The following is a 57,671-nucleotide window of genomic DNA, read 5'->3' as shown; positions in this document are numbered from 1 at the left end:
CAGCATCGCACCGTCCCTCCGCTCACAGGCGAGGCGAATCGAACCACCGGCTGGCGTATGGGTAATCGCATTGCGTAGCAAATTCTGTAAAACCTGTTCAATACGGCCGACATCGACGGTGATTTCCGGTAGCGCCGACGCGGTTGTGACGTCTAAATCGATCTGTTTGGCCTGCGCAGCCGACTGAAAATCCGCAGCAACGGATTGCAACAGATCGGCCATGTTTATGGTCTCTGGTGACAACTGCAGATCCCCGGCATCGCTTTTGGCCAACACCATAATGTCGGTCACCAGCTTGGACAGATTGCCCATCTGCCGCTGCATGGATTGATAGCGGTCTGACGTTGGTGCCATCATGCCATCGTTCATCGCTTCCAGATATCCGCTGACGATCTGAATTGGGGTACGTAAATCGTGGGCCAGATCAGCGGTCATCTGTTGTTTTTCCCGGTTTAACGCCTCCAAACGGGCCTCCGTTTCTTTCAAACGGCTGATGTCTGTCAGCAGCAAGGCATAACCCAACAGTTGAATACCATCACGTAGTTCTGAGCGCGTCACCTGAAAACAACGCGGCATTTCCCCTTCGGTGTGCCACCACTCGCGGCCTTCATAGGCAGACCAATCCTCCACCTGCGTCAGCTCTTTGATGTCTTTGCCAATGCTGTCGGTCAGCGACACCCGGAACAGGTTCAAGGCAGATTGATTCGCGTCGAGAAAATGATGCTGTTGATCGTACACCAGCACCGGCGATTCCAATTGATGCACGATCTGGTCATACGCCACCGGAATCAACCGGAAGGCGTTATAGCGAAACAGCGCTACACCGTAGAAACTGACGGTAAACAGCATCAAAAAGACGACCTGATCCGCTCCTCTCATGATGACGACGCCGAAAAAATCCGATAACAGCCGGAATCCGAGTGGCAGAAAACCGCCAATGGCAAACCAGTACGCCTGTTTTTTATACAGCCCTGGCGCCTTGCGCACATAACTTAAGTACATCACCGTGCTGACGGTAATGGACACGTACATGCCCGCCGCATAGATGCCAAACCACCAGCCCTTTTCGGTGTTGATGTCGAAAGCATCGTCGCTTAAGTAGGTGCGGGTCCAATACCAGTGGTGCCAATCGTTGGTCCAAACCACGAGCATGGTGGCAATTCCCCAGAACCACAGCGCCGTCACAAACCAGCGTTTTTGCAGCCAGTGAGACTTGCGCGTAGCTGACAGCGACAGCAACACGCCCAGGACAGGGGCCGAGGCGGCGCCAAGGTATTTCACGCTGGTCCAGAACAGCTTGGCGTCATGCTCGACACTCGCTATTTCAAAAACAGACGTCAGTTCCCAAACGGTGATGGCGGCCGCATACCAGGCAAACATGCGTACGGTGACGTTGTTGCGGATGCGGAACGCATAAACCGTTAACGCCATGGAAATGAAAAAAGCCGCCAAAAAAGGCAGAATAATAGGGTGAAACGTGAGTTCGAATGACATAATGACTCGCTGATATTTCAATGCAAAACAACTATCCGATTCAACGCAGTTTAATGAACAACGCAACGAACGAACAGCCAATGAGCCATACGATTTTAATAGTAGAAGACGAACGTGATATTGCTGAGGTGACGCAAGCCTATCTGCAGGCGCAGGGCTACCAGACCCATTGGTTTGCCGAGGGCCTGGGGGTGACAGACTGGGTAAAAGCCAATGAGCCCAGCGTAATCATTCTGGATTTAATGCTGCCCGGCAAAGATGGTTTAACCGTCTGCCAAGAGATCCGGCAATTCAGTGATGTGCCGATTATTATGACTACGGCCAAAGTACAGGAAGTCGACCGCCTGCTTGGGCTGGACGCCGGTGCCGATGATTACGTGTGTAAACCGTTCAGCACCAAAGAATTGGTGGCGCGAGTCAATGCGGCCGTGCGCCGACTGGACCGTCGCGTTGTTCAGGACGCTCCCGCGCTGCAATTGGTGGAAGGTAGCTACGCCGTTGTTTATCAGAGTGCGCGTATTGAACTGACACAAATAGAATTCAATCTTTTTCAGTTGCTCTATAAGCACCCGGGCCGCATCTACGCACGCGCGCAGATTCTCGATCTGGTGTATCAGGATTTCAGAGATGTCAGCGACCGCACCATCGACTCCCATGTGCGCAACTTACGTAAAAAGCTCGCTCAGCTGAATTTGCCGAGCGAGCCCATTCGGTCCGTGTATGGCGCCGGTTATGTCTACGAGGCGCTGTGATCAGTCGAAGCTGAGTTTTTTGACGACCAAACCGGATTCCCAATTGTTGTCTGCACCGTAGTTTTGTACGCCGGAGACAAACACATTGCCCCAAGGGTCGATGGTCAACGCCCAAAGTTCGAGTCCATCTGCACTAGTGCCCGGAAACGCGCGCTCGGAGATGAGTACTCCTTGCGCGTCCCACTCTGCTAACCAGCCTTCATATTCCCAGGTACTGCCAGCATAGGTGCCAGTACCCAGCAAGGTGCCTTCGTCTGTCAACAGCAGATCAGTTGGCCAGTTGCCACCATCAAATGCATTACCGTGAGGCTGGGTACTGAGGTGGTTGCCATTGGTGTCGAAACGCACCATCGCCATGCCATTCTTGGTTGGTAGAGTTGCTCCGTTCAAAGTCGTATTGTCCGGCTTTGTGTTCTCTGGGGTCAGGTAAACCTCAAACCCACCCAGGATTTCACCCTGTGCATTTAAGGTGATTGCATCCGACCACACATTCACATGGTCTTGTCCAAAGCGTTCTATCCAATCGATATCACCCTGCGCGGTTATTTTCATTATCGCTCCGCTTTGGCAGAAACTTTCGCAAGCCCATGTGTGCGTCGTACCTTCAAAATCCCCTTCACCGTTTAACACCAAAAAGGCATTACCATCGACATCCAGGACCATCTGTATAGGTCTCATACCTGGCGTGGGTCCACCGAACTGATTTACCCAGGCTAGGCTGCCATTCTGGTTGAACTTGGCAACGTAATAGTTACCAGTTTGGCTACCATCGATTGAGCCTATTGTCTGCCCACGCACATAGACATCATCACTGTCCGCCACGCGCATCTCGCTTAACGTTACCCATTTCGTCGGATCACTTGATTGCAGCCTCCAAGGGTAGCCACTCATTGCATTGCCATCCGAGTCGAGTGCCATAACCATGGCCCGATTGGTTAAAGGTCCATCGGCATCATCAGCAGGTAACTCAACCGTGAGTCCGACAATAATTTCATCGTTGCCATTAATGTGAAAGTTAGGTCCGCTGGCGTTGCCGCCCACATCGAGTCGTTTCGTCCACAGCTTTTCTCCGCTGGGCTTAAACTTCTGAATAAAGACCTGATTAAAGTATTCCAGTGGCTGTCCATCAAATTCAGTGCCATAGGCACCGGCCAATACATAGACATTACCCTTTGAATCGGTCGCCAAATCCCAACCGGTCACCGAACCACCAGTCGCAAACTGCTCGGCTGGGTCAGTCCAGCCTTCGGCCAACAGGCTCCATTGTGCGGCAACAAATTGATCACCTGTGGCTAACGCTACCTGATCGGTCACACGGATTTGATAGGTCACGCCCGGTGCCCAACCCGGTACCTCAGGCGTAAAGGTCACGCTAAGACCGTCACTTGCCAGTACCAGGTCACCTTCGATCGCCGGGCTAATGGTAAAAAATGGGCTTAAATCGGTACCAGCGGGAATGGCCTGCGAAAACTCAACTTCAATAACTGTTTCTGGCGTTATTTCAGTTGGTAAAGTTGCATTTGCTTGAATCTCAATCTTTACACCGTTGCCATCATTGGACGTTACGTTAATTGGCTGACAGGCACTGAAAAGCATCAACATGGCGAAAAACAAACTAAATAATCGCATAGGAACTCCTGGAAAATTGCATTTGGATAGGTGCATTGAACCAATGGATTGTGCAGAGAATATGCAGATGCAAAAAAAATGGGGAGCTTAGCTCCCCATCCTCTTCTTTACGCGGCCTTTCTGCGACGGTTAACAAGCAGCGGCCATAATAAAAGCAGAACAAATAGCCCAAAACTTCCTATTTTGGCAGGTTCCTCATCTTGTGATGCATCCCCCTTATCGCCTGTGCCAGAATCGCCCGAATCTGGCTCAGCAGACTGGGACGCATCGAACGGGAATGCATCGTTAATGTCTTCGACACCGTCATTGTCGTCATCAACGTCTGTGCTATCTGGGATCAAGTCACCATCGAAGTCCGCGGGCACGCTTGCGCTATCCAGAGAATCCGTACCTTCGTCGAGTTCAACGCTGTCACTGTAGCCGTCACCATCATCATCCGTATCGGCATTGTTGCCGATATTATCGCCGTCGGTGTCGAGCCATTCGCTGTCGTCATTGATGAACGCATCGCTGTTGTCGCCATGGCCGTCACCATCGGTGTCCGTAGTTTCGGTGTCATCATCCGGGAAGGCGTCGTTCGTATTGGCAACGCCGTCGCCGTCAAAGTCGCCATAGAAATCGTATTCGATGGCGCCAATGTCGATGTATGGGAAGATCGGTCCACCCAGGTCTTCCGGATTGTCGGGGTTGTACTCGCCCATGATGCGATCGTTACCGAGCAAGTCAACATCAACACTGTCCGGGTCGATATCGCGAGGCCCGGCTTCGATGTTAGCGCTACCTGGAATGGGGCGGTAGTCTCCGTTTTCAGGGTCGGCCAGGGCGACATAGCCCGTTGATGAAATTCCGCATTCACTGCCTTCCACCCAACTGGCGGTTTGCTGTGTCCAGCTGCTGACCTGGCAAGCGGTTGAGCCTGTTGGACCATTCAGCAGCAGGCTATTGCGCAAATTCGCAGAGCCATCTCCAAGTACGGTGAGCGCACCACCTTCGCTGTTGTACAGCGTTGATGATGATAGATTGAGTTGTCCGTCAGTCGTCATCAGTGCGGCGTCACTTCCGGATACATTGGCGATCAGGCTGTTATTCATGTACAGCTTATAGTGTTCACCATTAATAGCCGGTGCGGTTACATGTTCAACCAATGTGAAGTCCAGCATCAGATAGGATGCTGAATGCATCTCAATTACACTGGCCTGCCTTGGGTTATCCAAATAATCAGACTCAGCATCCTCTCCAGTTTGTTGGCTCAACCCATGACGTAAGGTTAGGCCGACCAAGTTCGGGAACTGACTGGCCATCAGTTTATCGGTCATTGATACCTCGAACAGCGAGGTTGCGTTTTGCCCATCAATAACCACCTCGCGAGTACCATCAATTGTTAACCCTTTGGTAATAAGCAGTGGGCTTTCAAGCGCGATCGTCATGGGTTCGCTGAACGTGATGGTATTGAGATCGCCGGCCGGATCGCTGGCGCACAAATCGGCGAGTGCCTGACGTAATGTGCCGGGGCCACTGTCCGCATTGCTGGTGACCGTGATCTGATTGGCCACACAGGCATTGTAGGGGTCGTCGTCGATCCGCGCCCAGGCCAAGACCACGTCATCTTCTGTAACTAACGTTTGTAGCTCAGCGGTCCCTTCAATCTGGTACACAAAGTCGATGACGCCATCGTTGTCGCGGTCTTCATCGACGGTATCGTCCAGACCGTCGTTGTCAAAGTCCGGAAAGTTGCCGTAACTGGTGGGTTGTGGGTCGTCAAAATCGTTGGTACCGTCACCATCCGTGTCGTACTTTAACGGATCGGTTAACCCGGCATTTTCATCGTCATCGCTGATGCCGTCGTTGTCATCATCAGTATCCGCATTATTACCGATGCCATCGCCATCAGTGTCTAACCATTCGGAGTTATCGAACGGGAAGGCATCGAACCAGTCTTTCTTGCCATCGTTGTCGTCATCGCTGTCCCAGTCATCGGAGTAGCCATCGCCATCGTTATCGCCTTGCATGACCACCGCTGATGAACACAGCTCTGGCCCCGTGATGCCTTCGAGTGAGCGAGGTGTCACGCAAAAACGGACTTGCGTCCCCGCGGCAATATAAACATCAATAGTGTTTTCTGTCGCACCGACAATATCGGTCCAATTGGTATTGGTCAGCGTTTGCCATTGATACAGGCTTTGCGATTCCTGGCTGTAGGTCCCTTCATCAGGGGCCAGATAGGTGTGCTGGCCGAGGAGACCCGAGCCCGCGACAGGCTCGGAAAATTCCGGGGTTACATGTACATCGGTAACATAAGGTACGTTGCCTACTTCAAACCAATCGCCGCAACGTTCGATGTCTTTATAGGTCATACAGAAGGTGAGAAACTGGTTGGCGTCATCGGCCGCAGCCTGATAACCAAAGACGTTGGTCGCAACAGTTGTAGCACTGTCGATATCTTCAGTGGCCGAGCGTACCCAGCGATAATCGCTGGTGTCCAGACTCCAGTGAACATTCGCAAACAGGAAATCACCGACACGGAAATTTCGGGTCACCTTATCCACCACAGGTTTTACATGAAGGTGCTTTTCTATGTAATCATGTCTTACGCTGTAATTGGTGCCAAACGAACGAAAAGGAACACTAAACCACCATATAGAAGAAGAAAAATAGTCACCAAAGTCTGTATTGCCGCACGTGCCGCAAAACCATTCGGTGCCCCACGCTTTTAACGTCATTGACTGCAACTGCCAATCATTGGTTGTTTCTGAATAAAACTTTAACCAAGATTCTTTATTATTATGATTTCCGGATCTGCTTTCTGGCATCATCGCAAAATGACGTGTTTCATACTCGGGTACATCGTAGTTCAAGTAGGCGGCTGCTTGATTGGCTGCCCAAGCTGGAACGCTCACATATTCATCGATATAGGCACGGTTACGCTTGGTATCATCCCCCACACTGAACAGTTTTTGCTCGTTGGTGAGCTCTGGCGGCTCACCCCAAACGGCTCCATGCCCACCGTTAATTTCCTCATAATTATCGTAAGTGGTGGAAGCATTCCAATGCAGTTGATGATTGTTGAGAATAGTGTCGCCCAGTTCATAATCAACACAGGCGGTGTTTACACCATTATAGGTGCAAGTGTTGTAATGATAAGTGGCAAACCAATGCCAGAAATCTCGTCCAAAAAACCAGTCATCCCAACCACGGTCGGCCACAAAGTTGACGTTCAACTGAGCGAGTGTGCCGGTAATAGGCGTGTCATCGCTGTCAATGGTTGGATTGACCATGTCGGCCGACACCACGTCAGTCCAGTCCCAGTTGTCATGTTCCGAATACATCGTACGGTGCATTTTTAATGGCTGAAAATCAGCATCGATGTAGGGAAAGCGCGGTCTTGTGAAGTTACTTCGGCTAAACGTATCCACCGGCATTGACGCATAAACACAGAAGTTCTGCACATTATCATCTTCAGCACATGCGGCTTTATTTAACAGCGGTGACACTGCTGCGCTGTGCGGATAATTGGTGAAATTATTCAACGGCACGGTCTGGTAACTGCCGCCACGGATATTGGTGCTGGTATCCTTGACCCATTTAATCCTGTTATCCAATTCGGATAGGTTACCGAGTACCATAAAGCCCACCCGCCCGGCATACACGGTGCTACCATTGGCTTCTTCGACACTTCGGTTTTGCATCATTCGCAAACCGATACTGGAAATATTGCCAATACCGCTGGTGACGGTGGCACCCTGATACACGGTCATATCGTTCAGTTGACGAAATCCAAGACTGTTTTTATACAGCATTGGACGCTGGAGCTGCGCCACACTGACCGCGTCTTGAAACGTAGCACCCAGTTCAATGGTTTGACCGCTAAAGCCGGTATCGCGCAGTTCTGCACTGGATATCAGCAACATGCGACCGTCGGCAAGACGATGCCAGCCCTCTTCGGCGATAAGGTAGTTTAACGTCGCGCCTTCTAAATCAGCCGCAAACCCGTCGGCCATCCTGATATCAAATAGGAACTGATTGCCTTGCATTATGGGTGCGGTGGGTACAATGCTCACACCATTGTTCAGTTCAGGATCTTCAAACGAGACAAAGACAACGGGGCGACTGTAGATGCGATCAGTCCAGACATCCTCGATCACATTGCCAGCGCCTACCGTTAACGTTCCGGTCTCCGCTGGAACCCCCAGCAATGCGGGTGCCCCGTCAAAACGAATGTAATAACTGTCCACATTGGTGAGGCTTGCGCCATCGTTTGGGGAAAACTGCCACTGATCGTTACCGCTATTTGCGATAAACCCAGATGTACTCGGATTCACTGCTTGAGCGAAAACAAGAGTCTCAGAACCCGAAGAGAGATTGCTAGTGGTTGTCACTTCGCTGCTGATCTCTCCAAGCCACCCGGCATCCACTGTAGCCGCCTGTGCAGCGCCGAGACTCAGCACGGTCATCAGAGCGGCGAAGGAAAGCATCGATAATAGTCGTTTCATGATCCCTGACCTCAGTTGTAGTCTAGGATTCAGTAAAACCGACAAATTTGCAGAGAATATGCAGAAAACAAAAAAGGGGAGCAATGCCCCCCTTGAAGAGTGTTATACGGTGGTTCGTCGTCTGAGCGCGAACAGTGGCCAGGAAAGCAGCAAAAGTATCAGCCCTAAACTACCGCCCTTAGCCGGTTCATCATCTTGGGTGGCATCGGCCTCACCATCGGTATCCGAGTCGCCTGAACCGGAATCTTCTGACTTAGTTGCATCGAACGGAAAGGCATCCTCGTCATCGTTTACGCCATCGTTGTCGTCATCTACGTCGGTGCTGTCCGGGATAAAGTCACCATCGAAATCGGCCGGGATGCTTTCAGAGTCCAACGGATCGGTGCCTTCGTTGCTTTCAACGGAATCGCTGTAACCGTCTCCGTCATCGTCGGTATCCGCATTGTTGCCGATGTTATCGCCGTCAGTGTCCAACCACTCTGCCGCATCGAGCGGGAAGGCATCGCTGTCGTCATTGACGCCATCGTTGTCATCATCGACATCGATGCTGTTGGGGATGAAATCGCCATCCGTATCCAACGGTGTGTCGTTAGCGTTGAGTGGATCAGTGCCTTCGTTGCTTTCAACGGCATCGCTGTAGCCGTCTCCGTCATCGTCGGTATCCGCGTTATTGCCGATGTTATCGCCGTCAGTGTCCAACCACTCTGACGCGTCTAACGGGAAGGCATCGCTGCCGTCATTGACGCCGTCGTTGTCATCATCGACATCGGTTGAGTTCGGAATGAAATCGCCATCCGTATCCAATGGCGTGTCGTTCGCGTCGAGCGGATCAGAGCCTTCGTTGCTTTCAACGGTATCGCTGTAACCGTCGTTATCGTCGTCCATGTCGGTATTGTTGCCGGTGCCGTCACCGTCCGAGTCGAGCCACTCTAATGCGTTTAATGGGAACGCATCCTCGTCATCATTGACGCCATCGTTGTCGTCATCAATGTCTGTGGAGTTCGGGATCAGGTCGCCGTCGAAGTCAGTTGGGATGCTGCTATAGTCCAGTGGGTCTGACCCTTCGTCGAGTTCAACGCTGTCACTATAGCCATCGCCGTCGTCGTCCGTATCGGTATTGTTGCCGATATTATCGCCGTCGGTGTCGAGCCATTCGCTGTCGTCATTGATGAACGCGTCACTGTTATCGCCATGGCCATCACCGTCGGTATCGGTGGTCTCCAACGCGTTGTCTGGAAAGTCATCGTTGACGTCCAAGACACCATCGCCATCAAAGTCGCCATAAAAATCGTATTCAATCGCGCCGATGTCGACTCGCGGGTAAATCGGGCCGCCGAGTTCTTCCGGGTTGTCGGGGTTGTATTCGCCCATCAAACGATCGTTACCGAGCAGGTCAAGCGCACCGGATGCGATCTCCATATCGCCCGGGCCGGCTTCGATGTTGGCACTGCCGGGAATCGGCCGGTAGTCACCGTTTGCCGGATCGGCCAAGGCAACATAGCCAGTCGACGTAACACCGCATTCACTGCCTTCCACCCAATTGGCGGTTTGCTGTGTCCAGGTGCTGATCTGACAGACCGTTGAACCGGTCGGGCCGTTCAACAGTAAGGCGTTATAAAGTTGCGCGCTGCCGTCGCCTGACACGGTCAAGGCACCGCCTTCGCTGTTGTAAACGGTCGTAGAAAACAGATTGAGTTGACCATCGGTGGTGAGCAGTGCGGCGTCCGAACCAGTGGCATTGGCGATCAGGCTGTTATCCATATACAGCACAAAGTTCTCACCACCCACAACGGGCGCCGTCATGTTTTCAATCAGGGCGAAATCGAGCATCAGATAGGATGTGTTGACCATATCAATGGCACTCGCAGGCGTTTGAGCGCCAAGGTATCCAAGCTCAAGATCCTCGTCTGTTTGTTGATTAAACCCATTGCGCAAGGTTAGACCGACCAGATGCGGGAACTGACTGCCCATCAGTTTGTCGGCCATCAACACTTCAAACAGCGAAGTCTCGTTTTGCCCATCAATGACCACCTCGCCATTACCATCAATCTTCATGCCTTTGCTTATCAGCAGCGGACTTTCGAGCATGATGGTCATTGGTTCGCTGAATGTGATGGTATTGAAATCTGCTCCGGGCTCGCTGGCGCACAAATCGGTGAGCGCCTGGCGTAATGTACCGGGGCCACTGTCGGCATTGCTGGTGACCGTGATCTGATTGGCCACGCAGGCGCTGTAGGGGTTGTCGTCGATCCGCGCCCAGGCGAGTACCACGTCATTTTCGGTGATCAGAGTTTGCAGTTCGGCTGTCCCTTCAATCTGGTAAACAAAGTCGATGACGCCATCGTTGTCACGATCTTCATCGACGGTATCGTCCAGTCCGTCGTTGTCAAAATCCGGAAAGTTGCCGTAGCTGGTGGGCTGTGGATCTTCTAAGTCATTGGTGCCGTCACCATCTGTGTCCGCTAACAGAGGATCGGTTAAGCCAGCGTTTTCGTCTTCATCGCTGATGCCGTCGTTATCGTCGTCCAAATCGGCGTTATTACCAATGCCATCGCCATCGGTGTCTAACCATTCGGAGTCATCAAACGGGAAGGCATCGAACCAGTCTTTCTTGCCATCGTTGTCGTCATCGCTGTCCCAGTCATCGGAGTAGCCATCGCCATCAAAATCGCCCTGCATGACTACAGCCGCTGAGCACAGCTCTGGCCCCGTGAGGCCTTCGAGTGAGCGCGGCGTCACGCAAAATCGGACTTGCGTTCCGGCAGCAATATACACATCGATGGTGTTTTCGGTCGCACCGGCGATGTCGGTCCAGGTGTTGTTGGTCAGCGTTTGCCATTGATACAGGCTTTGCGATTCCTGGCTGTAGGTTCCCTCATCAGGCGCCAGATAGGTGTGCTGGCCGAGTAGACCCGAGCCCGCGACAGGCTCGGAAAATTCCGGAGTGATGTGCACATCGGCGGCATAAGGGATATTGCCGACTTCAAACCACTCACCACAGCGCTCAATGCTGAGATAGGTCATACACATGGTAATAAACTGGCCGGCATCATCGGCTACGGCCTGATAACCAAACACGTCAGTCGCAAGCGTAATTGCGCTGTCGATTTCTTTCGTGGCTGAACGGACCCAGCGATAATTACCGGTATCAAAACCCCAAGGCACATTGGCAAACAGGGTGTCACCCACACGGAAATTGCGAGTGACCTTATCAACGACAGGTTTTACGTGAATACGGTCTTTATACCATTGAGGTCCAGTCAAGGATTTTGCATAGGGTATCGTAAAGCTCCAACCTGACGACGAGCGCCACTCACCAAAATCCGTGTTACCACAGGTACCACAGTTCCATTCCGTGGCCGAAGCCCTCAAGATCATGCCGTGGAATTGCCATGCACTCGAAGTCTCTCCGTGGAAGGCCATCGCCGCTTCCGTATCAAAGTTCGAGTAATACTTGTCGGGCTGGACGCCTGTAGCAGTCACACCCTCTGGGGGCAAATCATAATTGAAGTAAGCGGCGCCTTGGTTCGCCGCCCAAGTGGGCACGGTCACATACTCAATAATGATGGCGTGGTCACGTCGGGCATCATCCCGAACACTGAACAGCCGCTCTTCAGTGGTCCAAAAAGGGGGCGCCCCCCACCTAGCGCCACGTGTACCGCTGAGTTGACTGGAGTTATTGTAAGATGTTGTGGCCTTCCAATGCAGCTCATTGGCATCGAGAATGGTGTCACCCAGTTCGTAATCAACACAGGCTGTGTTCATGCCATCAAAGGTGCAACTGTTGTAATGATAGGTGGCAAACCAGTGCCAGAAATCGCTTCCGGTTATGTAGTCATCCCAACCTCGATCGGCGACAAAATTGACATGCAATTGCGCTAATGTACCCGTCACCGGTGCATTGTCGTCGTCAACAGTCGGGTTGATGAGATCGTTGCTGATGACATCTGTCCAATCCCAGTTGTCATGTTCCGAATAGAGTGTGCGCTGCATTTGCAACGGCTGAAAATCGGCATTCATATAAGGAAGGCGCGGCGTCTTAAAGTTGGCCCGGCTGAAAGCATCTACGGGCATTGACATATAAACACAGAAATTCTGAACGTCGTCATCTTCAGCGCAGGCGGCTTTGTTCAGCAATGGCGACGTCGCGGCACTGTGGGGATAGTTGGTGAAGTTAGTCGAAGGAACGGTGAAATAGCTGCCCCCGCGGATATTGGTACTGGTGTCTTTCACCCAATGCAGTTTTTTATCCATCTCGGTTAGGTTGCCCAGCACCATAAAGCCAACACGGCCGGCATACACGGTGCTGCCATTAGCCTCTTCAACGTTCCGGTTTTGCATCATGCGAAAACTGATCTCGGAGATACCACCGATTCCAGCGGTCACCGTTGCACCCTGATAGACCTCCATGTCCAGTAAGTTGCGGAACAAGGTGCCGTTATGAAACAGCATGGGGCGTTGTAACTGGGCCACCGTCACTGCATCTTGAAATGTGGCGCCCAACTCAATGGTCTGGCCGGTAAAGCCGGTATCGCGTAGTTCGGTACTGGAAATCAGCAACATGCGGCCGTCGGCCAGACGATGCCAGCCTTCTTCGGCAATGAGGTACTTCAGCGTTGCGCCTTCCAAATCGGCCGAAAAACCAGGCGCTTGGCGGATATCAAATAGAAACTGATTGCCATGAGTGATCGGAGCCGTGGGTACAATGCTCACACCGTGTGAAAAACTGGGGTTCTCAAACGCGACAAACACCACCGGGCGGCTGTAGATGCGATCGGTCCAGACGTCCTCGATCACATTGCCAGCACCGACCGTTAACGTTCCGGTCTCGGCCGGTATGCCCAGCAGCGCGGGTGCGCCATCGAACCGAATAAAATAACCGCCGACATCAGTTTGCGTCGCACCGTCATTGGTGGAAAACTGCCACTGGCCGCTGCCGTTATGGCTGATAAACCCCGAAGCACTTGGGTTGACCGCTTGCGGGAAAACGATGGTCTCAGGGCTCAAATTGAGATTGTTTTGGGTTGCGCCATCACTGCTGATGCCGCCAAGCGACCCGGCATCGACCGTTGCGGCCTGTGCAGTACAGAGCATCTGAACTGCGATCATGCTGACGAAAGAGAGTATGGAAAGTAAGCGGTGCATAAACCTGACCTCAAGTGTTTAATTGCTACCGTGCATTAAACAGGTCAAATTTGCAGAGAATATGCAGATGGTAAAAAGAGGCAGTCAGTGCCTCATTGTTTGTTTGGTACTCTTTTTAGTCGAACTTGGATGAACTAGCGCACTTCGGCGACAAACTTACTCAAGGTGTCCAGTTTATCGGGGTCGTCATCGACAATATGAATATTGATTAACGCCCGTGAGCATTCAAGATTTTTCTCCTGCAACACGATGGAGGTCACAAAGGTGTTGATCCGCGCGACCGCGTCCGGGTCTTTTTTCGGAGCAATATCAATCACCACCTGCTCCAGCACCCCGGGCGGAGAGGACTCGCTGAAGTCGATCATCACCGCTGCGTCGGTAAGGTTAATGTCCCGTAACATGCCCTGCCATTGCGCTTTTGGCGAACGTAATGATACCTTCCCTAACGAGGCTTTAGGCGAGGCAGTACGTTGCTCCCCGGCGCTGTTTTGATTCACCAGTTTAGAACTGACGGAACCCGCCGTTAATAAGCTCGCGGAGCCCCCTGTGTCACTGGACTGCGATACCTGCTTGGGGGCGGAGACCGTTTTCGCTGTCAGTAAACTCGCCGAATCATTGCCAGTACCGGTCGTCGGTGCCCGCATGGCGGCTGAACCTTTTAAAATAGCCCGTATCAATTCCCGGTGATTCACCGAGAGCAGCTTAAAGACTTTCTTGAGCAGTTGCTCGCTGCTGAAGGGTTTTCCAATGTAATCGGACACACCAGATTGCACCGCCTCAACCACATGGGATTTATCACCACGGCTGGTGACCATCATGAAAGGTGTCTTTTTTATTTCCCGTTCGGTTTCGTATTCGCGCAGCCACTGCAACAATTCAAGGCCGGACATTTCCGGCATCTCCCAGTCGCACAACACCAGGTCATACTGACGCTTTTTTAGCTGCGATTGTGCTTTACGGCCATTGATGGACTCATCGATATGGCACTGGGCAAATTGACTTTTCAGGGTACGTTTAACGAGATCACGAATGAAGCTGGCATCATCGACAACCAGGAAACTTAATTTCTGCATACCTTTTCCATCAGAGGTTTTTCCTTAAGCGTAGCAGGGGATTTTTATTTCTCCGCCCAGGCTAAAAAATATCAACCTTCGCTCAGCGATATCTCTCGCGCCGTCAGGCGCCACCGTGACGCATCGGGTGTTACCTGAAAGACCTGTGTTTTCCGGTAGCGTAAATCCAAACGCACCAACTGTTTCACCTGTTCGAGCAGTTCTTCAGAGGCACACACCGACACATAGATTTGCGTGATGTCGTTTTTCGCTAACTTCAGAGCGGTATCCGTCATAGCCTGAACTGGATACACCGCCCGCCATTCGGCACGCGCTTTGTTTTCTTCCGCGTCGCTGAACGCGCCGGGTATCGGGTTGGAGGCGCTGACTTGCGTATCATGAGGTAGGCCGTATTGAACCGGTTTCAACATCACCGGTTGCCCGGCCTTGGGCTGAAGAAACGCAGCCCGACTGGAAATCGCAATACACAAACCCTGATGCTGATCGGCCAGTGTTCGCCAACCGTAATCACTGGTCGCCGCGCTGAACAGCCTTATAAAACCGACTTTAGACAGTCGGTTTTGGCTGTATGCCGCAGGACCCATTGCCTGGGACCGACTGGCCAAAACTTTGCGCCGGATGTCGGCTTCGAAGGTGTCCCGTTTTGCCAAAAAGTCTTCAAACGCCAGCAAACCTCGAATCGACATGGGCAACTTGTCGTACTCCTGTTGCAAACCGGCGAGTATTTCCTGTTCCGTCACCGGTTGATGCAGGTTTGTGTGCCATTGATCAAAACGAACGTAAGGTTCCAGCAACGACCAATCCTTCTGCAATGGCAACTTAGCGTTTTTAAGCTGGTTCAACAGTTGTCGATCACCGTAATAAAAGTAGCTGGGTTGGTTTTTTTCCATAATTCCTGAATTCGTTTGTAAGATTTAACCTACAACCTTCGTACGAGAAGATACGCGAAATTTGTGATGAACATCGCAAAACACCGTTAAGGCCGCAAAGTACCGTCGTCATTCACTGTACGGGTTTTTCAAGGCTTATTTTGGCAGAAAATACACACCTTTGTTTTGCATATAATAGTCCGCGTTCAGGACGAACGAGATGGAAATTTCACTTGGATAGTGACCACGGATGGAACAGGGCAACAAGACGTTACCCCAGAATTCCTGCAGGATGCAGCAGAAACGGACTTCCACGGACGAAATCAGGACAGGCTCAGGTACGAGCAACAGGTGGCAGGATGTTACCTTTCAGGAGAATCACATCAAGGACGACAAGCTTACGACTCCAGGGGAAAGCTGCTTCAGCTTCCCCACCTCCCCCTTCTTTATTTTATTCCTCTGACACAGTTACCTCTATTCGTGCATTTTTGCGTGCCTTCAAGAGACTAATTTCCATTTTCACTCACCCATTTGTAAGATATTTCCTACAAGATACGTACGAAAAGACGCTAAAAATGTGACGCAATCGACACATTTGCCCTGAAAGCCGCACGCCAAGCAGGTACTACGTTTAAAGCCCAATAACCGATCATTTTTTGACCAAATTTTTACCATCTAACGAGCCTATAATAGCTCCGCGTTCAGGATGAAAGCACAGGATGAATCGCCAGGACGGTGACCAACGGATGGAATATTGCAGCCGGATGCTGCTGAGGATTGGGTCTAGGACGGGCCAGAACGGATTCTTCAGGATGAAATAGGACACGCACAGGATGTGTACGTGAGTGACCGGAAGTCTCTCATTCAGGATGAACCGTTGATGGAATAACCTGCTTACGACTCCAGGGGAAAGCTTATACCGCTTTCCCCTTCTCGTTTCTGGCTACTTCACTTTTCCAATACTTCCCTTACCCCTCACCACCTTGTAAGACATTTCCTACAAAACGAGTAATCTTTGGCGCTGACTTCTTATATTAGAACTACATAATATTCCTACAACGCAGTGATAGCGAGCCGGTTTTATATTTTGAACAAGCACGTTAAATATACCGAAAGATATGACTCAAATTGAGCATCATTATTTGGATACAATGCTCCCCGTTCAGGACGAACACAGCAGGATGACAGCCGAGGATGGCTAACAACGGATTAGCATAACGGCTCGGATGCCGACCAGGACATGAACCCACGGATTCAGGGTTAGCACGGAAGCAACAGGGAAAGATCAGGACCGGTACAGGACGTACTTTCAGCCTAAGGACTAGGTTGATCAGGAAGAACAAACGCCCAGGAAAGGCGCTGCTTACGACTCCAGGGGGAAGTGTTTACTTCCCCCGACTCATTTCTGGCCTACCCATTAATTCATCGACTTTTCTTCTTCCGGCTCCGGAAACATATCGTTTAACAATGCCGCGGTTCGAAATGCCGCTTTCATTAACTGTTGTTCCATCAGTTTCTGTCCCTTTTTAATCAGGCTGGCACTGTAGCGTCCTTCAACGGCCTCAGGGTAAACCTCCTGCAAGGCAATGGTGTACGATTCAAACGCCCAATCCGCGACTGATAACGTTTTGGTCCAGGCTTGCGTATCCAGTTTTGCCATGTCTCGATACAACTCCTGGGCATAGGTAAACCAACGTTTATTCTCGCGCCGATACAAGTCGTGGTTCCAGATCCAGGAAAAATTAACCGGCTGCAAGGCGTCGTCTTTCAGGTAGATTTTCTGGCCGCCCTGATCCCGGATCAAACCGCAGTTCAACGGTATGTGCAGTTGCACCATATAGTGCATCAGGTACAGCAGGGCCTGGCGTTTGTCAGCGTCTGAAAACCCCGACGACATCAATACCTGTCGACTTTCCAAAATGGCGGCCACGGAACAGGCGTTTTTCGGGCAATGCTTCTCAGCGTCGAACCCTTTATCGTCTGGCCCAAACAAGGTAACTTGCAACGGCTGTTGATACTGATTTTTGGGTCGGTTCAGCTCGGTCTGCACCATCGCCGCACGGGAAACCACTTCACGAAGCCAATCGTCACCGTACAGCCGTTTGATTTCAGCACGGGCGCCTTCCGTCAACATCGGCATGGTTAACTGCGCGACCATAATGTGGCCGCTTTCTTCAAACGCCTGCGCGGACGTGAACAGCAGACTGCCGACAACCCACCAGACTAACCTTTGCGACTGAGTTTTTCGGCTAACAGTCCGACGGCAATAAACGACACGATGACAGCAACCCCTAACCAAAGATTGCCAGCGGCTAAAAACAGTTTTCTGATCAGCGGTACCAGATAAACCGATAACGCTCCATAACCAAAAGCACATAACGCAATAAACACCATAGTTCGAATAATAAAATGAGCGCCTTTCACCAGCGCCCAAACCGCTTTGTTAATTCGCTCACCGTAAATCACCAGTATAGTGGCGATTAACGCAGATGCGATAAAGGTGAGATGTGGCCGGAACCAACTGGAAATTTCCGTTAACAGTGCCGTCATTGTTGCTTGATCCTCTAGGATAGGTAATCGCCGCGCATCATAACCAAGGCTCGCGCCAGAAAACAGGCCAGCGGCAGCTCTCGTTAATGTTAACAGGCCCTAAACAAGCGCCGATAATTGCCGCGAAACCTTGCTCAATGAAAAGCCCAGGCGGGCATTCAGCGCTTTCAGTTGTACTTTGCGCTGGTTTTTATCCAGGGCAACAGGGCTGTTTGAAGCCAATAAAATCCAGTTATCTTTGCCGACGCTCACCGACCATACCTGACGGAACTGCATCTTCAATTGAGAAACCACATCCAACCGCCGGTGATTCTGCCAGTAATTCAGTACCAGCCAACCGTCAGTACGAAGCCGAGCTACACAACGGTTTAAAAAGCGGCTGCTGCCCTGCTGCACATCCATGCCTTGAGCATGGTAGAGGTCACTGAACAACAGGTCGTATTGCTCAGGCTCCGTCTGTAAAAACTCGCCGGCGTCGGCATTGAACACCCTAATTCGTTCGTCTTGCGGCAAGTAAAAGTAGCGGTAGGCGACGTCGATCACCGCCTGTCGTAACTCCACAACATCCAAGTGCGTGTTATGGTCGGCGTAAAACAGCGCGGTTGCTAACGCGCCCGACCCAAGCCCCAATAATAAACAGCGCTCGCTTTGCGACTTGAACAGTAAAACCAGCATCATCGCGCGGATGTAATCAAACTGAGCGATGTGTGGGCTTTGTTTTAACACGCACCCTTGCTCATCGTTCGCACCAAACATCAATGTCCGTTTATTGCCGTTATCGAACACCTGTACCGGTCCGAACTCGTCATAACGCTGATCGATCTCTTTGCCGATACCGACCATCACTGCACTCCCGACAAAAACGGCGTGCTGGCGACAAACTCATCCGCCGTTTCGTGTAACCAGCGCGCGAAGGCTTGAACTTTACGCCGTTTGAAATGGCTGGCCGGGGCGCACAGGTAATAGCTGTAGCGGGACCGCACTTCGGTATCGAACAGTTTAATCAGCGTACCCTGCTGCACATAACGCCAGGCCACCGAATGCCGAACCAGAGCAACGCCTTGCACGGCCAGCGCGCCCTCCACCACGAAATGCACACCGGCGTATTGCACCGAGGATTTGTCCAACGTCATGTTCATCCCAGCCTGCGCCAGCCAACTATCCCAACTCATGTCGGGCTGCGTGTCTTCCAACAAATCGCACTGACATAGATCTTCAATACAGGTAATGGAACGTTGTTGCAAAAACAGAGGGTGGCACACCGGGTACAGGTAATCGTGCATGATAAATTCAGACTTCAGCCCTTCGTACGTCCCTTCCCCAAAGCGAATACACAGGTCCACCGGGTCACGGTTGAAGTTCACCAATTTCTCGGTGGGCATCAGGGCAATCGACAAATCCGGCACAATACGCTTTAACTCGCCCAACCTCGGTACCAGCCATTGCTGCCCAAACGACGACAACGTCGATAACGTCAAACTGGTCGGGTCCGGGTCATGCCCGATCTGGTTCAGCCCCTCGCGTAACTGGCTAAACCCTTGCCGGGCATAGGGCAACAGCCGCTGCCCCGCTGCCGTGAGCACCACCTTACGGTGTTGCCGCTCAAACAACTGAGTATCCAAGCGGTCCTCCAGCAAGCGAATCTGTTGACTCATCGCACCTGCGGTCACGTTTAGCAGATCCGCTGCGGCCTTAAAGCTGCCTAATTCAGCGGCATGGTAGAAGTAATACAACGCCTGTAGCGGTAAATTTGTCACTTTAGATTCTCTAAACCCAATGGCAATTTTCATCGTTTGTCGGGGACAGTCTAGCGGCATATATTCTCTTTCACCAGAGGAAATCCAGAGAGGATACGACCATGACCACACAGCAATACATCAGAAATTTTAAACTGAACAGCCATGGACTGAAGGCGTTTTTTGCCAAACTGAAGCACAACCTATATTGCCGTCCACGCACCTGCCTGAAGGACCGGGCAGAGTATAAAAAACTGGCCGCATTGCCAGACTATTTACTGCGGGACGTTGGTATACGGCGCGGTGAGATCAACGTAAAGCTGGACAAACCGTTTTGGTGGAGTTGAGCAATGAGGTGGGATCGGGGTTCCTTCGTTTATGGAGGCGACCCCGAATAGTACTTACTTAAGCTTGTTCAATGGTATTTGCATCAATGTGTGATTTGGTTTCGCTGAGTTTTTTTACTTCAAGTTTTAAGGCAACTCTGATTAATTCGAATCACCTCAGTCCTATCAGATCGAAGGATGAACGAGGCGTGTGTTGCAGGGAATGGCGAGTCCTTTTCAAAACACACAACAAAGCTCAGTTATCGGTCTGAAGGACCCGGAGGGCGGGGCTGAAATGACAAATTTCGTTGTTAAGTCCTTTGCCAAGATAATGAATATTGCCTGCAGAACTTGCCTCGATTTTGCGCATTTCTTCACCCGCTGAGGTAGATAGCAATTATTCAGAGGTGCCTTAAATCTGTTCCGAAGACTATGATTCCGTTTTTACCAAAAGTTCTCTAAGAGAATTTTTTCTTTCAAGGGGAGATCCCCTTGCACCCCCCTTTGTCGCCCGCTTTGGTTTTCTTCCATAACGGACACTTTCTTCGAACGGTCGCTTGAGCGTGCGTCCCTGCACGCGCGGCGCTTACAAGGGCATCCATGCCCTTGAATCCGTTGCGATGTGTCTGTCATGTCAGCCAAAGCAGATGCGACGAAACAGTTATTTACGCCAATCTTTGGTACATAGAATTTAGAGGTTGGTTTTATCTATCGAGAAAGTAGCTCTTGCCGCGGTTTTATCCGCCTTTCAAACGACCACGCGAAGCAATTTGCGTCTCACAGGTTGTTCAAGCAGGGATGCTTGAACAAGTGAGCCGGCCAGGGAAGGCCGTCGCGAACGACCTGTCGAAGACGAAATTGAGAAGTGTGATTAGTCGTTTGTGGCGGCGGCTGGGATTGTTAAGGGCCGAGCCCGAATCGTCGGACCGGTTCGGTCCTTGACGGCGAAAAACGCCCAACGAAACCAGGTCACTGCATGATGCAAACGCTGAAGATAAAAACTAAATACGCTTAAGTAAGTGCCATTCCGGCACCCTGTTGGAAAAAATCAAACCTCACCGCAACTTCAGCTAAAAAAACGAAACCGGCCAGTATCAACTGGCCATAACATTCCGCATCAGTTCGGCCATGCAGTGGTGCCATCGACCGCCAACGCGGGCTGCGCCATCGACAAACAATAATCACTGCTGTTAGCCGGGGCATAAAAGGTGCGGCTGACCTGCGTCAGCGTTGCTGCAGCAACCTGGTTCGCAGCGACGGAGGAAACAGTCAGTCCGTACATATTAAAGTAATCGCGAAAATCCAATTGCAGTGCGCTGGCCAACGCCAACAACAGGAAGTCGTTGTTGTTATTGGTGATGTCTTTGGCTTCGCTAAAAGATATTGCCGACAGCCCCAACTGATCACGCGCGGCCAACCAGGCGGTTTCATTGCTGCGTGCGCTGTCGAACGCGCGCGAGAACAGATGCAACCGTGGCAATGTGAGCCAGCCATCGGTCAGCGTGCCTTGTTGCTGCGCAATCATAAAAAATTGAATCATGATTAACGCGCCATCGCTCCAACCGTTAATGTCTGCACTGTTCATAAACGCAAAAGCGTCGGCGGAGTTTTGCGCGGCCTGCAAAAGGTTAAAGTGATTCTCAAACGGCAAGCCCTGGCACTGTGGTGCGCGACCGGTGCGTTGGTAGTACTGGCTCTTACTGTAATACGAATAAAAATTCGTGGTCGCGTGCCCATCCCGCCCTTGCGGTTTGAAGCGGCCATTTTCCAGGCCATGACCAAATTCGTGAATATCGCCGTGACTGATCGGGTTAAACGCCCAGTAAGCATCGTAAGGATTACCAGAACAGCCATAGCCACAGGTGGCTTGATCGGCGGTCATGTGTTTCACCACATCAACGGTCGGTACTGTCAGCCCAATGGCATTTGCGTAGGTGAAAATTTCCGCTTTCTGTTCCACGTATGGGCCTGTAAAACCAGCCAACACGTGTGCCTGGTTGTATAAGTTTTCCATGGCCTCGCTGGCCACCACACTCGGTGTTGAGAAGTTCACATCAGACAGCGTATCCAACATTTTGCTGCGCGACGAATGCACTTCGAAACGTTCGGCGGCAATTTCAGCCCAATCGTATTCGTCTTTCGCCAATGCTGCTAAAAAGTCTGCGTCATTCATGCCGGTCGTCCAGTACGGATGCAAACCGATGCCACTGAATTGCAATTCACTATCAATACCAGAGGCCGAAAACGCCAACTGAATCGGGCCACCGTAGGCGCTGGTAAACCGCAAAGTTTGCCCAGGTGCAATATGTACACCGGCGGTCTGTAAAAACTTTGGTCGGTTATAGCCATTGGTTTCAAATTCGTGCGTCGCGGCGGAACGCTGCGTATTTACGAACACGCGGATGTTCAAGTCCGTTGCATTATCAGTGCGTGTCACAGTCACAGTTTGACCGGGTAACGCGTACACACCTGCAGCACGGAAATTCGTTTGGCTGCTCATAGCCACGGTTTTGGTCGTGGGCGTAATGTGCGAGAAATCGGTGCGGCTGAAGTTACCTAAATCGTTAGGCACCGGGTTGTAATCGCGCACGTTATAAATGGCGTAATCTGCAAACAGTGCTTTGGTGAAGGCGTTAACATCGGTGGTGGTTTTATCCATTGGGTAGACCACTTGTTGGCGATACAAATCCCCCAGTAACACCAATCGCTTCAGAATACCGTAACCCTCTTGCTGAAAAATATTAACGCCGCTTTTTTCCAGCTCGCTCAATTTGCTTTTCAATGTGTTGGCCGCGCTTTTGAACTGATCGTTAAACGCCGTCACGTTGCCGCAAGAGCCGGTATCGCAACCGGCAAGATCAAAACTGAAATTGTTTTGTGCCAAACGTTCGGCCAAATCCACAAACTGTTGCAATTCGGTATCGGCAACCATGTCTTGGTAGTGCGTGTAAGTGGCGCTGTCCTGACTGAAATAGTTACCTGGGCCACCCGGACCCTGCATAGAAAAACCTAACGGCGCGAGTACATCGTCGGTTAATTCGGACGCATTCCAGGCATGCACATGCACATAGAGCGTTGGAATTTTTAGCTCAGCGGCGCGCGCCATAAATGCCTGTACCTCACTCTCAGTCGCTGTCGAAGATGACCCCACCACCAACAAATGAACGTCGCTGGTTAAACAGGTTTGCGCGTCGGCCGGTGCGCAATTCACCGTTACCGTATTACCAAAATGTGCCGCAAGCCAAGCATTGCTTTTATTTACCGTGTCGGTCGACAGCATCGAGGTCACTACATTGACCGATGCCGGTGTGCCGCCCACCAGCCAATCCAAAATGTTTTCCATCGGGGTTTGGTATTCCGCCAAGTTACCATTTTGCAGTTCAACCAGAATATTGGTTCCGAAGCCAACACTGCGGAAGCCGTTCTGCTCCCGTGCTGTGGCCAGGGAGCCGCCTTTTACACCGGTCAACAGCGAATAGCTGTCGGACAAGGTGGTGGCGTTGACGAACTGCGAGTGGCGCGACGGCACATAGTTGATCGAGTTTTCCCCGTAGATTCCGGCCAAAAACGTATTTTGCCCATCAATGCTGCTTTGAATCGACTGCGCCACTTCCGCTTCCACTTCGGCCAACGGTGCGTCAATGGCATCGGCATTGCCGTTCTGCAGTGCTTCACTGACTCCGCTGGGTAGGGGCGACTCGGTGTTGGTAGAGTCTATGTTGTCTTCGCTGTTATCCACCACGTCATTGAATTCCGGACGATCACCGTCCAGGTTCGTCAAATCACAGCCGGACACCAGTACGACGGTCAATACAGCGACAAGCCAAGGGGTTGATCTGAGCATAAAGGGGTATCTCCGCGACAACTTTAAATTTGGGAACGATGATGGTAAATGAACAGTCTGGTGCTCACCACGACAAAACGGCCCATAAGAACGACGCGCGATGCCATTCGTTTCTCGGTATGTTTCGTCTGAGTTGAGCGGCGGGCATTGTAAAAAAAATCGGCAGTCAGCGCTGCGACCTACTGCACAAAGATCGGCTTCCTTTCCGGTTATGACTGTCAATCTTTCTTTCCTGTGCCGGGCGTCTTCATCTTATGGTTAAGAGTGTCTTCACGCACGTCGTTCGATACGATCCGCGTCAGTTTGCTACACTGCCAATAAGGTCAACCTCAACGTGCCCCTCGTGCGCGCGTCAGGTCAGCCAAAACCGCCCTGAAAGTCACTCGTTAACCGTTTGTGGAGCGTCATGATTCGTTCGTTAGTCCCCCTCACTGCCCTGCTCATTTCCGATGCACTCATGTTGCTGGGGCATGGTCTTTTATTAACCCTGTTGCCGGTAACCGCCAGCAATATCGGGTTTTCTGCTGTACAGATCGGCCTGACCGGTACCGGTTACTTCATCGGTTTTGTCCTTGGCTGCTTGGTTACACCCTTTGTACTCAAACGAGTGGGGCATATTCGCAGTTTCGCCGTCCTGGCATCGCTGTACACCTCGGTGGTACTGCTGTTTGCCTGGAGTCAGAGTTTTCTCGGCTGGATGCTGTTGCGCTTTATGATCGGGATCATGATCGCCGGGCTCTATATGATTATCGAAAGCTGGTTGAACGAACGCGCGGAATCCACCAAACGCGGCTCTATTCTGGCGTTTTATTCCATGCTGAACCTGGTGATGATTACGCTCGCGCAACAGCTGTTGAACCTGGGCAGCGTCAGCTCCGTACAGTTATTTGCCTTAGCGGGCACGTTGCTGGCGTTATCGATTGTGCCGGTGTCCGTCACGCTCTCGCTTGCGCCGACTCCCATCAGCAAAGTCACGGTTGATCTCGCCAAGGTCTGGCGACATTCGCACATTGGTTTAATCGGCGCGGCCATTTCTGGCCTGGTCACCGGCGCCTTTTGGGCATTAGCGCCTGTTTATGCCAACGACGGTGGCTTTAATAACCTGCAACTGGCCAGCTTTATGTCTGCGGCCGTTTTGGGGGGGGCGATTTTTCAGATACCGCTCGGGCGTTTATCCGATCGGTATGATCGGCGGATTATTTTAATAGGCATCGCCGTCGCAGGTGTTGCCGGCTCGCTCGCCATATTTCTGGTGTCGTTTTCGGCGGTGTATGCCGGTGTCATGAGTACTGTTTCCGCCTTTCTTTGGGGCGCGGTGGCCATGACCATGTACGCCATTTGCCTCGCGCATGCCAACGACGGCGCAGACAGCGCAGACTTCGTGGACATTGGCAGCGCCATGCTCATCACCTATGGCGTCAGTTCCGCCGTGGGGGCGCCGTTGGCCTCACTGCTCATGCAAGTATTCAGCTACCATTATTTTTTCATCTACATGAGTGCCATGTTTGCCCTGTTTACCGGCCTATTGATTATGCGCCGTCAAGCCCACGTCTTGCCCGTGGTCGCCGAAGATCACGATACCTTCCAAGCCGTCGCCGGACTTACAACGCCCATGGCGTATAACATGGACCCGCGTGGCGACGACATGACCGAACCCACCACCGAAGCCGAATACGAACGCGAATACGCGGATGTGGATGTTGATTACCACGAGTTCATCGACACCCCAAACACAGAAACAGAAACAGAAACAGAAACAGAAACAGACAGTAAAACTGAATCCAAACCAGAGCCAAAAACAGATTCCGACAAACCCAAACAGAAGTAAAAAGCGGAATCCTTCTTTTATCCATATTCGGTGCACACTCTCTTTGCACACTGCGCAGTACTAACCCACAACGCAAAGAGAGTAACCCGATGAATCGTAAATCAGCTTTTTTAACTTTAATCGCCATCAGCTTAGTGACCGCTTTCAGTGTCACCCACGCAGCGGGCAACCCACCGTTAAAACGCAACGACCCGAATCGCCCTGTCGACAAAATTGCCGCCGATCTCAACATCGAAGAAGACGAATTCATTGAATGCTTCTGGAATGTAAACCCAGCACCCGGCGGCACCCAGCCCAGCAAAGAACGCGAAGAAGCCAACAAAGCCATCTTGCTGCCCTGCCTGCAGGCTGCCAACCCAGACATTACCAACGATTATCTTGATGAAGTGATGGGGCGGTATCGCCCTTAAAATTTCATTTTCATACGGTTGATCGGTTTGGTGGCGATTGGCCGTTTATTGGTTTTTTCTTTCCAAGAGAGCTTCCAGAATGGTACTTACTTTAGCGGAACTTGCTTATGTCTTCGGCATTTGCTTCATGCAGTGACATGACTTTACTTTGAATTTTTATTTCCAAGGGGGCAGCCCCCTTGAACCCCCGTTTGTCGCCCGCTTTGGTGTTCTTCCTTCATTGCCACTTTCTTCGAACGGTCGCTTGAGCGTGCGTCCCTGCACGCGCGGCGCTTACAAGGGCATCCATGCCCTTGAACCCGTTGCGACGTGCCAATTTAGTCAGCCAAAACGGATGCGACGGTTGGGTTATTTACGCCAGTCCTTGGTACATAGAATTTAGAAGTTGGTTTTATCTATCGAGAAAGTAGCTCTTGCCGCGGCTTTCTCCGCCTTTCAAACGACCACGCGAAGCAATTTACGTCTCACAGGTTGTTCAAGCAGGGATGCTTGAACAAGTGAGCCGGCCAGGGAAGGCCGTCGCGAACGACCTGTCGAAGACGAAATTGAGGAGTGTGATCAGTCGTTTGTGGCGGCGGCTGGGATTGTTAAGGGCCAAGCTGTTGTGGCCCTTGACGGCAAACATCTCCCAGTAAAACCATGTCACCGAATGATGCAAAAGCCGAAGATAAAAACTAAATAATCTTAAGCAAGCGCCATCAACACTGCCCTCTTGGAAAAACAAAAAACCACACTTTTTGTGTTCTCATTCATGGTGACCCATGAAATACCTTCGTACACAGTTCCTAACATTGCTTTTACCCAACCGGGTATGACACCCCCACGAAACCCCGTATAATGCGCCGACATTTTTCTACAGCAGTACCCAAGTTGGATTACGATTTCAGTTTTGACCACCACGACCGTCCGGTCGCGGAGTTTTCGATGGGGCATGAAGCCTTTGGCCTGTGGTTTTCAGAAGAGCTCGGTGCGAATGCCCTCAAAATCACGGCGTTATTAGATGCGGTGAACCGTCTTGAAAACCGAACAGCATTTGATGCTACGTTCAATTCGATGGGCCTGCAATTAACCCTGACCCAAGAAGACGCGCAGATCTGCCCGATGTTCGACAGTTTCGAGGAACTGCCAGAAGATACTGAACTGTCCGAAGACGACACCAATGCGGAGTGTGGTCTGGCAGACTTCAAAGCCGCTCTGCTCGACTGGCAAGCCTTTGTTGGCCTTAACGATTACGCTGCCTGATACACCACCAACCGGATACCCCAATTCAATGACCGTATTTGCAACACCTGCCATTATTTTCAACCACGACAACCTGACCTTAACTCTGGTTGGCGAGGGCGGCAACGGCCACGAACAACTTTTTGTCAATGGCACGCTGGTATCGGAACAACCGAACAGTGACCTGCATGGCAGCCACACCTTTCATTGGCAAGACCACAGCTGGCGTTTTCAGTTCCACATTCTGGCTGAAACCCGTTTGGCTCACTGTCAGCTCTACCAGGGCAATACACTGCTGCACGAAGCCGATGTACTGGTGGAAGCTTTTGAGTTCCAGGGCAGCGAACCTGAGCACGCGGCTGAACAAAGTGCCGCGCCCGCTGCACAATCCAACTTCAGTTTCGTGGCGCTCATTGCCATTGGCATGAAGCTGCTCAAAAGTGCGAAAGCCATTCAGGTGGCCTTAGTCGGTGCCAGTGTGGCGAGCTATTCGTTTCTTTTTGACTGGCGTTTTGCCGTCATTATCGTCATGGCGCTCATGTTCCACGAATACGGCCACATGCAGGCTATGAAAAAAATGGGCATGAAAGTAAAAGGCATGTACTTAATTCCGTTTCTGGGCGGCGCGGCGGTTTCTTCAGATCGCATTAAAACCCGCTGGGAAAATGTGTATATCTCGATGATGGGGCCTGTGTACGGGCTGATCATGACCATGACGTTTTTTATGGTGTACCGCTTCACTGGCCACTCGCTGGCAGCAGGGCTGGCGGCTTTCAGCGCGCTGCTCAACCTGATTAACCTATTGCCGATTATGCCGCTGGATGGCGGACAGGTCGTTAAATCCATCGCCTTTTCTATTCACAGCAAAGTCGGTACGGTGGTGTTGTGGCTGGGCATTGCTCTGGCAATTTTTATCACCTTTTATCTGGGTATGACTCTCTTTGGGTTCCTGGCCATTATCGGCGCGCTGGATGTTTTGTTTGGTAGCAATGAACGCAAGAACACGCACATTACGCCGCTCACCGGGACCGGTATTTTCGTGAGCACGGTTTGGTATGTCGGCACCATTGCTGCCTTGATCGGGATGATTCTGCTCATGGCGAACATGGGGTTGGCGGGCAGCCAAATTGTCACTGACATTTTGGGTTCGTGAATAACATGACGGCGCTAACAGATAACCCGACCCTGGCGAACTCGTTGATCGTACTCGACTTTGAGACCACCGGCCTGTCGCCAGACATGGGCGACCGGGCTATCGAAATCGGTGCCGTAAAAATTGAAAACGGTGTGTTAACCGAACGCTTTCAACGCTTGATGAACCCTGGTTTTCGCGTCAGCGGCTTTATTGAAAACTACACCGGCATCACCAACGCCATGCTCAAACAAGCACCGAGTTGCGCCGAAGCCATGGGTGAGTTCGCCGAGTTCATCGGCGACAGCAATTTGCTGGCACACAACGCCTCGTTCGATAAACGTTTTCTGGATGCTGAATTTACACGTTTGAAACGACACTACTCCGGCGAGTTCGCCTGTTCGTTACTAGTGTCGCGACGGTTGTACCCGGATGCGCCGAATCATCAACTCGGCTCGTTGGTGAACTACTGCAACATCCAAACCGACGGTACTTACCACCGCGCACTGTTTGACGCAGAGATGACCGCGCATGTTTGGCTGGCGATGCTCAACAGCATTACCGAACAGTACGGTTTTAGCGAGTTACCGTTTGCCGCCATCCAAAAACTGGCAAAGACACCGAAGAAAAACGTCGGCCGTTTTTTTGAAAAACTTCAGGGCTAGGGGCTGCCTGCTCGACTAATCCACGGCAACGATTAACAACCCGCGTTGCGCTCAGCACGTTGCATTCGACAGCTATTATTCGAAATCTATGCTGGTAAATGGTACCGCCAGGGTTAAATGGAATCCGAATTAATGTGAATCACAGTGTCTGTACCGCCCCAGGTGGCAATAAAGTTGGCTTGCTTCTTTGACGTGCGCGAATCCTGGTTTGAGTGACCGGTTTTATCAGACGGTAGTCCACCGCCCGGGCAATGTGGGTTCACCATGAAAGTGCTTGTGGTATATTTTTAGACAAGCTGTACGTTTAAAAGGAGCCAACCTTACGATCAGCTCCTTCTAAACAGGTTAAACCCCCAATTACTTTTCGCTATTCATTTCACGATTGTAATTTAAGCGTTTGGCGGCATCCAAGGTTAGCAATTGCATGAATGCCTTTGCCTCTGCATCACTACCTACTGGTGTTCCGTCGCTACTACCACCAAATACCGTGGAAGGAACCTGTCGCTTAGCAAAGGCATCGGCCCATAAACGTTGTATCTCAACTTCAGCGTCTAACTTCTGTGCTAACGCATTATCGGCTTCTAATATAACCCGCTTCTCATAAGCTTCCGCATCAGCTAGAGTCCGCTTTGTTTCAGCCTCTATCTTTGCTTTCTCATAATTGATTTGTGCCGTGTCTTTCGCAATAGAAGCTTGTTCTTTCAACTTATTAGCGTTGGTGATTGCCAGTTGTTTTTCAGTCTCAGCGTTAGTTGTTTGCTCTATCTGCTTAACTTTCGCTTGTGCCTGTCTCTCAGCAACTTCACGTTCACCTCGGGCAATAGCTAACAGCCTCTGCTCTTCTTCTTGTACTCGCTGTTCACGAGCGATAGCCCGGTCGGCTGATGCTTTTTGCTTTAACTGCATTCGCTCAATAAACTTCTGATTGGGTCGCATGTCTGTCACCAGGGCCGAAACAACCGTGATTCCGAAATCGGTAAAACGTTGAGACTTACGAATTGGCTGACCGTTCTCATCCAAAACCTTGTTTACTACAAAGACGGTTTTAGAATCTTCACCATATTCCTCTTGATTGGTTCCCAGTGCGGCATTTGCAGAACCCGCGACTTGTTTGTTACTGCGAACCGATATTTCCTCTCGCTTCACAAGAAAGATTCCGGAGTTCATTTGATTTTCAAACTCGGAATTAAACTCTGTACGCCCCCCAGCGTAATACTCTTCTGCTGCCATAAGGGATGCGTTAGCTTGCAAAGTTTCTTTGAACGCAGGCATTAATGAAGTACGTAGTAGATTCTCAGGAGACCTGTATTCATGCGCTAACTTTAAAAACATTTCAGGTTCTGAGGGAATAGAAAATCGAACCGTTGCCTCAGCATGAGCATCTACCTGATCAAGAAACATAATGCTTAACGGGGGCAATGTTGCCGATGCATTATTCGAGTCACTTTCAGCAGTAATTCTACCACTACCGCTGTCTTGTACTGCTTGCACGGTCATTGCGCGCTTCCAAGAGTTGTAGCGACCAAAAGGATAAAACTTATACCCAACATCTGTCACAACCTCTTCGCTACCGGTCAGAGTTCGTACGTGATAGATATAGCCAGGCTCGGCATAGAAGAACGAATTTGACAAGACAAATGCCAACAACCCAATAAAGACGGCTGACACAGTTATCGAAAAAATTGATTTAACACTAATATTCTTTAGTCCAGGTTTGATTTCCATATTTTTCTCTGTTTCCTTAATTTTGAGATGGTATATGTGAAGTATTTCGGGGAGCGTTGGTGTGAAAAATTAGGCGACGGAATTCTACCCAAATCACCATTAGATGAAAACCAAAATACAAAGCAGCCGTGGATTGGCCGCAGGTTTACAGAACCTCTCCTACAGCCATTGGTTTTTACCTGAGATTCAACGACAAAAAAAACACCTATCGAGGATAGGCGTTTCTTTCTAGCGAATATTGATCAAATAGTGACTGCTTTCTGACTAGAGGCTAATTTTGCGGCTATCTTCGACAGCGGAATCGCCACCTGAGTTGATTGAATCGCGGGTGTTCTTCTGAACAACAACCACACTAAACAGACTCAAGATAAATGAGATGCCATAGAAACCCTTTTCACTCAGTGCGAGATCAGCATTGATCAACCCAATAATTAACAATGCAATTGACGCTGCCAACGCAAACCAACTAACTACGATGTATATTCCGGTGACGTTTATCCCTTCGGCCTTATCACGGACCGATTTCTGAATAGAAATAGCTGCATACAAACCCAATAGCAGGACAGCGAGGTAAAACCCCTTTTCGTTTAATTGCATAGTTGCGTTCCACAAGCCAAGTAGAAAACAGGCAATGCCGATAGCCAAAGCTCCCCATGATGCGCCAACAAAAGGAGTAGATGGTTTAATGAGCTGAAGTTTATTGTTCATTGGGTTGTGACCTTAGTCATACATTTGAATGCGCTGAGGGTAACAAAAGAGCCCTGTGGATATTTATAAAATTTTGATGGTATAAAAAACCACTACCAAGGGTATAGCAATGCACTACGCCAAAACCCCTGAGGATTGCCTGACATGCCTAAACAACCGATTGGTAACTCACCTCGTTAAGGGTAAGAACGGAGTAATACCCTTTCGCTGAAAGAGTTAAATCCTTTGAGTAAATAACTGCAGATGATCAATATCCGTCGGAGTTAACTCGTACATATCTGACGAGGGCGTGGCAAAAAAGAACGACAACGTCTCCCACGGAATACCCAACCGGCGCAAGCGGTAGGAAATGGCCAACGACAACAGATCGCATTCCGCCAATGCCGTGATGTTTAACCGTGGAAACTCCTGTTGGTAATACACATCGTGTACGCCGATCACAGGCAACGCCCCCACCCCTAACCGGCGCTCGCTGGCGGCGAATAAAATCGCGCAACTGGAATAACAACCCAACGGCAAGACACCAGTACGATGCTCCACCACAAACCCTTCCGCCGCACACAATTGAATACCCTGCGCCTGCACCCATTTCGCCATATCGATGGTGGCAAACACGCTGCCACCGGGAGAGTTCAAACACAGGGTTTCAAATGGCCGCCGCTGATACGCGCGCTGCAACACCAACAAACTGATGTCACTCATGTACGCGGAACTGAGCAACGCCACAGACTTCTGCGTGCAACGCACACCGGAACGATCACAAGCGACGCCATAATCCACCCGATTTCCGGTACCACTATTGGTGCTAACCGAGAACTCAACATCATCTTCCGACGCAGCGGATTCGCCATAGGGCAGAATACGAATCGGCGCCATTAACGCATAGCTCACCAACAACACGCCCACCAACGCCACCAGCACCGCAGGCAACACATTGCGAACAGACAAGTCTGGTGGTTGGTTCGGCTCCGGCGGTGGGCTGGGCGATTGAGGGCTTGGCGATTGAGGGCTTGGCGATTGAGGGCTTGGCGATTGAGGAAACGTCATAACTGTGCCAGTCAAAGGAAGGGATTATCGGGGGTTGGGGAGGCGTTTGGCAACGTTGAATGACAGGAATGTCTGTTCGTCATCAAATAACTGGCAGAAATTTTCGAGCGCCTTCGTTTCGATTTTAACGACTTCACCTCTGGTGAAGGCCGGATCAAAGGAGCTGCCCGAATGGTACTTACTTAAGCTGACCTGGCTTATTTTTTCGGCATCCGCGTTATACAGTAGCAAGGTTTTATTGGGAGATATTCGCCGTCAAGGGCCGGACCGGTCCGACGATTCGGGCTCGGCCCTTAACAATCCCAGCCGCCGCCACAAACGACTGATCACACTTCTCAATTTCGTCTTCGACAGGTCGTTCGCGACGGCCTTCGCTGGCCGACTCACTTGTTCAAGCATCCATGCTTGAACAACCTGTGAGACGTAAAATGCTTCGCGTGGTCGTTTGAAAGGCGGTGGAACAACCGCATGAGTCGCTATCTTATTGGATATTTCTAAAATCGATTTCTGTCACATAATCTTTTGACTAACCACTCGAAAGCCATTACCGACATCGGCGCAAATAGCCATTCCGTCGCATCTGCTTTGGCTGAATTAATTGGCACGTCGCAACGGGTTCAAGGGCATGGATGCCCTTGGAAGCGCCGCGCGTGCAGGGACGCACGCTCAAGCGACCGTTCGAAGAAAGTGACAATTAAGGAAGACCACCAAAGCGGGCGACAAACGGGGGGTCAAGGGGGCTGCCCCCTTGGATAAAAAAAAACACCACGCATCGCCATCGTGGTAAATAACTACTTACCCAATTTAGTCTTTGTTGTCGCTCCAAAACTTCGTATAAAACAATGTCGACAAAGGCGCTTTCAGCCTCTTCTTCGCATCTGCATTCGCTGACTAAATTGAAACGTCGCAACGGTTTCAAGGGGTTCACCCCTTGAAAAGAACCTTCCAATGAAACCATCTCACTACACAAACCCTAAGCCCGTTAACGATGTAATCGTTCGTTCCCGCTCACCCTCTTTCCCCTGCGTGATGACAAAAACATCATCCAACCACAGCGAATAATCAAACAACGCTTGCCTCAAATGACTGACCTTTACCGACTGCTGATCGCGCGCGGTAAATTCACTCGCTGGGTGGCAAACCACCAGAATCAGCCGCGTGGCGTTTGCCTGAATCACATGATTCAGTATGAGCCGTGGTGTTATGGCTTTCAGAGAGAACGGTTCGGCGAGCAGGGTTTTGGTTTCAATGAGGTGTTGCGTGGTGGTGAGCATAATGCCGTGCACGCTCGGTTTTTGTGTGTGGTTGAATGTGTTTGCTATGTATTGGCGGGCTTTTGTGTCGGTATCCAACAACACCGCGTTGGGTTTTTGAAACAAACTTTGGTGTTGTTGGGTAAACAACAGTTCTTCGTCGTCGAGGTTGATTTTTTTATACATGATGAGCCTCACGTATGCGACACGTAAAACGGTCGCGTGAATGAATCGCGATTATCGTTATCATGCTTTAGAAACCCTGCCTGCGACGCGCGCAGGCAGAGCAAGGCGGCTAAAGCAATGTGTTGGGTTGTGTGCAGGCTGAACTACTTAACGCCGTGGGTGTTCCTCACTGAGCGTTTGTATGCTGAGCACGTCAACCGAACAGGGCCGTAGCCGCTCCGATTCCGGAAAAATACCGCTGAACCACACCACGGCAAATTGCAAGCGCCACCAAGGGGTGCTGCGCAAATACGCCAGATGGGTTTCTGTGTGGGTGGGTTGGGGTTGCCATTGGGTGTGGGGTTCGCAAGACGATTCCGCGTCAGAAAGGCTCTGAGCGGCGCTGTTGAGTGCGCTTAGTGTGTCTTGGGACTGAAATTTTTCTTTAGCCGAGTGGGACTCTAGCTTACAATGATCTTTAGCCATTATTGATACTCTATATATCGATTTTGGTTAGCTGCCCCGGAGTGTTTGCCGCACTCTTGGGTAGCGCTTAGTTTTTCTGCTTTTGTTTTACCTCGTTCGCCCTCCTTAAATTCAAAAATCCAAACCGTATAAAACACCGAACGGAATAGGCACGCAACTTCTATTTTATTGCAGTGAATTATTTGTGATGGGCGTCATAAAAATTTTTTGGTTGGTGTTTTTCGGCGCGGTTTTTTTTATTTCATTTGAAAGTTTTTTTTAAAAGCAGGTAGACAATTAGGATAGTAAAAAACTATTCCAAATGATCACCTGCTCATTCTCATATTTAATTGCGCCAACGCTGAGAATGCGGATTACTCATTAAAGTTTTAAATGCATTTCACTTCAAAAGAGCTTCGTTCATCAGACTCACAAGACGTGTCTTACTGAGCAATCCAGATTATTTTGACAATGCATGTACTTTGCAGAAAATTTCAAATACTTCTGCATATCACCGTTTTCAAACTCTCAGTCACATTCCCATAACGTGGCTCCACGCCCTATTAAGTTACCGCAATAGCGCTCTAAATTTTGAATCGATAAAGGGACCTTTTGAGCTAAAAAAGAAAAGCTCAACCTTGGTCCAAGAACGGCAATTTTTGATCTATTAAAAGGACGGATGAAGATTTCCTTATGGGTACTCTCATTGTTCGAACGGCTGGGGTGGTGATATGGCGCTACGAGGACTGGTGCCTGCTCCTGCAAAGGACTAATCTCAGTTGAGCTGGCACGGGATAGAAACCCCCAATAACGGGAGAAGAACGCTGGTAATCAAAGACGACAGGCAGTTACCGGTAGATTTGAAACCGAATCTCTTTGACTTGATAGATTGATCACTGATCGAGGACACTGTGTGGACAGACGACCCGCTGGAAACTGAGTCAAATTAACCCTTCAGAAAAGCAAAACCCCCGCGCCCTGAGGGCTGCGGGGGTTTCTAAATAGTGGTGCCGACACCACGAGTCGAACGCGGGACCTACTGATTACAAGTCAGTTGCTCTACCAGCTGAGCTATGCCGGCTAACGGAGGCGAACTATATAGATGTGTTTTTTCCTCGTCAACAACTAATTGATAACTAACGATATTTTTTTAGTTTTGGTCAAAAAACAGCCTACTGACACATCTGATATTGTCCACTATACTCCAAGCAATACGCGCAATGAGGCGGCAGAGTGTGATTCATCGGGGTTTTCGGAGGCTATTGTTCTGCATTTTGCTGTTTTCGGCGGTTTTACCGGCGTTTGCGCACGATTCCTCTTACACCCTTTGCTATGAAGACCAGCCCGTTCCCCCTTTTATTGTGCCGTTTAATGGTTCGATTCACGAACTGGGCAATGGGATTGTGATGGATTACATCAACCTAGCCGCAAACGCCGTCGATATGACCGTGGAATACCAACCCTACCCCTGGAAGCGCTGCCAGCTATCGTTAAAAAACGGTTCGGTGGATGGTGCGTTTGTCTTTGTACACGACACAGACAGGGAGAACTGGGCCGTTTTCCCTATGACCGACGGCAAACCGGATGATCGCTTCGTTTATTTAAGCCAATACGTATTTTTTGTGGGTAGAGAAACCACCCTCACCTGGGATGGCACTGCATTGACCCCGGCCGATGCGCTGGTGCAATCGGTACCCGGTTATGTGGCGGAAAGCCGGTTAATAACCATGGGGTTTAACCCTGTGGTGAGCCTGCAACCCAAAGAAGCCTTGCCACTGGTCGCCAATGGCCGGTTGGACGGCTTCGTGATGGATTCGGTGGTCGGCCAAACCTTGGTGGACCAGCTCGGTTTAACCAGCAAAATAACCACGTTGCCGCTGCCTTTTATGGTACAGCCCTGGTATGTGGTGTTTTCCAAGCAGCATTACAGTGAAGATGCCGAAACCATCGAGGCGTTTTGGACGGCGTTGAAGCTCATTCGCGAGCAACAGGGCGAAGCGATTACCGCACAGTACATGCGTTGAATTGTGCTACTTACCGGTCAGCCTGTTTTGGTTTTGTACAGATGATTCTGTTGAACTCACTCATGGCGTGGTCTGCTGTCAAGGAGAATTCCATAGCTTTTAACGAACAGGAGTTGCAAAGGCGGAGGACTGTTTGTATCCGGTGGAGATTACTCTCACTATAAAGATACTAACCATTAAACAGTGCGGACATGACACTGCATCCACTTTAAGGCATGGGCTCAAGCTCAAGGAGATTTTTGTCGCTTTTCAAGAAAGACTTCACTACTTCCAGAAAATCCTCTTCACCCACTCGCCCCTTTCCACGGATAGCAAATTCCCATATCACTAAAACTCGCCAGCCATTTTTCAACAATTCCTCGACGTTTGTTCTATCTCTTTCAGCATTACTATTCAGCTTAAGCCGCCAAAACTGCTCTCTTGTACCTGGCCACTTAAAATCTCTGCACAAATGCCTATGCCAGAAGCACCCATGTATAAAAATCACACAGTCATATTTAGGCAACACCAAATCGGGCTTACCAGGGAGGTACCGTTTGTGCAGCTTATAATGTTCGCCAAGGCGATACCTGTAGCCCTCTGCAAACAGACATTTCCTTACCCACAACTCAGGCTTAGTGCCTGATCGATGGATAGCCCTCATATTTCGACTACGAGTTCCCTTATCATGAACATCAACCATAAACCATCTTTCTAAGATTCTTATAAAAACACTTAACACCTAGCAACTTTGGCCATCCCTGGTATCATTCGCACCTACTCAAACTGTGCGATTACATTTATGCCAATTAAAGTTATAGACCTGTTCTCTGGTCCTGGCGGTTTAGGTGAAGGATTTTCCAATTGTAAAAATCCAGATGGTAGTACTGCATTTGAAATAGCCATTTCAATAGAAAAGGAAAAGAGTGCTCATGCAACCCTAAAGCTTAGAGCATTTTATAGGCAATTTGGAAAAAATGTGCCCAAAGAATACTATGACTTCATGAAAGGAAAGCTAGGTAAGTCCCCAGATGAAAAGCTTTACTCATTGTTTCCCGAACAATTAAGGAAAGCTGAAACTGAAGCCCTATGTTTAACTCTCGGCAAGCAGAATAAGACGATCTATTCCAAAATCCGGAATGCTATTGGCGAAGATAATTGTGTTCTAATCGGAGGCCCCCCATGCCAGGCCTATTCTTTAGTAGGGCGTTCTCGCAACATGGGCATCAAGGACTACAAAGCTAATGAGGATCATCGAAATTACTTGTATCTCGAATACTTAAAAGTCATCGCTAAATTTCAGCCAACTATATTTGTCATGGAAAATGTTAGAGGCATGTTGTCCGCAAAAGTAGATGGACAACCAATTTTTGACAGCATATATAGAGATTTAAAGAATCCATGTTCGGCAGCCAACGTCCGCCCTGAGGGGCGCAGGAAAAAACATAAATACAAACTGTTTTCTTTAGTTTCACCCAACGACAATGCTGAGGAACATGACCGAAACCCGCAAGACTTCATTATATTCTCTGAACATCATAATGTGCCTCAAAGGCGACACCGAGTTATCATTCTTGGCATCCGCGAAGACCATGCACATAAATGGAATGATTCGTTACTTCTGACGAAAGGAGATCGAGAAATATCTGTAGGTGATATCTTAAAAGGTTTACCAGTCCTACGCAGTGGATTATCAAAAATAAATAACCATACAGCGGAAGACTGGATAAATGAAGTCTTGAACATAAGAAAGAAAGTTCTTCCAGCCCTTAAAAAGTCAAAAGACATTAAGCACAAGTTAGTAGCACAACAGATAGAACGGATTATTCAGGAGTTTGTTATACCAGAGCATCAACAAGGAAAACTATTTGGGTTAACTGCAGCCCCTGTTAATACAGGTAATACCGAATTGGATAAATGGATACATCAGCCCAATTTGGGAGGCTTCATAACAAATCATGAAACGCGAAAACATATAACCAGCGATCTTTATCGCTATTTATTTTGCAGTGCATGGGCAATGGTCGCGATAAGGGAAGGCTGGAGTTCAAAGACACCAAAATCCAATGACTACATAAAAGAACTCATACCAAACCATGCCAATTTCTCATCCGGAAAATTCGCCGATAGATTCAGAGTCCAGGCTGAATGTGATGCGGCCACGACAATTACAAGTCACATATCCAAAGATGGCCATTACTATATTCACCCGGACCCCAATCAGTGCAGGAGTTTGACTGTCAGGGAAGCAGCACGTATTCAAACGTTCCCAGACGATTATTTTTTCGTTGGCAATAGGACAGAACAGTACGTCCAAGTAGGGAACGCAGTGCCGCCATATTTGGCACTGCAAATTGGGACAATTGTTAATACGCTATTCAATTAAAGCTCACAATACCAGGTCGAGACGAATGCTGAGATGCTTTAAAAGTAATCTCTGTAAGAATCTGGTCTTTAAGTCGGAAAACCGCTTTCCCTAGCCACTTACATGAGCTCGGAACAACTCCGATATGGTACATGAAACTCACCTTTACTATGTATTCCTTTCCATTAATGATTAGCTGCGGAAGCCGATAGATTCCAGCGTGTGCAACATTACTTTGATTGTCACGAAAATATGTATGACTTATGTGCTCTATTGGTATCAATACAGATAGAAAGTACCTATGAAATTTTGTCTTCCGCTGTGCTTGATCGCACTCTGCCGACAATTCTAGAAACCCTATTTTCAAACTCTCACGGACTTTTTGCCGCTCGTCTTTTGTACCAATAGCACAATTAAGAAACTCTTCATTAAGGATCACCTTAAGATCTTTACCAAAGTTTTCTTTCACCTTACTCTGTTTCTTAGCGTCATCAAAATATTCCGGGGAAAGCGCTACCCACGTCCCTCTCTTTTGAACCGAATTATCCACTAAGGAATCATCTATATGATAAAAAGAATTAAGGTGTGCTTTTAAGTCTGCATGTATCATTACCTTTTTACCAACATTTGGGACGGCAATACCCCACATTGTACCGTCAGTTGGCTCGTAGGCATCTCGCAGATGATTGTGTAATACGGGCTCTAATCCCAATTCTATTGCTACCCCTGGGGTATCCTTAGCATTTTTTTGCCCAAGAGTCTCATTTCCAATTATGGCAAGCATATTTTGAAGATTCTCTTTAACTTTAGACCTAAAAAATGAGTCTCCAGTGACCTCTTCCGGCTTTGGTCTTGCTAGCTGATACAATGAATTGATCGTTCCTTGAGCTGCATTACTTACTTTATTTTCCCAATTACATACTGCATGAAAGATATCTCCCTCTTCAATTAAACTCTTAACTTTTTCGCTCAGATTAGATTCATTCCCTTTAAATTCCGCTTTATCTAACACCCCCCAATACAGAGGAAGAGGAACTTCCTGATAATACCTTTGCGCTAAAAGCTCCATCACACCTTCAACCTGGCTCGAATTTTTCGACCAAAAGAATAAAATATACGGCCCCAAGGGGTTCAGTGTCTTTAGTACCTCTGCAATTGGTGCGACCAAATTCTTAGCATCAACTTGAAGCTCTTGTAAATTCAAGTCGGTAATAATTACCCTAGAATTTACACGTTCAAGGTTCACATGGTCTATTCCTGACACATTTCCAGGATCAGAATTATCATATTTAATGGGTAAGCATGGGTAGCCCACTCGAAATAGACTTTTCTGTAGTTCGTCCAAATCCTCTTGCGTGTCGTCAATTAAAACGACACCTTGCAAACTTGCCAACATCACATTTCCTTCTTAAATATCATTACAACTGCAGCACCTTGGTATGCGTCAGGAAGTTCCAAATCATCAGGACTACAAATCAAAAGGCTTCCACCTATTGACTCCATCACTTTATCTGCATAGTACAAGCCTACCCCCATACCGCCTGGACGTGTTGTTTTAAAAGGTTGAACTGCTTCTTCGGCTGCAAGGCTAAATCCTGGGCCGTTATCCATAACAACCAGAGCAGGCCCCTCCTTAAACCAAGTTGGCAAGCTATCTATCTTGATTGCTGGTTGATAACCACTTCCAATCTCTTCCGCTTTCAGACACGTCCAGTGAATTGCATTGTCTATTAAATTTGAGAGTGTTGCTTGAAGAAGACCAAACGGGGCAATAACTTCAAATGATTCGCTTTCATCTGTATTAATAGGGCAGGATAGAACTACATTATGATGGGTAAACCTGTGTTGATTTAGTCGAGAGATTTTCTGAGTAAGCGCCTTTATATTGAACGTCTTGTGCTCGTTCCTACGTAACAAAGGAGCGAATCCTTCAAGCAATTCGGCTAAGTGCTCAGCCCTTTTTAAAAGGGTTTCATAATCATCTGACTGTCGAATGGAAGCATTCAAATCTTCAACCCCGCGCTCAACTTCATGAAATATTACTGCTAGGTTTATGCCTGCTATGCCTGAACTTATAGTCACTTCTCTCATTTGAAGGTAGTCAGTTTCAATCTGCTTTACCTTGTTGCCAATCTCATCTTCTAATCCATGCTTCTTAATTGATTTTTTTATTTCGTCAATGCTCTCAGAAAATCTAGCAGTTGCAGGTGATGTATCTTCTGTATCACCCTTTAGATATTCTGTTAGAGCTATTCTGTCTTCTCGGTGGGTCAGGTGAAAATTTTCAACAATACTTGTAATCACCCATCGGAACCGCTTAAAGGTGTCATTATCATCAAAACCTTCACGGTTAGTTTTCTCTTTTAATCCGTAACTCCACTCTAAATCTAGATCAATACCACCGATCACCATGCCCGAATCAATTTTTAAACCTGGCAAATTAATACGCCCTGCATTTAGACCAAGCCAATCATCGTTTGATTCTCCATAGTTAAACACACGAATACCATCACGATAGACACGCAAGCCAGATTGTTCCGCTAAGTAATCCTTAATTAGCTGGGGTGAACCTACTGCATTCAGTACGGTCGCGGTTTTTATGTAAACATAGAACTTTCCGGAAATACCTCCGATACCTTTCAAGTCTTCAGGCTGAAGCAACAATGACTCCCGCACAGTTTCATCCCGGGCAACATTTTCTTCTTTAGTTGGCTTTAAAAGTTCAAGTTTCACATCATCTTTAGATATTTCGGAACTCGCAAGTTCTTTGAATATACGCGGGGGATTAAACTCATAGGAGTATGAAAAATTCGCATTTTCATCGATTAAGAAATCGTAAGTCCACATTGCTTTATCGAGGATATCACCTGCATCCAATAAGTCAGATATGTCCTTTTCTCGGCCAGGTACACTGAGCCGGACATCAAAGTCAGATACAGTTTTGAATGGAGATATTAAACTTGTGAGGAGCCTTTTCAAGCGCCTTAGATCACCGCGAGTCCAATGAATATTATTCAACTCACCAATTTCAATCCGAGTTCCTGTTTCATCCTGAAAGTACACTGGCTCACTTAAAGGTGTAATAGAGACTCTTGTATCTTCTATATACTCAGCGTCTTCAATGAGTCTTGGCCAATTTATCGAAATTTTATATTCAACTGAATTTTCGGCTCGAGTATGTATTGTTAACTGGCTACCTAGTTTATGGACAGCAAGCCGCCCAACACCTTTTTCCCCTAATGGAAGTCGATTGAGCTTAGGTGTTCTGACTTTATTTTTGCTTCGCTTACTGTCTGTGCCAATTTCCATCCACTTGTTTAAAATATCTTCTTCGGTCATGCCGAAGCCTTTATGGTCCCAAATAATGATACTGGGATATTCTTCGTGTAAATTTAAAGTCACATCCACACTGGTGGCATTCGCATCATATGCATTCTTTACTAGCTCAAATACAGCTAGGCGATCATCCCCAATTAGTTCATCACCTAGTAACTTCAGAAGATGGGCATTTGCTCTAAATGGTCTTATTATTGGTTTATTGCCTTCCATTTTCGCCTATATCCTTACTATTAAATTGTTTTTCGTTCCAGCCTACAGTCAATGTTACTGGCGTTAAATTCATAGGTATGATTCGAATCCAAGCCTCGCAGATTACGAGCTACCCAGGTAACAAGCTCATATCTCGATAGTCCTATTGTGTACCCTCAATCAATCGACGTTAGTGGACGTAAAATCTAAGCCCACACATTGTTCAGAATTTTATGCTGCCATATAAGCAAACTCTTATAATCGCTTACATGACCAATAACAATAACCATCGAACATTCAGTCTTTTGATACTAAACCACCATAAGCCAAGCACTGCTTAACCGGTACGGGACCTGCCACATTCTGCGATTTTTCCCAGTTCCACCCTGGGTACTGTCCCGGTTCACCCTGGGTACCGTCTCGGTTCACCCTGGGTATTGCCCCGGTTCACCCTGGGTATCGTCCCGGTTCACCCTGGGTATCGTCCCGGTTCACCCTGGGTACTGTCTCGGTTTACCCTGGGTACTGTCACTGTTTGCATTGAGTAGACCTAGCTTCACAGCATTCAGATCTCAAAACGCATTGTCTTATTCCAAGCCGTTATTTCAAACTAAACACTCATTCGGAAATGCCACTAAATATTTTGCTTAATTCTTCCTTGTTCAGACCCTGGACTTGGGTATTTTTGCCATCCTGGTCTTCGGTTATTCCCAGAATGACACGTTTCACATCATTTCTATCAAGCATTAACTTAATTTCGCTAGGTAAACTCTCAAATGGGGTCTCTCCAACCATTTTTTCGTTTCCTGCATAATAATCGCTAATGCAGTTTAGTGAACTTAAGTCACTTTCAATAAATTCTGCTACACGAGGAAATCTAATATTAAGAATCACCCATAATGCAATTTGATCAAGTAAAGACGGGGTTAATGTCACTTGCCCCCCAACCCGATACAAATTTATGTATATCCCATAGGCATTAATAAGTAGTTTGATGTTTCTGGGGTTAGTGTCCATTAAACAAGCGAACCGGGTTAGCCGGTGCTTTCTCGCAAGCTTGAATGTTTTCGACCCTGAGACCTCTGTAGAAACTTCTGCTATTTTTTCAGCAGAATATCCCCTGTCTCTCAACTTACTACCAACTGCCGCCAGTTCATCCTCATTAACGGCTTCTTCTAGGTAAGCCTTAATTTCCCCATGCGTATTTTCAGAACCACTATCTGAAATAGACTTTTGGTCGCCTAGCAGTGTATCAATATAGCTAGACTTTAAGTCAGAACTGATACGCGGCAAGCAAATTGATAGTTGAAATATTTTTTCCAAAAAAAGAAAACCTTTTGAATATACAGTTCTTTCTGGACTTAAGATTTTCTCTTCATAAATATTATCAAAGCATGTTGATATCCAACCTCTATCTGCGGCGACAATATAGAAAACACGACGATTACTTAGCAAAGTATGTAAACTCTCTAGCAAGCTTACAACGTAGTCTGATTTACATCGATCGAGGTCGTCAATAAAAACTAGAACTGGACGTTTAGAGTGGCTATTCAGAACTTTATTGAAATGTTCTACCACGTGTATATGAGGATCCCGGTGTAGTGTCTGAAATAACTTTGCAACCCCACTCCCTCCATATAAAAATACTTGTAATGCAACTACAAGCGAACCCATAACAGCTATCCCGCCTGCAATAAGCGATATGAACTTCCCAAGATTTTCTACGTTCCATTGTCCAAAATCCATAGAAACCAGAATCCATAATGCCAGTAGCGGTATAAGAATCCAAAGGCCATATCCAATCTGAAACCTCCAAAACCACTCCATAACTCTCAGCATTATCCTAGATAAACAGTTCTGGACTTGGCTATTTAGCTGAAAGGAAAGCTGGCTAAGTATGGACCACCATACAGGCCTTATGTGCTGGCATCTCCATGCATTAAAATCAACAGTCATCCACTGGTGTACATTTCCATCCAACATTAAAGGTTTACTTTTCAGTTCAGTCTTAACCATGTTAACGAATGTTGTTTTTCCAGACCCCCAAGCGCCATAAATGTTAAATATTGTGCTTTTATTTGATGGTTTACTTTCTTCTAAGTTTCGAAGCATTAGGTCATTTATTTCTCCTGCCAAATACTTCGAGAATGCTTTTCTATTCAACAGATCATTTACAGCTTCAGCATCACTGTCGAGCAAGGTGTTGGTTTGCCAAAAAAATTCCTCGTCATTTTCACTGCTGTCATTGGAAAGAAGATCTATCTCTGCATCTTCATCTAATCCACTCGAATCACTGCTACTTAACCAAGCTTCATAAGATATTTCATAAAAGGGCTTATTAGGGAACTTCCCACTAACACTTTTTAAAATTTCTTCATAATCATGAAAGTTTAATACCGCATGACTTAACCCTAGATTTGTTAAAAATGGTCTAGTCTGAAGGTTAATAGGTAAATATTTAGATGGATTAGCACAGAACATTCCGCCAGTAATTTTGGCTACAGCAACCAGCTTATAGTCCAAGATCTTTTTGAAAAGACCGCCATCTACTTTGCCCACAATAGTTTGCTTAAATAATTCCCATAACATAGGAATTTGATCTTCGGGTCGTTCGTAAGAGTAAGGAAAAAACCATGCCTGCTGTGCATGTACAGAGGGTACTCCGCTAAAACTATCTGGAACTTTATTCGTTAAATCTAATACGGATTTCAGCCGACTTAGAATTTCGATTTTTCGAATATCGCCATACTTTAATATCAGAGCCCAAGCGGAAAAAGGGTCGATTTCTCTAAGCCTAAACTTCTCTCGGTCTTTATCTGTGTCTTCAAAGCCTTTTTCTACGCCTGCTTTATTCAGAATATCAATTAGCTCTGTTTGTCGTTCCTCGAACATCAGGAATGCATTGGATAGTTCTTCAAAGAAAGGAACCCACAAGAAGTCACTATTCATCTCGCCTTCAATCATATTTAACGTTCGCATAAGCCAAGAAAAATTTAAGTCTTTTTCGCCAACAACCTTCATGGTTGAGCAGGGCTTGTTACAAATGCAAATTTTGAACAAAAGAAAAACAAGATGTATTTCTTTTTTAAAATCTACCAGAACAACTAACGAAAATGGACTATTCGCTTTTAGGCCACTTTTGCAGGTTGTCGGCGCATCTTGCACAAACGTTGTTCAATCTACGCGGCTAGAACACCCCTGTCAATTTGATTCGCAAGACAAACTTGACCCGCATCAGCCTCGCCTAGCCTTTCTGCAACGTCGGCTCCGGGCTCTATTAGATACTCCCAGACCGCTTACCAACTCCCTCAACTTTCACCCAGCCATAAAAAAACCGCCGCAGAACGGGCGAGCGTTCAGGTCGGCGGTTCTGTATCTGCTGTAGTAGAAGATGACGCAGTAATAAGCTGAGCTTATTTGCGAAGCTGTTCAGCCACTTTTTCTAATTTCTTGTGACGAACGTCTTTGCCTTTTACCAGGTAAATAACGGATTCGGCGATGTTACGAGCGTGGTCGCCAATTCGTTCCAGCGAACGCAGTGCCCACATAACCGATAACGCGCGGGAAATGGTGCGCGGGTCTTCCATCATTTTAGTCACCAGCGTTCGGATGGCGTCTCCGTATTCCAGGTCGACGGCTTTGTCTTGGTGCATAACGGCCAGTGCGGCGTCGGCATCCAGACGGGCGAACGAGTCCAGCGAGCCTTGAACCATCTGGCGGACTTTTTCACCAATGTGGCGCAGTTCCACGAAACCTTGCGGGCCAGAACCCGATTCCGCCAATTCTAACGACTGCTTGGCGATTTTGGCGGCTTCGTCGCCAATGCGCTCTAAGTCGTTCACGGTTTTGGTGACCGAAATAATAAACCGCAGGTCTGAAGCCGCGGGGTTACGCTTGGCCAGAATCTGTGTGGTTTCTTTGTCGATCATCAATTCCATTTTGTTGACGTTCTTGTCCATCTTAATGGCTTTTTCCGCCAGGTCGGTGTCGACATCAATCAGTGACTTAAACGCCACTTCAATCTGTTCTTCTACCAGGCCGCCCATTTCCATTAAGTGCTTGCGGGCACCTTCCAGTTCGGCGTTGAATTGGGCGGAGGTATGTTTATCAAAGGTCATTTTTTCCATGTGATCTCTCCTTAACCGAAGCGGCCGGTAATGTAGTCTTCTGTTAATTTATGGTCGGGTGCGGTGAAAATTTTATCAGTAGAACCCACTTCAATTAAGCGACCCAAGTGGAAGTATGCGGTACGGGTCGACACACGGGCGGCCTGTTGCATGCTGTGGGTAACAATAGCAATGGTGTAGTTCTCGGACAATTCCGCAATCAACTCTTCAATACGCGCGGTGGCAATTGGGTCCAGTGCGGAGCACGGTTCATCCATTAAGATAACCTCGGGCGACACGGCAATGGTACGGGCAATACACAAACGCTGTTGCTGACCACCGGAGAGGCCGGTCGCGGGTTGATCCAACCGGTCTTTCACTTCGTCCCAAATACTGGCTTTGCGCAGAGCGGTTTCAACCACTTCGTCGAGTTCCGCGCGACGCGACACCAGGCCATGAATACGCGGGCCGTAGGCGACGTTGTCGTAAATACTTTTTGGGAATGGGTTTGGCTTTTGGAATACCATGCCGACGCGAGCGCGCAGGCTGACCACGTCCATATTTTTGTCGTAGATGTTTTCGCCATCCAACAGAATTTCACCTTTGATTTTGCAGATATCAATGGTGTCGTTCATGCGGTTCAGTGTGCGCAGGAACGTGGACTTACCACAACCGGATGGGCCGATCATCGCCAGAACTTCGTTTTTGCCAATGTCCAGATCCACACCGAAGATGGCTTGTTTGTCACCATAAAAAACATCGGTGTTGCGGGTAGACATACGCGCTTCACCTTCGAGCATGGCGTTACCGACGGTTTCTGTCCAACCAGCGAAGGTGCTTTCCATGGTGTCTTTAACGGATGTATTCACTTGCGATTACCTCTTTAAAAATCGTTTTGCCGTTCTTAGCGTGTGTTTACCAGCGTTGCTCGAATTTGCGACGCAGGAAAACGGCGAATAAATTCATAATGGCCAGGAACCCAAGCAAGACCATAATGGCACCGGATGTTTTCGCGACAAAGGCGCGCTCCGGCAGGTCGGACCACAAAAATATCTGCACCGGTAATACGGTGGACGGGTCCAACGGTGTACCGGGTACGTCGGCAATAAAGGCGACCATACCAATCATCAACAACGGGGCGGTTTCACCCAGTGCTTGTGCCATACCAATAATAGTACCGGTGAGCATGCCAGGCATGGCCAGCGGCAGTACATGGTGCAAGACCATCTGCACACGCGAGGCACCTAAACCCAACGCGGCTTCGCGGATGGACGGCGGCACGGCTTTAATAGCCGAACGCGACGAAATAATAATGGTCGGTAACGTCATCAGCGTCAGTACCAGCCCCCCCACCACCGGCGCCGAACGCGGCAAGTGGAACACGTTGATAAACACCGCCAAACCCAACAGACCGAAGACGATAGACGGTACCGCAGCGAGGTTGTTGATGTTCACTTCAATAATTTCGGTGAATCGGTTCTTCGGTGCAAATTCTTCCAGGTAAATGGCCGCCGATACGCCAATCGGGAACGACAGTACCAAGGTGACCAACAGGGTAAAGAACGAACCGATCATGGCACCGCGAATACCCGCTTGTTCGGGCTCGCGCGAATCGCCATTGGTAAAGAAGGTGGTGTTGAAAGCTGTCTTCAGTTCGCCGGATTCAATTAACGAGTCGACAAGGCTGATTTGGAAATCATTCAACCGACGCTCGCTTTCTGGTGCGTCACGGTCGATCTGTTTTTTCATCAGGGCGTCGATTTCATCGTCGGCCATCAGCCAGATCTCTTCCGTGGTGCCCAACAGTTCCGGGTGAGCTTCCAGACGATCTTTCAGGTCGTATTCCGCCACGCTGGATACCAGCGAATTCAGCTGGCGGCGTGCCGAGCGACCGCTGACGTCCGGGAACCGTTCTGCCAGTGCGTTTTTCACCAACGCGCCCCAGTTGGCAAAGGCCAATTGCGATTCGTCGTTCATGTCGGCAACGCCCAGCAGTTCTTGATCGTACGTGACAGTCAGACGAATTTCGGTTGCGTAAAAGGTGCTGAAACCGGCGGTAAAAATAGTGCCCAGTAACATGGCCAGAAACGACAGGCCGATCACAATCGACACAATACCGTACGCCTGAAAGCGTTTTTCTTTGGCGTAACGCTTGCCCAGTTTTGCGGCCATGCGTTCTTGCTTCACCATTGCCATGCGCTCGATGGCATTCAGATTTTGATCAGTCATATTGCTCTCGGAACCTCTTAACAACCGCCAATGCAACAATGTTTAACAACAGCGTTGTGAAAAATAACATCAGTCCTAATGCGAAGGCAGACAGCGTTTTCGCACTGTCAAACTCTTGGTCACCCACCAGCAAGGTCGCAATCTGTACGGTGACGGTGGTCACGGCCTCCAATGGGTTGGCGGTGAGGTTGGCGGCCAAACCGGCGGCCATCACCACAATCATGGTTTCACCAATAGCGCGTGACGCGGCCAACAAAACACCACCCACAATACCGGGCAATGCCGCGGGAAAGACGACCTGCTTGATGGTTTCACTGCGGGTCGCGCCCAAACCGTAGGAGCCATCGCGCAGCGAATTGGGCACGGCGTTAATCACGTCGTCGGCCAGGGAAGACACGAATGGGATAATCATGATGCCCATCACCAGGCCAGCGGCCAAAGCAGATTCAGACGAGACGCCGTTAACGCCAACGTCTTCAAAAAAAGTTTTTAATTGCGGCGCCATGGTTAAGGCGGCGAAGAAGCCGTAAACAACGGTAGGAATACCTGCAAGTACTTCCAGTAAGGGTTTAATAATGTTGCGCACACGGCGGCTGGCGTATTCCACCAGATACACAGCGGTCATCAAACCAATCGGTACGGCGATGATCAACGCGATACTGGCGATCATCAGCGTGCCCACGAACAATGGCACTGCGCCAAAGGCACCAGAAGAACCCGCTACTTCGGCGTTTATCGCGACTTGCGGGCTCCATTTAGTGCCAAACATAAATTCGGTGATCGGTACTTCACGGAAGAAGCGTACCGATTCAAATAAAACAGAAAACAGAATGCCGACCGTAGTGAATATGGCGATCATGGAGCTGAGCATCAACAGGGTACGCAACACCACTTCAAATTGGTTACGGGCTTTCTGGGTAGGACGAATTAAAGACCAGCCAATGCCACCGCCTAATACAGACAGCGCTATCACCATAACGGCTTTGCCGATTTTACTCTGCTGCTCCAAGGTGGTGATGTGCGCCATTGCGTCGAGCAAGGCCGGGTCTGACGGTGCTGAAATCGCGCCGGAGCGAAGGTTGTACACTTCCGACCAAAATAGATTAACCTGCGGACCGGTCAACGTTTTCAAATGATCCGGCAGGCCGGAAAAAACAATGCCCTGCATCACGGTGGTTTCAAACGCAACCCACAAACTGAGAATCACCAACCCAGGCACACCAGCCCACACTGCTGCCATAAGACCATAATAATTTGGTAACGAATGCAGGTGCCTAATCCCGCCGACTGACTGGGCGACGACTTCCGATCGTTTGCGGCCAAAAAAATAGCTGACTGCAACAATCAGAACGAGCAGTAAAAACAGGGACGATGACGTCATGCTGGTTCCTCTTAACAACAATCGCCGCGAAATTCGTGCGGCGTATAAACCAAAAAAAGAGCCAGATTAAAAACCTGGCCCCTGGTCATGCTAGCAGAGCTAGCCTTACATTTTCATAACTTTCTGAGCATTCACAGAAGCGCGCATGGCTTTCAGTTCGTCACCACTCAATGGGATCAGACCTTTCTCAGCCAGGTAACCGTCTTCGCTCTGCGCGGCATCGCTCAAGAAGGTGTTCACGAAGTCCAGAATACCTGGGATCACGCCAATGTGTTGCTTCTTAACAAAGAAGTGCAACGGGCGTGATACTGGGTAAGAACCGTCTGCGATGTTCTCGAATGTGATGTCAACACCGGCGAAAGAAGCACCTTGCAGCTTGTCGCTGTTCTGATCCAGGAATGAGTAACCGAATATACCGAACGCGCTGGAATCTGCTTCTAACTTTTGAACGATCAGGTTATCGTTTTCACCCGCTTCAACGAACGCGCCATCTTCACGCATAGAGTCGCAAATTTCGCCGTACTTGGCTTTGTCTGTTTTCTTCAGGTCTTTGATCCAATCGAACTTGGCACAGCCTTTCTGCATAACCAGTTCAACAAACGCTGCACGCGTACCCGATGTTGGCGGTGGGCCAAGAACACGGATTTTCACAGCAGGCAGCTTAGCATTGATCTGATTCCAGGTTTCGTATGGGTTAGCAATCAGCTCGCCTTCTTTCTCGCCAGGAACGTGAGCCGCCAGAGCCAAGAACAGTTCTTTTTGAGTCACATCGATTTTCTGGCCGGCTTTGCTGTTTGCAAACGCGATGCCGTCATAACCGATTTTCACTTCGATGATGTCGATGCCTTTTTCAGCACAGTCGTCGTACTGAGATTGTTTGATGTAGCTTGAAGAGTTGGTAATGTCTGGAGTGTTTTCACCAACACCTTCACAGAACAGTTTCAAACCACCGCCAGAACCGGTTGATTCGATGGTTGGTGTTGGGTTACCAGATGCGCGGCCGAAACGCTCAGCAACAACAGTAGCAAACGGGTAAACCGTGGATGAACCCACAATGTTAATTTGATCTCGAGCTTGTGCCGGTACTGCAGCGATAGCAGCAGCAGTCGCAAAAATGGCAGCAAATACAGTCTTCTTCACAGGAATTCCTCCAATTTTTTTATAGGTCTGAGCCTTAACTCGGAACGCATCGTAGACCGTTAATGTGACAATCGTATGAATTAAACATGACAGAATTATTACAACCGTCATATTTCTTTAAATATTGGACATTAAGCGGAAGAAGGGGGTTCTAAGCATGGGCAAGGGCAGGCTTGATCGTTATAATGCGCAAAAAAACAACAACCAGCTCACATAATAAGACTAGACGCCATGAAAAAATTAGATGAATCAAACCCGGAACCCCGTGGTTCCCTGCAATTACGCGTATTGGCCAAACCAGCCGACGCTAACCCAATCGGCGATATCTCCGGTGGTTGGCTGGTCACTCAGATGGACTCGGCAGCCAGTATTGTCGCCAACAAGGTTGCAAAAGGTCGTACTGCGACGATGGCCATCGGCGATATGAGTTTTATTCGCCCGATCAAGGTCGGTTCTGTTGTTTGTTGCTATACCCACGTCATCGCTATGGGCCGATCTTCCGTTCGAATCATGGTCGAAGTGTGGAGCCGTATGCCGGAAGATGAAGAACGGCAAAAGGTCACCGAAGCTGAGTTCGTCTACGTGGCTATTGATGAAAACCGCCGTATTCGTTCGATGGAACCCAAAGCCAAGCTGGTTGCCTCCAACTGACCCACTTGTTTTGCCCCTAGCCTATCCAAGTTCAGGGGTGATAGTCTTTCGGCAGCAACAAACTTTGTTCCAACCCACACCGAACCAACCTGCCCGGTTGGTTCAAAAGTCGCTACCCTGCAACGCATAATCTGAATCAGAGATAAAACTATGCGCCGATTTTCATCTTTAGCGACTCTTGTTGCGCTGTCGTGGTTTGGCACGGTGTTCGCCGCGCCTACGTTGGTTGTCAGCGACGTCAACGACGACGGCAGCGACGCCAATATCCGTAATCTTCCGTTTGACTCATCCAGCCTAACTGTGGACGCAGCATTAGCCAAAGGTAGTTACCGCTTTTACATCAATTCCGGCGAACAGTGCCCGTTCCCGTTGGGTGCCGAGCCCGACCAATCGGTTCGCTTCAACAAAGCTTTACCACTGGCCGCCTGTGCAGATCAACCGTTCGAACTGAAGGTTCGCGTAGCCGGCGATATTCGTTTCACGCTGAATGCGGACCAGGATGAAATCACCTTAAAACTGTTGCCCAAGCAAACCCAAGCTCAGACCTTTTCACGCCCCCTGCCCGCCACCCAATGTCAGGTTTGGAACGGTGAGCCGGTCACGGTGGATGTGAGTTCGGTGTTTAACAATGGTGAAACAGTCCGAGATTACTATTCTGGCCACCTGGCGCTGGTCGAACAAGGAAAGGTAACGTTGCAACCGGCTCCTGAAAGTAATGGCTTACTGTTGCTGGAAGCAGCTAATCATCAGCCCTCTGACTTCAGTTGGGATAACCTGACGGTCTATTTCATCATGACCGACCGGTTTTATAACGGTGACCCGAGCAATGACCACGCCTTTGGTCGGCGAAAGGATAGCAAAGACGAAATCGGCACCTTCCACGGGGGCGATATCAAAGGCATTACCGCCAAGTTGGATTACATAAAAGAGCTGGGCGCGAACGCGATCTGGATGACACCCTTAGTGGAACAGGTGCATGGTTTTGTCGGCGGCGGCAGCAAAGGGGAGTTTCCGTTTTACAGCTACCACGGTTATTGGGCACTGGACTACACCAAGCTGGATCCAAATTTTGGTACCGATGAAGACCTGCGCGAACTGGTACGTGAAGCGCACAAACGCGGCATTCGCCTGGTCTGGGATACCGTCATCAACCACGCGGGCTACGCCACCGGACAAGACCTGGTCGACTATAACGTCGACGTGTTCAAGTCGGATCGGCTCATCGATAACAGTTGGCAGCCAGCTGCCGGTGAAAACTGGCACAGCTTCCACGATGCTATTGATTACAACAGCCAAAACTGGAACCGCGATTGGTGGAGCGCGGACTGGATTCGCGGGACTTTCCCCAGTTATACGCAGCCTGGCGCTGACGACATCACCATGGCGCTGGCAGGCTTGCCGGATTACAAAACAGAATCAACGGTCAAAGTCGGTTTGCCGCCCATTTTGAAAGCTAAAGCAGATACGAATGCCCAAGATACGGAACAAGCAGTCGTACAGCACTTGATAGACTGGCAAACCCGCTGGATCCGGGATTTTGGTATTGATGGCTTCCGCAGTGATACCGCCAAACATGTTGAACTGGAACATTGGGACACCCTGAAAACAGCGGCAACAGAAGCGCTGGCCGAATGGAAAGCAAAGAACCCGAATCCCGCCTTAGATGACGAACCGTTTTGGATGGTGGGTGAAGTGTTCGATCACCCATTGTTTAAAGACTATTACTACGACTACGGTTTCGACAGCCTGATCAACTTTGAATTTCAGGACAAAGCGCATGAACTGGGGCTGTGCATGAGCGACATGGAGGAAACCTTCGCTTCTTATGCTGCAGACATTAACAGTGACAACGAATTTAACGGCCTGACGTACATATCCAGCCATGATACAACTCTGTTTTACGCCAAATACCAGAACCTGACGTTGCAAAAGCGCATCGCGGCGCCTTTCTTGCTGCTACCCGGTGGCGTACAGATTTACTACGGCGATGAAACCGGCCGTGACCTCGGCCCATACGGCGACGATTTCCATCAGGGCACCCGCTCCGACATGAACTGGAATGACATTAAACAAGACCGGGCGGATCTTTTACGGCATTGGCAGAAGATTGGCCAGTTCAGAGCGCGGCATAACGCGGTGGGCGCTGGTCAACACGCCAAAATGTCCGACTCGCCATATGCGTTCAGCCGTGTGTTGAACACAGATCGGGTGGTGGTGGTCTTCGCCGGAAATAAAGAAACGAAATAGCAAGCGAGAACGATATCGACGATTGATCTGGCTTAGATAGTCGGATCAATTGTCATATTTTTGTAATGCTAGAGTTTTAATACGCAGTGAGATCACTATAATGCGGCACACTTTAGCTTAAACCGATAAGGTACTGCTTATGTCCGTAAGTCCATTGTCACAGTTGTTTGGCCGTTCTCCGGTTAAACCAATGCAAGAGCACATCAGCAAGGCACACGCCTGCACCAAAGAGCTGATCCCCTTCTTCGAGGCCGCGATTGCCGGTGATTACGACAAAGCCGCAGAGGTTCGTAAAGAGATTACCCGGCTGGAATCCGAAGCCGATGCGCTGAAAAAAGACATCCGCGCACATCTCCCAAACAGCCTGTTCATGCCGGTCCCACGTTCAGATTTATTAGAACTGCTCAGCATGCAAGACCGAATAGCTAACCGAGCGAAAGACATCTCCGGCATTATGGTTGGCCGTGAAATGAAGATTCCCGCTGAAGTTCAGGAACTGATGATGAAGTACCTGAAAGCCGCAATCAGCACCTCTAAACGCGCTAAAGACGCGCTAGCAGAGCTGGACGAACTCTACGAAACAGGCTTTGGCAGCAAAGAAGTAGATTTCGTGGGTTCCCTGTTAAGCAAACTGGACGCTCAAGAACACAAGACTGACGAGTTCGAAATCAAAATGCGCCGCGCACTGCGTGACATTGAGCAGAACCACCCACCACTCGACATGATGTTTTTATACAAGGTGATCGAGCAGGTTGGTGATTTGGCCGATGTTTCTCAACGCGTAGGTTCTCGCCTGCAAATTCTGATCGCTCGTTAATTCAGGTCAGAAACTCAAACGAAGTTTTAAATGAGGATACTTTTATGTCTGTCATTGGCGAATATGGGCAGCTGTTAATCATTCTGGCCTGCCTGTTCGGCTTTCTAATGGCCTGGGGTGTTGGTGCGAATGACGTAGCCAATGCTATGGGTACGTCTGTCGGCTCCAAAGCGTTGACCATCAAACAGGCAATTTTCATTGCCATGATTTTCGAATTTGCCGGCGCCTATCTGGCCGGTGGTGAAGTGACAGGAACCATCCGTAAGGGCATTGTGGACCCAGCGGTGTTTTCGGACCAACCTGAATTGATGGTCTTCGGCATGATGTCCGCCCTACTGGCTGCGGGCATTTGGCTGGCGGTGGCATCCTGGAAAGGTTGGCCGGTTTCGACCACACACTCAATTGTGGGTGCTATTGTTGGTTTCGCTGCCGTTGGTATTGGCGTCGAAGCGGTTAAGTGGGCCAAAGTGACGTCTATCGTCATGAGCTGGGTTGTGTCTCCTGTTCTGTCCGGCATGCTGGCATTCTTCATTTTCCGCAGCGTTTATCGTTTTATCCTGAATACTGATGATCCGTTCGCCAACGCCAAACGCTACGTCCCGGTATACATGTTCCTGGTTGGCTTTATGATCGCCATGGTTACCATGCTGAAAGGCCTGAAACATGTTGGTTTGCACGTAACATTCCTACAGGCAACCGGATTGTCTTTCTTGATTGGTTTGGTTGTGATGGCTATTGGTGCGGCTATTCTGTCCCGGGTAAAAGTCGATGAAAAAGCCGACAAGAATTTCCGCTTCGCGTCGGTGGAGAAAGTATTTGCTATCCTAATGGTCTTCACTGCGTGCGCCATGGCCTTTGCTCATGGTTCCAACGACGTCGCCAACGCTATTGGGCCTTTGGCGGCTGTTGTCAGCACCATTCAGCATAACGGCGAAATTCTCGCGAAAAGCGCACTGCCAGGATGGATTCTGCTGTTGGGCGGGGCCGGTATCGTTGTAGGTCTGGCCACATTCGGCTACAAGGTAATGGGCACCATTGGTAAGAAGATCACTGAATTAACACCAAGCCGCGGTTTCGCTGCTGAACTGGCGGCCGCCACCACGGTAGTAATCGCCTCTGGTACCGGTTTACCCGTCTCTACGACACACACACTGGTTGGTGCGGTATTGGGTGTTGGTTTAGCCCGCGGTATCTCAGCACTTAATTTACGTGTTATTGGCAATATTGTGTCCAGCTGGATTATCACTTTACCGGCGGGTGCTATTTTATCGATTCTGTTCTTCTTCATGTTTAAAGGTATGTTTGCATAAGCAATCCTCTAAACACAAAAAGCCAGCATTGCGCTGGCTTTTTTTTTACTTTCTGCAGGCTCAATTTTGAACAGCGGATGGTTAGCCGAGGATAAACTCACGGTTTTTTACTGCAAATGGACTGTCCAGTTGGTTCCTCTGTGCGCACCAAGCCAACCCACCTAGGCCATGGTAGGCTCGGTATAGCTTCATCAGCGAAGGCCAATCTTCCACCTCGGGCAACGTACTGCCGTAGCCATCCAGCATCGGCTGCATAAGCTCCGGACGCAGCGTCCAGACTTCATCCCACAGCTTGAAAAAATCCATCGAAGGGTGCCCTCCGCGCATAGATTCCAGGTCGATAATACCGGTAATCTCCCTACCCTCTTGCAAGATATTTCCAGGTCGAAGATCAAAATGTACGGTTACGGCCTGAGTTGAATCCGGTATCTGGCGCAAATTGTCGTTGAACCGACGCAAGGCAAGCTTGGCGAGGTCCAGGTCTTCGCCATCCAGATAACCAGCGTACCTTTCCATATTTCCAAACAGCAGCTCATGCCAACTGCCAAAGCAGTCGAAATTATCCGCAGGCTTAGTATGCAAACTGGCCACTGCCTGACCTATTTGAGCCGCCTGGGAATCGTCCAGATCTTCGACTGACTGAATAACACGCCCAGGTCGCGCTTCAATTAAGATCCAACCCTGTTCGGTATCTACTTCAATCAAGTTCGGGGTTAAGTGATTATCACTGTGGATTGTAAGCCAATGCGCCTCTCGCACCGCTTTCGCAGACGTGAAGAGCTTTTTCATGACGTAGGGTTTCCCGCCGGACATAAAATGCAACACTGACGAAGAGAAGGATTCTGTCACCGGTAGCAACGTATCTACGTTCAATCCCAAATGTTGTTCTACTATTTCGACTAAGGCTTCCATGTTCAATTCCCTGCAAACGCAAAAAACCCGACACAAGGTCGGGTTCTTTAAAGCAAACCGTTCGATTAATCTTCTGAAGTTTCTTCAGTAACCGGACGATCAACTAACTCAACGATAGCCATTGGTGCACTGTCACCAGCGCGGAAACCGCACTTCAGTACACGCATGTAACCACCAGGACGACCCTGATAGCGAGGACCTAATTCGTTGAACAACTTACCAACAGACTCTTTAGAACGTGTGCGGTCAAAAGCCAATCGACGGTTAGCAACAGAATCTTCTTTTGCTAATGTAATCAATGGTTCTGCAACGCGACGCAATTCTTTTGCCTTTGGCAAGGTCGTTTTAATCACTTCGTGCTCGAACAAGCTGTTAGCCATGTTTTGCAACATTGCCTTTCGGTGAGCACTGGTGCGGTTAAAGTGACGACCACTTTTACGATGACGCATTTCTAC

At 49.1% G+C, this 57,671-nt stretch carries 41 protein-coding genes and 1 tRNA gene (1 of these 42 running past the window's edge); 14 read left to right on the top strand and 28 right to left on the bottom strand.

The window, feature by feature from the left end:
• Positions 1-1,494 carry the 5' portion of a histidine kinase N-terminal 7TM domain-containing protein gene (locus IYN85_RS17970; protein ID WP_196160314.1) on the bottom strand. 231 nt of this gene lie to the left of the window's left edge, so 1,494 of the gene's 1,725 nt are visible here — the first part of the coding sequence; it begins with the start codon at positions 1,492-1,494; the stop codon falls past the left edge of the window.
• Positions 1,495-1,574: 80 nt separating this feature from the next.
• Between IYN85_RS17970 and IYN85_RS17965 the strand changes: the two genes are divergently transcribed.
• The gene (locus IYN85_RS17965) at positions 1,575-2,246 is read left to right on the top strand and encodes a response regulator (protein WP_196160313.1); all 672 of its coding nucleotides are present in this window, start codon (positions 1,575-1,577) and stop codon (positions 2,244-2,246) included.
• Here the strand turns inward: IYN85_RS17965 and IYN85_RS17960 are convergent, their stop codons facing one another.
• From IYN85_RS17960 to IYN85_RS17920, 9 genes are all read right to left on the bottom strand, one after another.
• Positions 2,247-3,875: an Ig-like domain-containing protein gene (locus tag IYN85_RS17960; protein ID WP_196160312.1), complete on the bottom strand. Its 1,629-nt coding sequence runs from the start codon at positions 3,873-3,875 to the stop codon at positions 2,247-2,249.
• Positions 3,876-3,982: 107 nt separating this feature from the next.
• A complete protein-coding gene (locus IYN85_RS17955; RefSeq protein ID WP_196160311.1) occupies positions 3,983-8,365 on the bottom strand; it encodes a hypothetical protein in 4,383 nt (1,460 codons plus the stop codon).
• A 102-nt stretch (positions 8,366-8,467) separates the two neighbouring features.
• Positions 8,468-13,510 carry a thrombospondin type 3 repeat-containing protein gene (locus IYN85_RS17950; protein ID WP_196160310.1) on the bottom strand — a complete coding sequence of 1,681 codons (5,043 nt, stop codon included), beginning with the start codon at positions 13,508-13,510 and terminating at the stop codon, positions 8,468-8,470.
• Positions 13,511-13,644: 134 nt separating this feature from the next.
• Entirely contained in the window at positions 13,645-14,583 is a 939-nt protein-coding gene (locus IYN85_RS17945; protein WP_196160309.1) for a response regulator, read from the bottom strand.
• Between the two features lie 71 nt (positions 14,584-14,654).
• A complete protein-coding gene (locus IYN85_RS17940; protein WP_196160308.1) occupies positions 14,655-15,473 on the bottom strand; it encodes a hypothetical protein in 819 nt (272 codons plus the stop codon).
• A gap of 1,396 nt (positions 15,474-16,869) precedes the next feature.
• Positions 16,870-17,751, bottom strand: a complete 882-nt coding sequence (locus IYN85_RS17935; protein WP_255533771.1) for a S1/P1 nuclease — start codon at positions 17,749-17,751, stop codon at positions 16,870-16,872.
• Complete coding sequence (locus IYN85_RS17930; protein WP_196160306.1) at positions 17,676-18,002, bottom strand: DUF3392 family protein; 327 nt, start codon at positions 18,000-18,002, stop codon at positions 17,676-17,678. The genes IYN85_RS17935 and IYN85_RS17930 overlap by 76 nt, the downstream gene beginning before the upstream one ends.
• Positions 18,003-18,101: 99 nt before the next feature.
• Positions 18,102-18,845 carry a spermidine synthase gene (locus tag IYN85_RS17925; protein WP_196160305.1) on the bottom strand — a complete coding sequence of 248 codons (744 nt, stop codon included), beginning with the start codon at positions 18,843-18,845 and terminating at the stop codon, positions 18,102-18,104.
• Positions 18,845-19,759, bottom strand: a complete 915-nt coding sequence (locus IYN85_RS17920; RefSeq protein WP_370592227.1) for a LysR substrate-binding domain-containing protein — start codon at positions 19,757-19,759, stop codon at positions 18,845-18,847. The genes IYN85_RS17925 and IYN85_RS17920 overlap by 1 nt, the downstream gene beginning before the upstream one ends.
• Before the next feature lie 101 nt (positions 19,760-19,860).
• On the opposite strand from IYN85_RS17920, the gene IYN85_RS17915 reads away from it, so the two are divergent.
• Complete coding sequence (locus tag IYN85_RS17915; RefSeq protein ID WP_196160304.1) at positions 19,861-20,085, top strand: DUF1127 domain-containing protein; 225 nt, start codon at positions 19,861-19,863, stop codon at positions 20,083-20,085.
• 1,096 nt (positions 20,086-21,181) lie between these two features.
• Here the strand turns inward: IYN85_RS17915 and IYN85_RS17910 are convergent.
• Positions 21,182-23,908 carry an ImpA family metalloprotease gene (locus tag IYN85_RS17910; protein ID WP_196160303.1) on the bottom strand — a complete coding sequence of 909 codons (2,727 nt, stop codon included), beginning with the start codon at positions 23,906-23,908 and terminating at the stop codon, positions 21,182-21,184.
• 406 nt (positions 23,909-24,314) lie between these two features.
• Here IYN85_RS17910 and IYN85_RS17905 point away from each other — a divergent pair, with 406 nt between their 5' ends.
• The 5 genes from IYN85_RS17905 (at position 24,315) to IYN85_RS17885 (ending at position 29,164) form a co-directional block, all read left to right on the top strand.
• Entirely contained in the window at positions 24,315-25,736 is a 1,422-nt protein-coding gene (locus IYN85_RS17905; RefSeq protein WP_196160302.1) for an MFS transporter, read from the top strand.
• Between the two features lie 89 nt (positions 25,737-25,825).
• On the top strand, positions 25,826-26,146 hold the full coding sequence (locus tag IYN85_RS17900) for a hypothetical protein (protein WP_230390833.1): 321 nt from the start codon (positions 25,826-25,828) through the stop codon (positions 26,144-26,146).
• Between the two features lie 837 nt (positions 26,147-26,983).
• Positions 26,984-27,388, top strand: coding sequence for a YacL family protein (locus tag IYN85_RS17895; protein ID WP_196160301.1), 405 nt, complete (start codon positions 26,984-26,986; stop codon positions 27,386-27,388).
• Between the two features lie 28 nt (positions 27,389-27,416).
• Complete coding sequence (locus tag IYN85_RS17890) at positions 27,417-28,520, top strand: site-2 protease family protein (protein ID WP_196160300.1); 1,104 nt, start codon at positions 27,417-27,419, stop codon at positions 28,518-28,520.
• A gap of 5 nt (positions 28,521-28,525) precedes the next feature.
• Entirely contained in the window at positions 28,526-29,164 is a 639-nt protein-coding gene (locus IYN85_RS17885) for a PolC-type DNA polymerase III (RefSeq protein WP_196160299.1), read from the top strand.
• Positions 29,165-29,521: 357 nt separating this feature from the next.
• On the opposite strand, the gene IYN85_RS17880 is transcribed toward IYN85_RS17885, so the two are convergent.
• The 3 genes from IYN85_RS17880 to IYN85_RS17870 form a co-directional block, all read right to left on the bottom strand.
• Positions 29,522-30,889, bottom strand: coding sequence for an SPFH domain-containing protein (locus IYN85_RS17880; RefSeq protein ID WP_196160298.1), 1,368 nt, complete (start codon positions 30,887-30,889; stop codon positions 29,522-29,524).
• 264 nt (positions 30,890-31,153) lie between these two features.
• Positions 31,154-31,597 carry an inner membrane protein YiaA gene (gene yiaA, locus IYN85_RS17875; RefSeq protein ID WP_196160297.1) on the bottom strand — a complete coding sequence of 148 codons (444 nt, stop codon included), beginning with the start codon at positions 31,595-31,597 and terminating at the stop codon, positions 31,154-31,156.
• A gap of 216 nt (positions 31,598-31,813) precedes the next feature.
• Positions 31,814-32,644, bottom strand: a complete 831-nt coding sequence (locus IYN85_RS17870) for a hypothetical protein (RefSeq protein ID WP_196160296.1) — start codon at positions 32,642-32,644, stop codon at positions 31,814-31,816.
• 46 nt (positions 32,645-32,690) lie between these two features.
• On the opposite strand from IYN85_RS17870, the gene IYN85_RS17865 reads away from it, so the two are divergent.
• On the top strand, positions 32,691-33,053 hold the full coding sequence (locus IYN85_RS17865; protein ID WP_196160295.1) for a hypothetical protein: 363 nt from the start codon (positions 32,691-32,693) through the stop codon (positions 33,051-33,053).
• A 553-nt stretch (positions 33,054-33,606) separates the two neighbouring features.
• Here the strand turns inward: IYN85_RS17865 and IYN85_RS17860 are convergent.
• The 3 genes from IYN85_RS17860 to IYN85_RS17850 form a co-directional block, all read right to left on the bottom strand.
• Entirely contained in the window at positions 33,607-34,083 is a 477-nt protein-coding gene (locus IYN85_RS17860) for a JAB domain-containing protein (protein WP_196160294.1), read from the bottom strand.
• A 147-nt stretch (positions 34,084-34,230) separates the two neighbouring features.
• Positions 34,231-34,548: a hypothetical protein gene (locus IYN85_RS17855; RefSeq protein WP_196160293.1), complete on the bottom strand. Its 318-nt coding sequence runs from the start codon at positions 34,546-34,548 to the stop codon at positions 34,231-34,233.
• A gap of 984 nt (positions 34,549-35,532) precedes the next feature.
• Positions 35,533-35,608, bottom strand: a tRNA-Thr gene (locus IYN85_RS17850).
• Positions 35,609-35,762: 154 nt separating this feature from the next.
• Here IYN85_RS17850 and IYN85_RS17845 point away from each other — a divergent pair.
• The gene (locus IYN85_RS17845; RefSeq protein ID WP_196160292.1) at positions 35,763-36,551 is read left to right on the top strand and encodes an ABC transporter substrate-binding protein; all 789 of its coding nucleotides are present in this window, start codon (positions 35,763-35,765) and stop codon (positions 36,549-36,551) included.
• 208 nt (positions 36,552-36,759) lie between these two features.
• On the opposite strand, the gene IYN85_RS26490 is transcribed toward IYN85_RS17845, so the two are convergent.
• A complete protein-coding gene (locus tag IYN85_RS26490; protein ID WP_196160291.1) occupies positions 36,760-37,233 on the bottom strand; it encodes a DNA mismatch endonuclease Vsr in 474 nt (157 codons plus the stop codon).
• Positions 37,234-37,332: 99 nt separating this feature from the next.
• Here IYN85_RS26490 and IYN85_RS17835 point away from each other — a divergent pair, with 99 nt between their 5' ends.
• Entirely contained in the window at positions 37,333-38,916 is a 1,584-nt protein-coding gene (locus tag IYN85_RS17835) for a DNA cytosine methyltransferase (RefSeq protein ID WP_196160290.1), read from the top strand.
• On the opposite strand, the gene IYN85_RS17830 is transcribed toward IYN85_RS17835, so the two are convergent.
• The 8 genes from IYN85_RS17830 to IYN85_RS17795 form a co-directional block, all read right to left on the bottom strand.
• Positions 38,909-40,291 carry a hypothetical protein gene (locus tag IYN85_RS17830; RefSeq protein ID WP_196160289.1) on the bottom strand — a complete coding sequence of 461 codons (1,383 nt, stop codon included), beginning with the start codon at positions 40,289-40,291 and terminating at the stop codon, positions 38,909-38,911. The two genes, IYN85_RS17835 and IYN85_RS17830, sit on opposite strands and share 8 nt — an antisense overlap.
• Positions 40,291-42,444 (bottom strand): ATP-binding protein, encoded by a 2,154-nt coding sequence (locus IYN85_RS17825; protein WP_196160288.1) that lies wholly within the window; start codon positions 42,442-42,444, stop codon positions 40,291-40,293. Before IYN85_RS17825 ends, IYN85_RS17830 begins: the two co-directional genes overlap by 1 nt.
• A 597-nt stretch (positions 42,445-43,041) precedes the next feature.
• Positions 43,042-45,588: a P-loop NTPase fold protein gene (locus IYN85_RS26485; protein WP_196160287.1), complete on the bottom strand. Its 2,547-nt coding sequence runs from the start codon at positions 45,586-45,588 to the stop codon at positions 43,042-43,044.
• Between the two features lie 248 nt (positions 45,589-45,836).
• Positions 45,837-46,550: a phosphate signaling complex protein PhoU gene (phoU, locus tag IYN85_RS17815; protein WP_196160286.1), complete on the bottom strand. Its 714-nt coding sequence runs from the start codon at positions 46,548-46,550 to the stop codon at positions 45,837-45,839.
• A gap of 11 nt (positions 46,551-46,561) precedes the next feature.
• The gene (pstB, locus tag IYN85_RS17810) at positions 46,562-47,374 is read right to left on the bottom strand and encodes a phosphate ABC transporter ATP-binding protein PstB (protein ID WP_196160526.1); all 813 of its coding nucleotides are present in this window, start codon (positions 47,372-47,374) and stop codon (positions 46,562-46,564) included.
• 70 nt (positions 47,375-47,444) lie between these two features.
• The gene (gene pstA / locus IYN85_RS17805) at positions 47,445-48,758 is read right to left on the bottom strand and encodes a phosphate ABC transporter permease PstA (RefSeq protein WP_196160285.1); all 1,314 of its coding nucleotides are present in this window, start codon (positions 48,756-48,758) and stop codon (positions 47,445-47,447) included.
• Entirely contained in the window at positions 48,751-50,139 is a 1,389-nt protein-coding gene (gene pstC, locus IYN85_RS17800) for a phosphate ABC transporter permease subunit PstC (protein WP_196160284.1), read from the bottom strand. Before pstC ends, pstA begins: the two co-directional genes overlap by 8 nt.
• 105 nt (positions 50,140-50,244) lie before the next feature.
• Positions 50,245-51,279, bottom strand: coding sequence for a substrate-binding domain-containing protein (locus tag IYN85_RS17795; protein ID WP_370592226.1), 1,035 nt, complete (start codon positions 51,277-51,279; stop codon positions 50,245-50,247).
• Between the two features lie 231 nt (positions 51,280-51,510).
• On the opposite strand from IYN85_RS17795, the gene IYN85_RS17790 reads away from it, so the two are divergent.
• The 4 genes from IYN85_RS17790 to IYN85_RS17775 all read left to right on the top strand — a co-directional run bounded on the left by IYN85_RS17790 (position 51,511) and on the right by IYN85_RS17775 (position 56,304).
• Entirely contained in the window at positions 51,511-51,930 is a 420-nt protein-coding gene (locus IYN85_RS17790) for an acyl-CoA thioesterase (RefSeq protein ID WP_196160282.1), read from the top strand.
• A 150-nt stretch (positions 51,931-52,080) separates the two neighbouring features.
• Positions 52,081-54,177, top strand: a complete 2,097-nt coding sequence (locus IYN85_RS17785; RefSeq protein ID WP_196160281.1) for an alpha-amylase — start codon at positions 52,081-52,083, stop codon at positions 54,175-54,177.
• A gap of 139 nt (positions 54,178-54,316) precedes the next feature.
• A complete protein-coding gene (locus IYN85_RS17780) occupies positions 54,317-54,994 on the top strand; it encodes a TIGR00153 family protein (RefSeq protein WP_196160280.1) in 678 nt (225 codons plus the stop codon).
• Positions 54,995-55,038: 44 nt separating this feature from the next.
• Positions 55,039-56,304 carry an inorganic phosphate transporter gene (locus tag IYN85_RS17775; RefSeq protein WP_196160279.1) on the top strand — a complete coding sequence of 422 codons (1,266 nt, stop codon included), beginning with the start codon at positions 55,039-55,041 and terminating at the stop codon, positions 56,302-56,304.
• Between the two features lie 81 nt (positions 56,305-56,385).
• Here IYN85_RS17775 and IYN85_RS17770 read toward each other — a convergent pair whose 3' ends face one another.
• Together IYN85_RS17770 and rplQ are read right to left on the bottom strand one after the other, a co-directional pair.
• Entirely contained in the window at positions 56,386-57,216 is an 831-nt protein-coding gene (locus IYN85_RS17770) for a phosphotransferase enzyme family protein (RefSeq protein ID WP_196160278.1), read from the bottom strand.
• A 65-nt stretch (positions 57,217-57,281) separates the two neighbouring features.
• Complete coding sequence (gene rplQ, locus IYN85_RS17765) at positions 57,282-57,665, bottom strand: 50S ribosomal protein L17 (protein ID WP_196160277.1); 384 nt, start codon at positions 57,663-57,665, stop codon at positions 57,282-57,284.
• Positions 57,666-57,671 lie beyond the last annotated feature (6 nt).

It is taken from the genome of Reinekea sp. G2M2-21 (assembly GCF_015687175.1).
In the GTDB taxonomy this organism is placed as follows: domain Bacteria; phylum Pseudomonadota; class Gammaproteobacteria; order Pseudomonadales; family Natronospirillaceae; genus Reinekea.
The sequence above is the reverse complement of the archived record's forward strand: the minus strand, read 5'-3'. Positions and strand labels throughout refer to the sequence as shown.

Excerpts from the sequence above, each read along its gene's own strand:
- IYN85_RS17965 (WP_196160313.1), top strand. The coding sequence starts at position 1,575 with ATGAGCCATACGATTTTAATAGTAGAAGACGAACGTGATATTGCTGAG.
- IYN85_RS17960 (WP_196160312.1), bottom strand. The coding sequence starts at position 3,875 with ATGCGATTATTTAGTTTGTTTTTCGCCATGTTGATGCTTTTCAGTGCC.
- IYN85_RS17955 (WP_196160311.1), bottom strand. The coding sequence starts at position 8,365 with ATGAAACGACTATTATCGATGCTTTCCTTCGCCGCTCTGATGACCGTG.
- IYN85_RS17950 (WP_196160310.1), bottom strand. The coding sequence starts at position 13,510 with ATGCACCGCTTACTTTCCATACTCTCTTTCGTCAGCATGATCGCAGTT.
- IYN85_RS17945 (WP_196160309.1), bottom strand. The coding sequence starts at position 14,583 with ATGCAGAAATTAAGTTTCCTGGTTGTCGATGATGCCAGCTTCATTCGT.
- IYN85_RS17940 (WP_196160308.1), bottom strand. The coding sequence starts at position 15,473 with ATGGAAAAAAACCAACCCAGCTACTTTTATTACGGTGATCGACAACTG.
- IYN85_RS17930 (WP_196160306.1), bottom strand. The coding sequence starts at position 18,002 with ATGACGGCACTGTTAACGGAAATTTCCAGTTGGTTCCGGCCACATCTC.
- IYN85_RS17925 (WP_196160305.1), bottom strand. The coding sequence starts at position 18,845 with ATGGTCGGTATCGGCAAAGAGATCGATCAGCGTTATGACGAGTTCGGA.
- IYN85_RS17915 (WP_196160304.1), top strand. The coding sequence starts at position 19,861 with ATGACCACACAGCAATACATCAGAAATTTTAAACTGAACAGCCATGGA.
- IYN85_RS17910 (WP_196160303.1), bottom strand. The coding sequence starts at position 23,908 with ATGCTCAGATCAACCCCTTGGCTTGTCGCTGTATTGACCGTCGTACTG.
- IYN85_RS17905 (WP_196160302.1), top strand. The coding sequence starts at position 24,315 with ATGATTCGTTCGTTAGTCCCCCTCACTGCCCTGCTCATTTCCGATGCA.
- IYN85_RS17900 (WP_230390833.1), top strand. The coding sequence starts at position 25,826 with ATGAATCGTAAATCAGCTTTTTTAACTTTAATCGCCATCAGCTTAGTG.
- IYN85_RS17895 (WP_196160301.1), top strand. The coding sequence starts at position 26,984 with ATGCGCCGACATTTTTCTACAGCAGTACCCAAGTTGGATTACGATTTC.
- IYN85_RS17890 (WP_196160300.1), top strand. The coding sequence starts at position 27,417 with ATGACCGTATTTGCAACACCTGCCATTATTTTCAACCACGACAACCTG.
- IYN85_RS17885 (WP_196160299.1), top strand. The coding sequence starts at position 28,526 with ATGACGGCGCTAACAGATAACCCGACCCTGGCGAACTCGTTGATCGTA.
- IYN85_RS17880 (WP_196160298.1), bottom strand. The coding sequence starts at position 30,889 with ATGGAAATCAAACCTGGACTAAAGAATATTAGTGTTAAATCAATTTTT.
- yiaA (WP_196160297.1), bottom strand. The coding sequence starts at position 31,597 with ATGAACAATAAACTTCAGCTCATTAAACCATCTACTCCTTTTGTTGGC.
- IYN85_RS17870 (WP_196160296.1), bottom strand. The coding sequence starts at position 32,644 with ATGACGTTTCCTCAATCGCCAAGCCCTCAATCGCCAAGCCCTCAATCG.
- IYN85_RS17860 (WP_196160294.1), bottom strand. The coding sequence starts at position 34,083 with ATGTATAAAAAAATCAACCTCGACGACGAAGAACTGTTGTTTACCCAA.
- IYN85_RS17855 (WP_196160293.1), bottom strand. The coding sequence starts at position 34,548 with ATGGCTAAAGATCATTGTAAGCTAGAGTCCCACTCGGCTAAAGAAAAA.
- IYN85_RS26490 (WP_196160291.1), bottom strand. The coding sequence starts at position 37,233 with ATGGTTGATGTTCATGATAAGGGAACTCGTAGTCGAAATATGAGGGCT.
- IYN85_RS17835 (WP_196160290.1), top strand. The coding sequence starts at position 37,333 with ATGCCAATTAAAGTTATAGACCTGTTCTCTGGTCCTGGCGGTTTAGGT.
- IYN85_RS17830 (WP_196160289.1), bottom strand. The coding sequence starts at position 40,291 with ATGTTGGCAAGTTTGCAAGGTGTCGTTTTAATTGACGACACGCAAGAG.
- IYN85_RS17825 (WP_196160288.1), bottom strand. The coding sequence starts at position 42,444 with ATGGAAGGCAATAAACCAATAATAAGACCATTTAGAGCAAATGCCCAT.
- phoU (WP_196160286.1), bottom strand. The coding sequence starts at position 46,550 with ATGGAAAAAATGACCTTTGATAAACATACCTCCGCCCAATTCAACGCC.
- pstB (WP_196160526.1), bottom strand. The coding sequence starts at position 47,374 with ATGGAAAGCACCTTCGCTGGTTGGACAGAAACCGTCGGTAACGCCATG.
- pstA (WP_196160285.1), bottom strand. The coding sequence starts at position 48,758 with ATGACTGATCAAAATCTGAATGCCATCGAGCGCATGGCAATGGTGAAG.
- pstC (WP_196160284.1), bottom strand. The coding sequence starts at position 50,139 with ATGACGTCATCGTCCCTGTTTTTACTGCTCGTTCTGATTGTTGCAGTC.
- IYN85_RS17790 (WP_196160282.1), top strand. The coding sequence starts at position 51,511 with ATGAAAAAATTAGATGAATCAAACCCGGAACCCCGTGGTTCCCTGCAA.
- IYN85_RS17785 (WP_196160281.1), top strand. The coding sequence starts at position 52,081 with ATGCGCCGATTTTCATCTTTAGCGACTCTTGTTGCGCTGTCGTGGTTT.
- IYN85_RS17780 (WP_196160280.1), top strand. The coding sequence starts at position 54,317 with ATGTCCGTAAGTCCATTGTCACAGTTGTTTGGCCGTTCTCCGGTTAAA.
- IYN85_RS17775 (WP_196160279.1), top strand. The coding sequence starts at position 55,039 with ATGTCTGTCATTGGCGAATATGGGCAGCTGTTAATCATTCTGGCCTGC.
- IYN85_RS17770 (WP_196160278.1), bottom strand. The coding sequence starts at position 57,216 with ATGGAAGCCTTAGTCGAAATAGTAGAACAACATTTGGGATTGAACGTA.
- rplQ (WP_196160277.1), bottom strand. The coding sequence starts at position 57,665 with ATGCGTCATCGTAAAAGTGGTCGTCACTTTAACCGCACCAGTGCTCAC.